Raw genomic sequence first — 57671 nt, 5'->3', positions numbered from 1 at the left:
GCGAAATAAGGATCGCGCAGTAATTGCCTTGCCATAATAACTACGTCAGCTTTGCCCGATGCTACAATGTCCTCAGCCTGCTCAGGCGTTGTTATAATCCCAACTGCGCCTGTTAGAATCCCCGTTTCTTTTTTAATAGCTTCAGCAAACTGTACCTGGTATCCTGGTCCGGCAGTAATTTTTGCATGAGGTATATTTCCGCCCGATGAGCAATCAATGAGGTCTACACCTTTCGTTTGTAAGATTTTCGTTAGCTCAACGGATTCTTCTATTGTCCATCCACCTTCAGTCCAATCGGAGGCAGATATTCTTACAAAAAGTGGAAGATGCTTTGGCCATACCTCATTAATTGCATCTACAATTTCAAGTAATATTCGAGTCCGGTTTTCCAAAGAGCCTCCGTACTCATCTGTTCGCTGGTTACTTAGAGGCGAGAAAAATTCGTGTAAAAGATAACCATGGGCGGCATGTATTTCTACAACTTTAAAGCCCGCCTCCAACGCCCTATTGGCAGCAGTTCTAAAGTCATCTACTACTTTTTCAATTCCGCCTTTATCTAATGCCGTAGGATTTCGTTCGGTATTTCTAAATGCAATTGCTGACGGCGCTACCGTTTCCCAACCACCTTCCTCAAATGGTAACATTCGGTCGCCCTTCCATGGACTGTTATGACTTGCCTTTCTACCGGCATGGGCTAATTGTATTCCTGCAAAGCTTCCATGTGCTTCTATGAAAGTTGTTATTCTTTTCAGCCCTTCAATATGTTCATCTTTCCATATGCCCAGGTCATCTGGTGTAATTCTTCCTTCGGGTGATACTGCAGTTGCCTCAGTTAACACCAGCCCTGCACCACCTACTGCCCTGCTTCCCAGATGTACCAAATGCCAGTCATTCGAAAACCCATCAACGCTTGAATACTCGCACATTGGGGATACCACTATCCGGTTCTTAAACTCCACACCTTTTATTCTTAACGGTTCAAATAGTTTGGCCATGCTTTATTGTTTTAAAGAATTAGTTCAAAGATGAAAGAAGGTTCATCAATATCTATACCTCAAAAGACGGTAATTTAAAAATTACAAAGAGCGCGACAACCGTTCTTGCATAAGCCACGTCAGCGCGCTGGGTGCCAGGCGAAAGCGCAGGCAAACAGGCGAAGCAGTTTAGTAAACAAGTCGGCGAAGTCGCATTGCAAGAACGTAGCACGGCGGCTTAAGTTTTTTGACATGAATTATTAGTTCTCAGAATAGATAGAAGCTTTTGACCAATAACTTGTTTCACGAAACTTTCGGTATACGAGCACGATTTTCTACAACCGCTCTGTATTGCACCATATCCACTGCCTTTTCACTTCGGGCAATTACTACGGTTGCTACCGTGTTTCCTATCATGTTGGTTAGGGCCCGCGCTTCACTCATAAACCTATCAACGCCTATCAATAAAGCAAGCCCTTCAACCGGGACCACTTTTAAGGCCGTTAATGTTGATGCCAGCACCAAAAACCCACTACCCGTAATGCCAGCGGCCCCTTTACTTGTAATGAGCAAAATGCCGATAATAGACAATTCCTGTGCAAGAGATAATGGTACATTATATACCTGGGCAAGAAATATTACGCTTAGGCTTAAATAAATACTGGTTCCATCAAGATTGAAGCTGTAGCCCGCTGGAACAATTAAGCCAACTACACTTCTTGCACATCCGGCTTTCTCTAATTTGGCAATAATGTTTGGCAACACAGACTCACTGCTGCTTGACCCTAACACAATAAGCAACTCTGCTTTAATATATCCTAAAAGCTTCCAAAGGCTAAAGCCGTAATAACGGGCTATTAAATTAAGAATAACAAAAATAAAAAGGAGACTGGTTATGTAAAATGTCAACATCAACTTGCCCAGCAAGGCCAGGCTTGTAAAACCAAATTTTCCTATCGTATATGCCATTCCCCCAAAGGCACCAAAAGGACTTACTTTCATCACTATCTTAAGTACATTAAACAATACTTTGTTTAGCTTTTCGAAAGTCGTTATAACACTTTCACCATAGCTACCTAAATGCTTTAGTCCAACACTAAATAAAATGCCGAAGAATAATATTTGAATGATATCACCTTTTGCAAATGCATCAACAATATTAGAAGGAACAATGTGTAATATAAACTCTGCCCAATCAAACCCTTTTGTGTCGCCTTTAAATGCAGGCGCTCCTGCAACTGCACTTTGGGCAACACCAACACCTGGTTTTATAACATTAGCAACCACAAGCCCGATAATGATTGCAAGTGTTGTAACAATTTCAAAATACAAAAGCCCCTTACCTCCTACCCTTCCTATTTTCTTTAAGTCGCCCGCTCCTGCAATACCAAGTACAATTGTAAAGAAAATAACAGGAGCTATTACCATCCTGATCATATTAATGAACATTTCACTAATTAGTTTTGCAACCGGCGCAAAAGCAGGAAACAACCAACCAACCAAAACACCGGCAACAATGCCTATAATAACCTGTACATAAAGAACCTTCAAATATTTCATCAAATAATTTTCGCTGTATTATTGTTAGTAATGATTAATTAACCAAATTTCAATGCTTTCAATTCAATAGCTTTCGATCGCAACCCCTGGTGCTATTCCAATTTTTATAACGATGTATTTTCATTTCATTCAATCTTAAAAGCGGTAACGAGCTTTTTATATTCATCTTAAAAAGCTTCTTTTCGATGTTGCTTATTTTATTTGTACTCATAGATTTTACTTCAGGTACTTGGCTTTTTAAATCCCTTAATCCTCTTACTGTTTCTGTTTTTACATCTTGTACCAAAGACGATATGGATTAATATGGTTCATTCTACGCGTTGCTATTTCTAGAACCAATTTTATAGATACAAGCACACTTAAGAAGTAAACAAAGCAAATGTCTTACTTTTAAAAAATGAAACCAATTTTCTTGATAACCTTAATCAGCTTCGCACTAACATCGTGTCTGAAAACTAGTAATAGAAACCTGGGAGTTTACAATACCGCCGATGGTTATATTAGCTATCAACTAAACAATTATCCATTTGAAATTAATGGTGGCTACAATTCTTTTTCAAATACCGGCATTGGGGTATATGGTAGAAAATTACCGAGATCTGCAACTATTGAAAGTAGCAGGTACACAATTGTAGGCCAACTGTCTGCAAGAAGATCAATTGCAATTGTCCTGGTTACCGATAGCTTAACCTCTGGCACTTATACTACAAGTCATTCTTCGAACCCGATTACGACTGCTAAATTTGACTCGGCTCAATATGCGGGTAACAGGCCTGCAGATATTTTAAGAGTTGAGGTCGTAAGAAATCCAAATGGCACGATTGACGGAACTTTCTCAGGACAACTTTCCGCTTCTGTAACCGCCAATGGAGCAACAACTTACACGGAAGGATTGATTACCAATGGAGTTTTTAAAAATGTGGTAATAAATTATTGATAGTTACAATGAAGTGTGCATGGAGGATAAATATTGACTTTACAGTACAAGTGTGCGACGCAACTAAACCAGCCTAAAGTTATAAAGCCTGGTACCCACACTTTCTTTAACGCACCTTATAAACCTAATTTCTCAATAGCTAGTTGTGCAGCTATCTGACTTGCATCTTTTTTATTATAGGCTTTACCAATTGCAAGTTGCTCGCCATCTAAAACTGCGGCTATCGTAAAAACGCGACGATTGTTTTCAAGCTTTTCGGCAACTGTTTCGAAACCCAGGATCTTGCCATTTTTACTTGCCCACCCGATCAACTTATTTTTAAGATTGATATCTATAAGCTCAAGATCGTCGACATATAGGTGGGGAATGATCATTTGTTTCGTAACCCACTTTTGAGTCTTCAAATAACCTTTATCAAGATAGAAAGCACCGATAAGTGCTTCAAGGGTGTTACCAAAGATCTGGCTTCCTTTCAGCGAGCCGTCAACCTTATTATACAACGCCAATTTTTTCAGACCGATCTTAATAGCGAGATCGTTCAATTGCTGCCGGTTAACCATCTTACTACGCATTTCAGTAAGAAACCCCTCGCCTTTATAAGGATATTTTTTAAAGAGATAATCAGCAACAATAGCGCTTAGGATAGCATCGCCCAGGTATTCGAGCCTTTCATTGTTTTCGTCTGCATTTTCTTTAACGGAGCGATGACTGAGGGCTGTTGTATAAAGAGAAATGTTGTTGCTTTTAATGCCCAGCACATTCAGCAACTGCTTTTGTAAAGTCTGAATATTTTTTTTGCGTCGTAAAAATCGCTCAATGAATTCCACAATGTTAAGCTACATATTTTTTAACTATCACCGCCGCATTATGGCCCCCAAATCCGAACGTGTTACTTAACGCTGCATTTACCGGACGCTTCTGCGCTTTATTAAAAGTAAAATTCAATTGGGGATCTAATTCGGGATCATCAGTGAAATGATTAATAGTAGGTGGGATGATTCCGTGTACAATGCTTTGAATGCATGCAATGGCTTCAATAACACCGGCAGCACCAAGGCAATGGCCTGTCATACTTTTGGTAGAACTAATATTAAGTTTATAGGCATGCTCTCCAAAAACGTGTGTAATTGCTTTTAACTCAGCGCCATCTCCAAGGGGGGTTGAAGTGCCGTGAGTATTAATGTAATCAATGTCTTCTGGTTTCATTCCTGCATCATCAAGCGCTGAGAGCATCACATTTTTGGCCCCTAAACCTTCAGGATGGGGGGCAGTAATATGGTGAGCGTCTGCAGTAGCACCGCCGCCTGCAATCTCACAATATATAGGAGCACCACGGGCAATTGCATGATCAAGGTCTTCAAGTATAAGTACACCTGCACCTTCGCCCATTACAAATCCGTCACGGTCTTTGTCGTACGGACGGCTTGCGGTTTCAAATCCATCATTTCTTTCGCTAAGTGCCTTCATTGCATTAAATCCACCAACGCCAGCCTGGCTAACTACAGCTTCACTTCCACCGGTTACTATTATATCTGCCTTCCCTATCCTGATATAATTAAAGGCATCAATAATCGCATTGGTAGAAGAAGCGCAGGCACTGACAACAGCGAAGTTTGGTCCACGAAAACCATGACGCATAGAAATTTGCCCTGCAGCTATATCCAATATCATTTTAGGGATGAAGTAGGGATTGAAACGAGGGGTACCGTCTCCTTTAGCAAAATCAATAACTTCGTTTTGAAAGGTGATTAATCCACCTATGCCGCTTCCAAAAATCACCCCAACACGATCAGGGTTAACGGCAGCTTTATCAATCTTTGCATCAAGTACAGCCTGGTCGCTGGCTATAATAGCGATTTGAGCAAAACGGTCAATCTTACGGGCTTCTTTTCGATCGAGATAATCTGTAGCCTCAAAGTTCTTAAGTTCGCAGGCAAAACGGGTTTTAAATTTCGATGCATCAAACAGTGTTATCATATTAGCACCAGACACCCCGTTAATTAAACCATTCCAGTAATCCTCAAGATTGTTTCCCAACGGTGTTAAAGCTCCGATACCAGTTACAACAACTCGTTTCAATTGCATATTTTGCCTGTAAATTGTTAAGTGAATAAATCCGCCTTACAAACGCTAAACGCACTTATAAGGCGGATTAAAAAGTTTAAGCTAATAAATGATGTTCAATTATTTAGCGTGCTCTTCCAGGTAGGCAACAGCCTGGCCAACTGTTGTAATGGTTTCAGCCTGCTCATCCGGAATAGAAATATTAAATTCCTTTTCAAATTCCATTATTAATTCCACGGTGTCCAAAGAGTCGGCACCCAGGTCATTGGTAAAAGACGCTTCAGTTGTTACCTCAGCTTCATCTACGCCAAGTTTGTCAACAATGATTTTTTTAACTCTTGTTGCGATGTCTGACATTGTAATTAAGTTTAGTTACGGTTGCAAAAATATAATTTTTGGTAAATAAGCAACGAAATACCTGACTTTTATTTATAAAGCGAAATTCCGCCCCAAAACAAAAGCTTTTTCATGCCTGCCACTTACTGTATGTCCACACGCTATATATACTAACACAGCGCTTACCTCACTCATTCCTAGCAAGTTACTGCAACAATGTTCATTCATATTTTAAATTGCATTTCTTTTTTAAAGGAATTAGAGAAATCATTTTCGGAGTAGAGACATTTCAAGGGTATAGTTGATTTTACTTCATTTTTATTGTAAAACGAATTTTTAGACAGAGCATCGGGTCTTTATTGTTACATCGTTGTGTCACTCACTTGAACCGAAAGTTTCAATTCAGCATGTTCCAATTAGATAGATTACTTTCCTTAAAAGCTTATTGTACATCTCTTTGAAGCCAAGGTCAATTTTCTATTTCATTCTAGGTTTTTCTTGTTGATAGTTTTTGTAAAATCGCTTCTAACTTCTTGGGGTTATTCATGTATGGTTGCAAATTGAATAACTCTACTTTTCTAAACTCGCACGGATGACTCTCGCTTTGGAGAGAAATAAATCCTTCCTTTATCAACTTACCACCTTCCAAACCAGCTTTCTTCACCCACTTATCATTGCCGTCATACTGAGGCTTACCGTACACCATTACTGTATCGGTATTGACTATTTGTTTTATAATCGAGTCGCCCAACACAAGCGCTTCAGCCCGCACCCACTGTTCACCATGATAAGTTTTAGAACTTGAGTTAACACAATGAGGTGTAAAAAGCTTGCCTTTTAAAACCACGTTAGTACCCGGTGTGCAAAGGTTACAGGTAGACCGGTTGTCTTTACCGTTGCCCCCTAACAACTGGTCTTCCATACTAATTGGGAAGTCCTGGTCAAGAAACATGCTTTCAGGCGACTGACAATGCAACATAGCTCCACTGTTTCTGGTTGCCCAGCCGGGTCCACCCTTCACCTGGTCTCCAACAAAACGATATTCAATCACCAACAAATAAGCGCTGAACTTCTTCTTGTAAAAGACATGGCCATACTGCTCTTTAAAATCATCGTACTGATCATAACGAACCTTCATCACACCATCCTCTACGCGAAAAGTATTTCCAAAATTTTCATTTAACGGGTGATCTTTTATTTTCACTTTCCAATCTTTGAGATCCTTTCCATTAAAAAGCTTTATCCACTTCTGCGATGATGACTTTTGAGTCACAGCAACAAACGAGATTAGCAATACGCAAGCCCTGAATATTTGTTTCATTTTTTATTAATTGTATAGTTCTCTCTGATGAATGGTTGAATGTACGCCGTTTTAGAATTTCTCTGTTATGACAAATCCTACCATCCTTCTTTAAAAATTATCCGTAATTCTCCTATCTATAAATCACTATCTTCATTCTTAAGGCAGAAAAGTAAAATGAAACAATACAACTTTTATTACCTTGTATTCAAAAGTTACAAATGAAAAAAGCTTTAGTGTCTTTATTGATAATGTTTGCAGTTGTATCAACTTTACATGCACAAAACACAAAAAAAATGACGGAACAATTATTAAGACATGTAGTGTTATTGAAATTTAAAGATGCAAGTTCAGCTGCAGATATAAAAAAAGTAGAAACTGCTTTCCGCGAACTGCCTTCAAAAATAAAAGCGGTAAAAGGCTTTGAGTGGGGCACAAACAATAGTCCTGAAAAGATCAACCAGGGTTTTACACATTGTTTCTTTGTGACCTTTAAAACCGAAAAAGACCGTGAAGAGTACTTGCCCCATCCTGCTCATAAAGCCTTTGTAGATGTACTAACTCCACACTTGGATAAAGTTTTAGTAATAGATTATTGGGCAGGAAAATAAAATATTTTGGGCTCTACAATAAGCTCATAAAAGAATTTTCTCTACTTATAAAACTTCTATCTGGTTGCGAAGAAGATCCTCGAACACATCGGGCTTCCTTATCAATTTAGGTTCGCCATCTTTAACCAGCACTTCAGCCGGCTTCAAACGCGAATTGAAGTTGCTTGACATTTCGTAACCATAAGCGCCGGCATTATAAAAAACAAGGAAATCGCCCTCGCGCACTTCGTTGAGTTTGCGATCCCAGGCAAAAGTATCTGTCTCGCAAATGTTGCCCACAACAGTATAAATGCGTTCGGCACCTTTTGTATTCGAGATATTGTCTATACGGTGAAATGCTTCATAAAACATCGGACGGATCAGGTGATTGAAACCGCTATTGACACCAGCAAAAACGGTTGCTGTAGTTTGCTTAACCACATTTGCTTTAACGACAAAATACCCGGCTTCGCTTACCAGGTATTTTCCAGGTTCGAACCAGATCTGCAATTTTCTTCCCGTCTCTTTTTCATATCCGGCAAACGCTTCCGCAACCTTTGCTCCCAATTGATTTACATCCGTTTCAGGATCATCATGCTGGTAAGGCACTTTGAAGCCGCTACCCAAATCGATAAACTCAAGATTCTGAAAATGCCTTGCAATTTCAAACATCACCTCAAGTCCTTCGATAAAAACATTCACGTCCTTAATTTCACTACCAGTATGCATATGCAAACCCGTAACATTTAAATTCGTTGTTTTTACAATTCGCTCAATATGTCGAAGCTGATGAATTGAAATACCAAATTTGCTATCAACATGCCCGGTTGAAATTTTATAATTCCCGCCAGCCATGATGTGTGGGTTCAACCTAATACAAACAGGATAAGAGTTGCCATACCGGTTTCCAAACTGTTCAAGAATTGAAATGTTGTCAATATTGAGGTTAACTCCTAAGCTTTTACCTGCCTCTATCTCTGCAAAATCAACGCAGTTTGGGGTAAACAAAATATCCTTGGGTTCAAAGCCTGCTCTTAACCCAAGCATCACTTCGTTGATGCTTACACAATCAAGTGAAGCGCCTATTTGCTTCATCCACTTCAATATATTAATGTTGGTAAGTGCTTTACATGCATAGAAAAACTTAGAATCAGAATTCTTAAAAGCTTCTTTCAGTTTTTTAAATTGTTCTTCTATTTTTTCTGCATGATAAACATACACCGGAGTACCAAACTCGTTGGCAATATTAATTAACTGTTTAGTGGATAATTTTAGCGACATAGTGGGCAAAAGTAATTTGAAAAAAAATGTAAAGGGGAGTGAAAGAATGTTAATCTTCCCGTTTTATATCCTCAGATGACTCACCTTGTTTATCATCTTCAGATTTATTTTCGGCAGGCTCTTCTTCCTTAGCAGAATTATCTTCTTCGGCTATATTATTTTCCGCAGAAAGTTCAGTTTCTTGTTGCAGCGGTTTTTCAATAAGCTCTCCGGTATCTGCTACAATTAGGGTTGTGTTAGTCGCCTCCTGTGGTTGCGTAAGTAGTTCTTCACCTGGCACTGATTCGATTTTCGGATCGCTTCCAGCATGAGCATTTACTGCATCACTTATAAGCGTTCCCTGTATAGATTGTTCAGCAAGAACCTCTCTTATTTTAGGAAGGTCATCAGTTGAATTTATTCCGAAATAGTCCATGAAAGACCTGGACGTAGAATAAACCAGCGGCTTACCGGGCAGCTCTTCGTTTCGCCCGGAGATAATGATCAATTCTTTCTCAAGAAGTTTTTGAACCGAATAATCACTGTTAACCCCGCGTATTGCCTCTACTTCACCTTTTGTAATAGGTTGTTTATAGGCAATAATGGCAAGTGTTTCCAAGGCAGCATTTGAAAGCCTTTTTAAAAATTTCTCTCCATTTAAAAGTGCAACGGTCTTATAAAAATCTTTCTTGGTCAAAAACTGAAATCCACCGCCGCTTTCCTTTACTTCAAATGGATAAAACTCTGCACTGTATTTTTCACGGACCCCTTCGATAGCAGCCTCTATTTGATCGAGTGAGATTCTTTCTTCCATAAAACCAAAAGCATTGTTGATCAACTCAACAATATCTAGTGCAGTCAGCGGTTTATCGCTGGCAAAGATTAAGGCTTCGATATGTGGAATAATTTGTGAAAGTTCCATACCCCAACCCCTAACGGGGCTACTCTAAATCGTAATGAGACTTAAAGTTCTATTTATAAAGTGTAAAATTTGTCAAGACCGGTTTTCAATTCCCCTAGGTTGCCGGTTTAGCCATTCAACGCGGCTGCACCACTAACAATCTCGGTAAGCTCCGTTGTGATGGCTGCCTGCCTTGCCCGGTTGTATGAAATCTTCAAGGTTTTCAACAATTCGTTTGCGTTTTCACTTGCCTTATCCATGGCAGTCATTCGTGCACCATGTTCACTAGCGTGAGCATCTAAAACAGCTTTAAATAATTGCGTGTTTAAAATTTTTGGCATCAGTTCCGCAACTAGTTGCTCCTTTGCAGGTTCAAAAATGAAATCGGCTTTTTTCTGTCCGCCTTTTCTTTCAACTTTAGGAATTGGCAAAAATCTCTCAACTACAAATCTTTGCGTCGCTGCATTTTTAAACTCGCTATATACCAATTCAACCACATCGAATTCTTTGTTCTCAAATGCTTTCACCGCTGCTTTTGAAGCTGCTTGAACGGTATCAAAATGCAGGTTTAAAAAGACATCTTTAAAATCGGCGTTTGTTTTATAGTTCTGTTTGCTTAAGCTTTCAAAACCTTTTTTACCAATGTTCCATATTGTAACATTGCCCTTTTTAAACTGGTCGCTATACCTGGTAGAAATAGTTTCTTTAGTGAGCTTTACAATGTTAGCATTGTAACCTCCGGCTAAACCGCGATCGCTGGTAATAACAATTAAAAGAATTTTTTCTTTACCTCTTTCTAGCGCAAGGGAACCGCTCACATCATCGTCTCCGCTACTTACGATATTGCTTAGCATTTCCTGCAACTTCTGAGCATAAGGACGCATTTGAGTAATAGCATCCTGGGCGCGACGCAATTTCGCAGCACTTACCATTTTCATCGCTTTGGTAATTTGCTGCGTGCTTTGTACACTCTTAATCCTATTCCTTACCTCTTTTAATTGACCACTCATTTTTTAGGGTTTTAAGTTTCAATTCAATGAAACCAAAAAATATTATTAAAATTCTTCGACCTTTTCCTTTTTTTATATCCTGAAATTAAAGTCCAGCTACCGCACTAATTCTTTTTAAACGTACCAGCTTTTAGTTCCTAAGCATCTTTGTTGCGTCGCAATCACTTCATCGTTCTATCAATTTGCAGCAATAGCCTTTTAAGCAAAGAGCAAAAAAAGATTTCAACGGACTTAAATATTAAGAACAAACAGCATTTATTAAATCGGCTGCAAAGGTAAGGGATGGAAGGCAAAAGGCAAAAGCAGCGCTTTTGCGATAGCGCATTTTTGCTGAAAAAAGTGTAATGATGGAGAAAAAGAGGAGAAAAATTAATACTAATCGTACGCCTATGTAGCAGATCGCCCTCTTGCTTAATTAACTTAATTCTTTAAAAATTTTGTTATGCAGGCGGAGATAAACCTGGAAAGGAAAGAAGTTATGCAGGAAGTAAAAGATGAACATTGTTTTGCAGATGAAGTGATTGCGACGCCACGATGATTCAAGAGGGAACAAACGCTGGTATCACAAAAATTATAACGCCGAATAATTATACCTAAGAATTGACAGTAAGTTCTGTGTTGTTGGCGACTCGTACTTTACCTTTTTCATCTCTGTTTATTACCGGTTTTAAGGTTAGCCCGGCAAGAAATCCGAGGCCATAAGCGAGGTGAAGGGTGACATAAACGGGTGGGATTAAAACGGCTTCTTTAAGAGCCTTTTTGCTAATACAAGCAAAAGTGATTGCCACAGCAATATAAGTAGCAAGAGGTATCAGGCTAAGTTTAAAAGCTGGCAATAATAGTACAGGCAAAATTGCCAGGTAGATTACAAATAAAGATGGAACCAGGTGACGAACATTGGTTGCTGTCTTTACCTTTTTAAGAACGAGCGGTTTGTAGAGGCCGTACTGGTAATATTGCTTGAACAATAATTTTAAATTCTTCCGCGGGTGATAATAGAGTTTTATATCACGGCTTTGATATACTTTAAATCCCATACTTTTTGCCCGGTAGTGAAACTCATCGTCCTGGTTGCGCTTGAAATTGGTGTCAAATAAACCGGTTTTATCAAAAATACTTTTCTTCCAGGCGCCGAGATAAACGCTGTCGGTATACCCTTCAAAATTTTCAAAATGGAAAGAACTATTACCCACCCCAAACTTTGTAGTAGTTGCATAACCAATTGCATTTTGAATACTATTGCCCGACGCAATTCTCATTGCTCCTCCCACAATGTCGGCATCAGTTTTTTGAAAGGTCTCAATTATTTTTTCAAAGTAATGCAGGCTATAGTCGGTGTGTGCATCTAACCTTACAATGATGTCTCCTTTCGCAGCATTGATCGCTTTGTTTAGCGCAAACGGAACATAGCGATCGGGATTGTGCAATAGATGTATATTATTGTGCAGCAACATATATTCTTCAATGATGTCGCATGTGGCATCTGAAGAACTTCCATCAACCAATATCAGCTCTTTGTCGACAGGCAAGGCTGTTACAAAAAAATCAAGCACAGAGTGGATGTAAGTTGCTTCATTATATACAGGACATACGACAGTTATCATTGGAGGTAAAGAAGGAAAAATTTACAGATATTATATAAAAAATGACCTGTGCAAGTTAATGTTAGTATAAGGCTCGAAATAGAGTTGGCAGCAATATTATAGAAAACTAGCTATTCCGGAATTGAATTAAAAAGCCTGTTCCATAACACTTTTATATTGGCCCAATCGAACTCTTCGGCCTTTGTTCGTGCTGCAATACTTAGCCTTTCGCACAGCGAACGGTTATTTAAAACCCGAAAAATGGCTTCAACAAAAGCAGCTTCGTTGGCTGCCGGAACAAGCAAGCCATTCTGGTTATTTTCAATCAGGTATGGCACCCCACCCACATTAGTGCTGATTGTTATAAGTCCCAAAGCCATTGCTTCTACTACGCTTACCGGAAGGTTATCGAAATTAGTCGTATTAATAAAAATATCGCATTTAGCAGCAAGGGCAACCCATTGCTCACGTGGCAGTAATCCTGTAAAACTCACCCGATGATCCACTTCCAGTTCCTTAGCCAAGGCCTTACATTGCTGTAGACTTCCATCTTTATCAGGACCAACCATAGTGAGCGTTGCACCAGGATATGTTTTTAGCAACGTATAAAGAATGCGAATGCCTAGTGTAGGATTATAAATTTGATGAAAAGATCTCACCCAAAGAATGGCAGGAGCACAATTTGTTCTTTGGCGAAAAGGGTAAGCACCAATGCTGATATTATTGGGAATAACCAGGGAGTTCCAGTTATGATCAATCATACTTTTGTGTAAATAACCAGATACCGAAACGTTTATATAACTATTGCCAAAAAGCTGCAATGCTTTTTTAGGAGATCCTTTTATTCTGTCAGGAAGATTACCACCATGCAAACACGGAATGTAGGGAATATAAAAAAGGCGGCAGCATAAACCGCACATCCATGCAAAATAAAAAGCTGAAGTACTGTAAGTGGCTATTACCACAACAGAATTTAGCCTGTTATGGCTTATCGTAAAAAGCATGTCAAAAAGCCGCAGGGCTTTATTCTGCTTTTTGCTTGTTTGAATAACCGTATAGCCTTCGTTTTTAAAAAGTTTAACTAAAGTAGTTCCGGTGGTAGGGGTTTGGCCATGCCCGGTAAGAAAATTATCGACGTAAATAATCTTCCTATTCATACTTGTCCGGAAGGTAAATTTCTGGTTACCATCTTTAGTTTTTCAATTATGCATTGTTGCGACGCTCCTTTTAAGGGCAGTCTCTTTTTTGATCTTTTTCTGCTTTGTATACAATTAACCTTCAAAAGCTTCCAGCGATTTTTTTAAGATATACTACTGTTTATCGCTTCCCTTTTTACTTTAGATATCACCGCCTGAAATTTCCCATTTCTGTTTAATGGGATTGAAGCAACTTCTTCAATCGTAATATTCATTTCTCCCAGCTGGCTCTGTACCCTTTGCAAGATCAAAGCTTTTTCCTCTATTGTAAGTGAATTTTCTGCTTCAATTTTTATGTGGATACTTGCCACCTCTTCCTGTAAAACCTGCGCTTTTCTTATCTTCTCCAGTCCATAAAAAACGCTGTGGAAGCGAACCATTTCACGACCATCTCTGCCAATTACCACATCTTCAATTCTTCCAACAATTTCTTTAATTACCGGCATGTTCCTTCCGCAGCTGCAAGGTTCGCTGCTTGCAATCATTCTGTCACCAATTTTGTACCTGATGAGTGGTTGGTCAAAGTTTAGCAGACCTGTACAGTACACCTCTCCTGCAATTTCATTAGGTACAGGTTTTAAATCGTCATCAAGAATTTCAATAATACCTGCATCAGGATTTACATGAAGACTTCCTTGTTCACATTCGCTGACCATTCCGCATGCTTCAACGCTTCCCCAGCTATCGAACGTTTTGCAGTTATATACTTCTCTAAACAGTTGCCTCATTTCGGGCGTAAGCTTTTCACTTGAAGGAAGTACTGCTTTAAGCTCAGGCGCGTTTAGATTATTCTCTTGTAAGAAACGAGCAAGAAAAAAGTTGCTGGCGGCGTAGCCTGTCATGTATTCAACCTTGTGTTTTCTAATTCCTTCGAGATAGTTGCAGGCGTTGGCGGAACTGATGTGATAAGCTGAAAAGTAGGCCTGTTTTTCGAAATAATTATAGCGATAAAAAGGAGGGGTGTTTGCGCTACTGGCTAAAATTCGTCGACCGCCTATCATGCCGCGGGGGACAAAACTGCTTACTCCTGCCCAGTTTCTTATTCTTGCTTCGAAAATGCCAAACCACTTTTGGTGCATAGAATGAGCATACAAAATTTTTACCGGGGTGCCTGTACTGCCACTGGATGAAAAGAAGGAACTCCTCTTTTCTTTGGTAGCGGACAAAAGGGTTGTAGTTCCAAACTTTCGCAGGTCATCTTTTGCTAGTATGGGTAAATCTGCAAGCCTCCCTAAATCTATACTCCGTAGTTGAGCAGCAGTTAATCCTTTCTTTTCGAAGGAATTTTTGAAAAAGGCCACGTTCGCATTGGCATGTAAAAGTAATTTTTGAAGTTCGGCCTGTTGGTACTTTGTCCATTGCTCGCAGGTATAGCTTTCCCTTTCTTTTGCTGCTTTATACGCTTCCGGAAATATGCCACCAAATCTTCTTTTCTTCCATTGGTATCCAAACGCTGAGATGAGCACATTTTGAAGTGCTACTGGACTGTTTTGATAAATTGTTTCTGTAAGAGGCAATAGGTTAGTATGTTTTTATGGATCTATCGGGTGGATTTTACTACTGATGTGAGTATTTGAATAACAACTCTTATTTTTAAATGGCTCGTATAAACTTTGCAGGATTACCGGCATAAATTCCCGGCTTACTTATATTTTTTGTTACCACTGAACCGGCGCCGATTACTACATTGTTACATACATTGACCGGTAGCAGTGTGGTGTTGCTGCCAATCGAAACGTTATTGCCAATCGTTGTAGGCTTCCATAATTCTTTTTTGCCTTCAGCTGGTGCGCCTGTTGAAAACAGGTCGTTAATAAACATAACACCGTGCCCAATAAAACAATCATCACCAATTGTAACCAACTCGCAAATAAAAGAGTGGCTTTGAATTTTACAACAAGCACCAATAGTTACATCTTTTTGTATTTCCACAAAAGGACCGATAAAAGAATTTGAACCAATATTGCAGCCATAGAGGTTAACAGGCTGTATCAATTTCACGTTTTCGCCGAACGTAACATTTACAATTCCAATACTTAGCATAGCGGGATTAGCCATCTCAATTATTTAATTGTTTTGATGACTGGTATATCTTTTCTATTATTTCAACTGTCTTCATTCCTTCAAAAGCGCTTGCTGAGATAGAACCGTTGTGCAATAAGACCTGTATCAAATTTTCATACACCTTGTCGTGATTTGACATGGAGCCAACATAACTTCCATAATTATTTGCTCTGTTACCTGCAGGAATATTTTTAAATTCAAAGCCTTCAATATTCTGGTATTCCAGTTCATTCAGGTACTCACCTCCTATCTTCACTGTTCCTTTTTCTGCAAAGATGGTAAGAGAACCTTCCATATTTTTATTGTAACTATTTACAGTGTAATTGATAGTACCAAGGGCTCCATTATCGAACTCAATAGCTACTACCCCTGTATCCTCAAACTCTATAATTTCCTGGTGGGTAAAGTTTGACGTAAGGCAATAGGCACGTTTTACATCTCCTATCATCCAATAAAGCAAATCAATGAAATGACTGAATTGCGTGAATAGAGTACCGCCATCTAAATCCTTTGTTCCTTTCCACGAGTTGTGATAATAATCAGCATTCCGGTTCCAGAAACAGCTTAATTGGACGCTATATATTCTTCCTAAAATTCCTTTATCAATAGCATCTTTAACTGCCACCACCGGGGGATTGAACCGATTTTGCTTTACTGCAAACAGAGTCCTTTTCACCTTTTTAGCTTCTGCAATCATTTCTATGCAATCTTCAACCTTTATGGCCATTGGCTTTTCGCATAATACATGAAAACCTGCCCTTAAAGCTTTTATTGAATGAGCAGCATGTAAGCCGTTTGGTGTGCAAATAACAACGACATCAATATTTTTTTCGCACTGTAAAAGTGTGTCTATTTCTGTATACACTTTTACGTCATATTTCCCGCCGAAGTTGTTTGCTTTCTCTTGCACTAAATCGCATACGGCCACCAATGTTCCATACGCTTTTATATGCTCAGCATGCCTCTCAGCTATTCTTCCACAACCTATTAAAGCAAACCGTATTTTCATTCGTAATCCTGTATTTTGGAAGCAGCTGAAGTACTCAATTACTGTACAAATGAGTGACACAACAATGGTGAAAAATGATGTAAAGCTGGCGCCATAAAAATTAAATAAACTTGTGCATCACAAAAGTTTTAGTATGTTCTTCCCTGGTAGTCCAGCCGAAATTTAAATATGCTTTAATAGCCCTTTGGTTGTTCTTTTTTACTGACAACACCATCTCGCTTTGATGAAACTGCTTTGTCTTGTTTTCAAACTCGGTCATTAATTGTTGCGCTAATCCCTGGCCACGAAAATCAGGATGCACACCTATTACCACAAGTCCTACGTGTTGATTGAAAGGTTTAGAATCAGAAACAGGCTTAAAAGGCTTTGCCTTACCGGTGATCTTTCGCTTGATATTCATCCAGAGGAAAGGATAGTTTTGAGTTACTTCGGGATGAAACAGCAAAACCGGTTTTTTTAAGATTCCCCTGATTGCCTGCTTAAAGGCGTACTGAAGCATTCCGCTGCTACTACCATCGCCTGGTTTTAAAGGCATAAATCCTCCACAATAGCCTACCACCCTTCCGTTGTTTGTGATGTGAAAAAGAAAGCGATTGGGATTTTCTAAAAACCATTCCAACGTTTTTTGCACGTAAGACCTACCTAACCTTGTAGCAAGAGAATCGGTAAAACAAGCCATATGACAGGTAGTAAGATCACGCAAATTCGTGATCTGAGAATTCTCTATTGTAAACATGTTGTTTGGGCTGATAAACCAAAGTAGGCGTTGCTACTACCAGCATTATAACTAAAGGCTGTATGGCTATTTTTAAACCGTTGTGAACAATGATTAAGCAAAACAGGGCGAAAAAATACATGGCATATTGCTTTTGCGGCTGCCTTCTTTTTAATAGTTCAAAAAGTAGAAAGACGTAAAAGCCCCAGTAGAAAAAGATTCCGATTACGCCGTGTTCTGCTGCTGCCCGCACATATTCGTTGTGTGCGCCCGACTCCTCGGGATACAATTTTTCCCTTACAATAGTGGTATTATAGTTTCCTGTTCCTACACCAAAAATCATATGGTCTGCAAAAATGGTAAACCCAATATTAATAAGTACGTCTCTATTACTGGTTCCTTCCTGCTCATATCTTGCTACAATTTTTCCCCCGGTCTGGTTTACCACATAGAAGTATATGAAAAGGGCAATGGGAACAAAAATGAGAATACGCGCATAACTGGCAAGCTTAGCACGATTATAAAAAAAGAACAAGCAAACAACTGCCCCTAAAAAGTAAAGACCTCCTCGCGAAAACGTTAGTACCATTACAGTTGCCACTATAGCCAATACCACTATATTAATGGTTCTGTTTTTTATATCCTGGGGGTTCATTATTGATAGGAAGAACAAAATACATCCGAAGCCGAGGTATCCGCTAAGTTGCACAGGTGCCAGCCCATTGCTTGAGTCTGAATTGGAATATAGTCCGTAATTTATCTTACCGGTAACATGGGCAACAAAAACAATTCCGGCCAATATTACACATGCTACTTTAGCGCTGTCTAACAGTTTATTTATAAGTGTTGGTTTTAACACATTGTACGATGCCCAAACAACAGCAGCTAATAAAGCAAAGGATTGGGTTAGTATTTGCCGCCCTATTGCAGCTTTATCAGGATAAATATTGTTGACAATTTCTAAAAAGCTAAATATCGCCAGGAAAATCCATGCATTAGAATGAGGTTTCTTTAACCGGGGTACTGTAAAAAATAATACTGCAAAGCAGAAAATATACAAGTATTGCATAGCCAGGTAAGGAAACCACCTGGCAAACCCTCGTACGTACACTTCGTTATAAACCGCATAGGGTAGCCATATAAAAAAGCCGGCAACGTTTCCCTTCAAGCACTGCAACACGCAGGCGGCAACTAAGATAACCTGCATGGCAACTACAACAGGAACCGGTAATAACCGAAAACCGATAACTACACCCAAAGCAAAAGCAACGATATACTTCGCTATTAAACCTTCGGTGCTGATTATATATTTAAGTTTCGCCAAAATAGTTTGTTACAGTTCGATAATATTCTTCTGCCCACTGTTCTAATGTTTGTGCTTTGGCAAATGCACGTCCTTTAATGATCATCCCTGGTAATTGCTCAATCTCAGTCTTAATGCTTACTAATGTGTCAGCAAGATTTTTTTCGTCAGATGCATCAAACAAAAACCCGCGCTCTTTATTTCCGGTCATAGCACTGGCCATACTTATGTTATTAATGACCGGAATTGCTCCATGAAAAAAACCTTCTACAGGCACTTTTCCAAATCCCTCTGAAAACGGGGCCTGCACTACAAAGTCGTGTTGCCTGTAAAGTTCTCTTAATTCTGAAGAATTTTTCTTACCCATCAATTTTATTTCTTCCTGAAGTCCCAATTCTATAATCAGGTTCTGCAGTTCAGTTCGCATTGGTCCGTCGCCAACAATTGCAAGTGAAAAGGGAAATTGTTGCTTTTTTAGCAAAGCGCAAGATCTTACAATTCCTGCCTGGTTTTTATAGCTGATGAGCTTTCCCACAGTTATTAGCCGAAAAACTTGTATTCCATCTTTTCTAATTCGTTCAATTCTTTTTTGAACCTGAACTGTTTCTTCATCCCATTCTGCTGCACTATACGATGGACTAGAGCCGGAAAAAATTCTTTTGTTGCTTTTCAATTCATTCGAATATACCCAGACCGGTCCTTTATAGTAGTGTTTGAGCAGCCAACGCTGAAAACGATAAGTTACCGGTTCGGATGGATAACCTTTCCAGGTACCTGTATAAGTCGCAAACACTTTTTTTCCTTTTGATGCGAAATAAAAAAAAGCAGGAATATTCAGGTTGTTTGGAAACCGCTGGTAAACAATATCACTAAATTGGTCTATTTTCTTATAAGCCTTCCACCATGCCCTAATGGCATTAATTAATCCCAGTTTTGCCTTAAGCGTATTACCGCCTACCGAAGGAACAGGGGTGAATTGAATGTTACTACCAGAATAAACAGAGATGACTTTCGAAGCGTTGTATGTTTCAAAGGGACAACAAATCAGTGTATCAGCATAAAAAGAAGAAAGGGCCTGTAGTTGCCTGAGCAAAATATGGTTCTCCGTTCCGATGCTTCCATCGGGAGTTTTATAATGAATACAATCCGAAATGATCCCTAGCTTCATTTACAATGTCGGGGCATTAAGTACCTCAACGTATTTCTTAACGATAATTTTCCAATCATGTTGCCTAGCCCATTCTTTTGCATTATTTGAAAAACAGGAATAATTGTTCAGGATTGTTTCTACTGCACCGGCTACTTCTTCCGGATTATGTTGGTTTACCAATACACCTGTTTCTCCGTGTTCAATTGCATCGGCAATTCCACTATCCCGGCTTCCGATTGCAGGTACACCAAAAGCATTCGCTTCGAGAACTGCTATACCGAAGCCTTCAAAATCGCCGGCGGCTGTATGATTGCTCAGCATTAGTTTAATTGAAGCCGCTTTTAGTTTTTGCAACAATTCATCACGGCTTACCGCCCCGTAAAACTGGATGGAGTTGCCAACTGCCAGCTCCTTAGCTTTTATTTCTATTCTTTCTTTACTTGTTGGCTTACCCACAATATGATAACGGGCCGCAGGATATCGCCCTAATATTTGAGGCAAGGCTGCGATTACATTTTCCTGCCCTTTTCTTTCGGTAACATTCCCAACTGTAATTAATGCCGGTACGCCAGGAAGCGCAGAAACTGCATCTATAATAAATTCAGATCCGTTTATCCCGTTAGGAATGACAAATTGTAAAATGCCCGAAGGCAACGATTTTGGCAGGAACTGTTGCGTATAATTCGAAACCGAGATAATCTTGTTGAATTTACGGAGTGAGTAAGAAGTGACGCTTTTCGCCGTTTTTAATTTCAAGTCTAGTTCCGTTCCGTGCACCACGGCAATTAGTTCTTTATTGGGATATCTCATTCTTAACAGTACCGCCATCCATAGCGAGAACTTACCCGAACAAATTACTTTCTCAAATTTCCCTGCAAGTGATACTGCTTTTAAAATCCTGGCTAAGTAAGTCTCTAATACAAACTCCCTTCTCCTGATCCAATGTATTTTAAAACCCTGTTTTGATGCAAAAGTTTCCAGCTCTTTATCGTCTACTTCAATTATATCGGCCACGACCTCTACCACGAAACCTTGCTCTGTTAACGCTTTTGCAAGATTATAAGCATGATTTCCAATTCCCCCCACATTAGGTGGAAACTCGGAACTAATGATTAGCAAGCCCACTACTGCCTTAAAGGGAGCTGTGAAAGAACTTTGACTTACCGTTGCCAAAGTGTGTGTTTAGCTGTTTCAGTCAAACCAGTAATTTGTGTTCCAGCTTCTACAATTCTATTTATCATCGTTGCGACGCTCCATTGGTCTGGTAATATTCTTATCTGGCTTTTTTATGTTTTGCTTAGCAGGTGAACATGCAAGCTGTGCACCCTTTTAAAGTGTGGCACAGCTGTTCATTTCGCTACTTCCTTTAGGGGCGCTACGGCTAAAAGTTGTATTCCATTATCTTTCCTCAGCATCTCATTTGCAATGCTTCGTGCCCATAAAAACCGGATGAGCAAAAGTGGAGATTTAATGACGGTTAGGGCAATGCTTAGCGCAAGCATTTTATTGCTGCCTTTATTTCTATATGAAACATTTGAGAGCATAATGCCTAAAAGAATGACGCTTTTATACAATTGCTTCGGATAATATTTTTTATACAAAAAAACAACACTAGGTATGGGTTTAGGTGTAAACCATTTCCGTGGTCTAAAACTATCCCAACTTCCCATTTCTCGCAACCCACCGTCAGAAACCTTTAAATGAACGCGGGCCGCATAGGGATTTGAGATAGAGCGGTAACCGTGCAAATAGGCTCGTGTACCAAACTCTCCATCTCCCATGCGCTGCTTGTTGTATTGTTCGTCGAACAGCCCTATTGTTGAAAACAGCGCTCTTTTTACCATTGCATTTCCACTATCGAATTGATCCGCCCACCGGAAGTAGCTATAATTAGCAGGAATTTTCATCCCCACTTTTGCTAAAGAAACCCCGGCAGAAATATCACAATTAAAATAATCAAGGCATCTCAAATGCTGGCTTATCCAATCTTTTTCAACACGAGAGTCATCGTCAAAAAATAATAGGTAATCGGCATTGGTAGCTTTTACGGCATTGTTTCGGGCTGTCCATAAAAGGCGCTCTTTTTGATGAATTACATTTAGCTTTAAATTAAAAGCTTCGTAGAACGCTTCGTTAAAAGGTGTTGACTGGTCTACAACAATTACTTCAAAATTTTCATATTCCTGTTTTTCAAGATCTTCAAGCACATCTTTCAAATACACATACCGGTTAAGTGTTGGAATAATTACGGCCACTAAAGGCGCTGATGTTACCAGGTTAGAATGGCAACTATGATAAGCGGACCGATCTATAGTATTTATGTGAGGGTTAATTCGTTTTTTGGATGATGCTTTTGAGTATGCAGAAAACTCGCTGAAAGGATTGTGTAGCGATACGACTCTGCTTAAGAGCGCATAAAGCGCCCAGGGCTTGCCCCAATATTTATTAATAAAAGTGTACTCATCCTTAAGAGAAGGAGCAGGCATCTTCTCAATCCGCAGCCGTGCTTCAGCATCGCACCAAGTTAGCAGCCCTTTGTTCCAGGCCCGATAGCCAATATCGGCATACTTTGCTGTAGCCGTTTCAAAAGAGGGATCTGTTTCAAGGTTAACTTCTTCGTGCAACGGCAGGTACTCAGGATGGTAATAGCAGGATGAAAAAGAAATATCTTTTGAAGGTTGAATGTTGAAGAGCCAACCCGGTTGTGTATATTTTATAAAAGAAAATTGCACTAATTAAATTTTAAAAAAGTCCGCGCTTTGTCTTTTAGTGTGGCAGAGTCAAAAGTGAACAAGTTGCAAATAACCGTAGCGTAATGATTGATAAGTACAAGAGTGCGACGCAAGGATGGTGAATAGAATTTCAGGTGTTGACCAAAAAAAGCTTTACAACTATTTATCAAAAAATGGCAAGACATTATAACCTTAAAAATTTCAGACATTCACACTTTCAATCCTATTTAGCTTGATAGCCCTTCTGCAACCCATTACAATTGGTAACGCATATGCAATACCTACCAATATCAATCCTTCTGTAGGTACACGATGTCTTGAACTGCCTACCTCTGCAACAATGGAAGCGAAATAGTTACTAAAAATAATGATTGATGCCAGCACGAACGGATACAGTCTATCCGGATTTAGCTTTCTAAAAAGCCATGCACAAGCAAGCACCCCTACGGTCAGTATTAAAAAAAGATACACATAGAAGAACTGGATGGCGGAGTAAAGCACTTTCTTGAATCCACCGCCTTTTTCTGAAATAGCATTTGGAAGGGTGTAGTCAACCAGACTTCTTCCGACAGCACTAATATATTCAAGCGGATGGGACTTAATGAGCGCCACGTTGTTGTTCATCATATATCGGGATGCATCAACATAACTAAGATGAAGGGTGTCTTGCAATAGTTGCGGCAACGACCAGACGAACATGCTGCCTGTATGGGACCTTTTGGTAACCAGGTTTTCATTTCTCTGGCGGATCATCAGTGGTCTCATTTTCGCATCGGGCCACTGATCTATAAACAGTGCTGTTTTTGTTGTCAGGTGCCATCCGGTTGCTGGTGTAATTCCAAAAAAGTTAAACCGGTCCCTATTGAAAAGAGAAAAAGCAAACAGCGGGATCGCAAATGAAGCAAAGAAAAGTGCTGATGATATTTTTCGTTTTTCAGACAACAGAAAAAAAATCGTTATAAGCAAGCCTGTTAATTGAAAGGAAGGTCGTGTAAGCGTAAGCAAGGCCGAAAGCAAGCCTAAGAGTAAAAACTTATACTTTCCTTTTATTAAAATATACAGCGAAAAAATGGTATTGGCGAGGGCAAACGAAAGTGCTTCCGTCATAGCCTGGTAAACCATTTGAACCAACAAAGGCGAAACAAGCAACAGCGTTATTAAAAAAAGGAGCGTTTTATTAACGCCCGATTTAAGCATGGCTGACACAAGCAAAAACACGCTTCCAAAATACAAGAGGTATTGAACAAAAAACAAAGAAGTGCTTAGGCTATTAACAGAACGCGTAATGATAAGAAGCAGTGGATATACCGGTACGCGAAAAGTAATTTGATGATACCCGTTCGAGATGATATTGGCCGCTTCAACATAATCATGGGTATCGCCGGCAGGCATAACATGTATACCGGAAAAAACAGGATACAATATGAAAGCAACGAGCATTACAAGGTAGCAATGAAGGGCGGTTAACCTGATGGGCACTGGTGTCTTACTATTTAATTAAGTTAGCATATTGCTCTTCGAAAACGTCTACCTGCCGGCTTATCGTAAATCTTTCGAGAATTGTTTTCCGGGCCTGTACGCCAAGCGCTGTTAACCTACCAGGATGTAGAACCAACCATTTTATATTTTCTGCTATTGAAGCAACGTCATAGGTTTCGCAAAGAAGTCCATTTTGTTGGTGAACAATCACTTCTTCCATACCGCCACTTTTTGTTGATACCACCGGCAACTCCATGCTCATTGCCTCCAGGCAAACGTTGGCAATTCCTTCATACACACTAGGCAATAAGAAAACGTCTGCCTGATGATACAGTTCAAGAATTTCGTCGCGATTTTTTTTACCTGTCAACTCAATGCAATCCTGTAACTGCAATGCGTGGATGTGATACAACATTTCTTCTTTTAGCGGCCCGTCGCCCACAATTTTCCAAGTGAACTTTACGCCTTCATTTTTAAGTTTACGCATCGCCATTAACCCGATCAGGTATCCTTTTTGAAACGTAAATCGTCCTATCGTAAATATCTGTAACCCTGATTCTGAGGGCCAATAAGGCTTTGCCCTCTTAAAAACTGTGGGATCGATAGAAGGCCGGTTAACAAAAATTTTTCCAGGCTTGGTACAATAGGGAGTAATGGTAGTAGCCATGTCTTGTGAGACGCAATGAATGGCATCGGCCGTTGTAAACAATTTTCTTAACTGCTCTTTTCTATTTGGCTCTGATATTGGCTTTACCTTTTCTGCTGTTCCCCTGCAACTAACCACCACCTTAGCGCCCACGTTTTCCAGTGCGCTTCCATAAGCAACTCCCAATCCCGAAAATTCTACATGAACAATATCAAAAGAATTTTTGCTCAACAACAATCTTTGCAACTGCTGCTTAAACTTTGCCTTAAACCCCGAGCCGGAAAGTGAAAATGATGTTAGCACCAGCGAAGGGTGCGATAAGAACGCTTTTGCTATTCCCTTTTTTGTTTGTAGTTGGTTATAAGTAAGCACTTTAATACCTGCTTCTTTAACTTGATTAACATGCGACTCATTTACAACGTTGGTATCCTGGTTACGAATAACAGTGATGTGATGGCCGCGTCGGCGAAGTTCGAGTGCTTTTGTCGTAATAAAGGTTTCTGTTAGTGCCGGAAACTCATTTGTTACAAGGCAAATTCTCATTGGTTTACATTGCATTTCTGTGTTGCTGGTGCCAGTTAACAAGTGAGTATAATGACCATATCAACCAACCCCAATCCTGCTTTGATTGGTTATGCTCGTGTAGTATTTTTTCAAGCTCTTTTCTTTTAAACATCCGAGAAAGTTCTCCCGGCATGTTCATAATCTTGTCCTCTACATCTTTCCTCAATTCTTTTCTAAGCCAGGTTCCTATCGGTATTACAAAGCCCTTTTTGGGTTGTAACACCAACTTTTCGTTCGACTTATTAATCAGTAACTGCTTAAGGTTATACTTCCCCTGTCCGTTTTTAATACAGCTTTCATAATCAAGTGTTGAGCTGTAGTCAATCATCTCATTGCTTAAAAGCGGAACTCTTACTTCAAGGCTATGATACATACTTGCACGGTCAACTTTTAGTAAAATTCGCTGCAGGTGAATGTCAAACTCCAACTTACGAAGCAAGTTCATAATATTTTGTTCGGTCACGTCGTGCGCTCCGTCTTCCTCGTATAATTTTTCTAAGAAAAAGGCTTCTTCTATTTTATCATCAAACCCGTCCGGAAGCCATTGCTCTGCTCCTGTAATAAATAAAGAACGGTAGTAATAAGCTGGAAAGTCTGCTACTTTTAAATGCCTTTTTCGTATAACTCTTTTTGCTCCCGTAACTTTTTCCCTTCCAAAACTTAAAACCCGTGTCAATCTGCTTTGCCTGAATGCCATGCCTTCGCGTAACATTCGCAGATTTCTTGGGTATCCCCAAAACAACTCATCTCCGCCATCTCCACTTAGTGCAACTGTAACTTTTTGTCTCGCAAACTTCGATAACACTAATGTGGGTATCGAAGAAAAATCAGCAAAAGGCTCAGAGAAGGCTTTGGTGTTATCTGCAATCGTTTGCAGTAAATCCTTTTCTGTTATGTGCCGGCAAAAATGTTGGGTATGAAAGATGTTTGCATATTGGGCCGCAGCCTTACTTTCATCTATTTTCTCATCATTTACACCAATGGTAAATGATTGAATATTTGTATGCTTGTTTGCAAAATAAGAAACCAGCGGGCTGTCAACTCCACCCGACAGGAAAGTGCCAACCGGAACGTCGCTTACTAATTGCGACTTTACGTTTTCCTCCAGTATCTGCTCAAGTGATTTAACTGCTTTGCCTTTTTGCCGAAGTGCATAATTAAAGAACCTATGCCTCGTTAACCCTGCATCGCCGACCCGCAGATAATATCCATGCGGCAACAAAAATGTAGAAGTAACCACACCAGAATTCTCAGGAACATACCCTAAAGACAGGTAGGCACCAACGGCACCACTATGCAAAGGGTTCGTTTTAATGTAAGCGTGATTTATGATATGATCGTATTGTGAACTATAAATAATTCCGCGCGAAGAATGGCCGATATATAAAGGCTTAATCCCGCTTCGGTCACGGGCAAGAATCAGGCTATTGGTAATGACGCTGTAAAACGCAAAAGCAAACAGGCCGTCAAAGTACTCTAGTACATATTCCTCGCCCCAATGTATAAGCGCATATAACAAAACCTCGGTATCTGTGGTCGAATGAAAAGTTACCCCTTCATTTTGCAAACGCTTTCTGTACTCACCCACATTATACATTTCACCGTTAAATGAGAGCGCATATTTGCCACAGGAAGAAATCATTGGCTGGTTGCCGTTTTCAGATAAATCCAAAATGGATAAACGAACGAACCCGGCTATATAATTTTCGTTGTTTGTCCAGGTACCGTTAGAATCAGGCCCACGATGATGCATGCTCTTAAGCGCCCATTCAATAAATGGTCGTTCGCCTTGTATACTATCGCGATAATTAAATATGCCTACAATTCCGCACATGCCCGATGATACTTTTTTTTTGTATTAAACGCCAAGTTCATAAAATACCTGCCTCTACGTAGCATTGCCTTAATCTAGCTGTAATAATATCCCACGTGTAATGTTCTTTTACTTTCACAAACCCCTTTTCGCCCATGCTTGTTCTTAATGCTTTATTGCCGATTAGCTCGTTCAACTTTGCAGCAAGGCTCATTTCACTTCCTATATCCATCAACAGGCCGTCAACTCCGTCCCTTATAACATCTCTTACAGCTCCGATAGATGTACCTATTACCGGTTTTCTACAGCTCCATGCCTCCAGAAATACAAGTCCAAATGATTCGTTATGACTGGGTAATACAAGTATGTCTAATGCATTAAAAACAAGGCCTTTTTCTTCAACAGGAAAATCTACCCCAAACTTTATTCTATCCGAAATTGCTGAAGCTATATCGCGGCAATAAGCTTGTAATTCCACTGCATAACCACTATTCGATCCGGCAATCAGCAGATAAGCATCAGGAAACTCAAGAGCAATTCTCCCGAATGCTTTAATGAGGGTAATTACATTTTTTGTAGGTTCAATCCTGCCAACATACGCTATCAATAAACCGTCTTCAGGAACTCCAAGTTTTAGTCTGTAAGCTTTTATATCTTTTTCCCTAACGGAAGTAAAGGGTTCCATATCTACACCTGTTCCTAAAACACAAATCCTTTCACCAGCTACCCCCAGTTTTTCAAGCTGCTTTTTCTCGTAGACTGTATTTGCCAGATACAGTTTCGAAGCATTCATAGAAGCTACCTGAGCCGGGTAAAGAAAAGTTTTACTTTCATCTTTTTCAAGGTGAATACTTCCGTAGTAAAAAAAATTGCACTTTCTCCATAAAGGAAGCTGCATGTAATAATAGGGACTGCTCGAGCCACAAAAAGCATCAGCATCCGTCTGCATCAGGTACTTCTTCATTTGAGGTGAATAAGGGCCGTTTGATTGTAACACCATCCATCCCGGCTTTCTTATACACAACTTTGCAAGTACTTTAGAAATAAATTTATAAAGCTTTATATGCGCCCTTCTGTATGGAAAACGAAGCACTTTAACTCCGTTAATAACTTCTTCTGCAGGCTCTATTTTCTTAAATATCTGCCGCTCTGGTCCGTAAAGAGAATTAGTGGTAACTACCGAAACATCGTCACCATAATCTTTCACCAATCTCTCAGAAATATTTTTAAAAAAAGTTTGTACACCACCCACTGAGGGATGATACAGGTGACTTATGTGTACAATTTTCATTCAGTCAATTAAAATAAAATTTATAGAAAATAAGTGAAAATATTGTTGCAGGCATTTGTTGTCGACCCGACATCGTTGTGTCACTCCCTTGTACCGTTATTTTTTATTCAGCCTTAGGCAACAACAAAAAAGGCATCGGTATATCAAACACATTAAACCAAACTCTTTTTAGTGTTGCTTTTAAAGTTTCTAATGCCAAGTTGATACGCGTACCGATATTTTTCAACCACTTTTTTCCAGGTGTAATTTTCAACTACTTTGTTATAACCGTTATTACCTAAAAAGTTTCTGGCATTTAAATCACCAACTAAAAGTTGTATAGCAGCTTTCAAACTTTCAGCGTTTCCAGGTTCAAATAAAAGGCTATCCATCTGCTCGCTTAACAAAGATTGTATAGCTCCCATCCTCGATCCTATTACTGGTTTTTTGCACGCCCAGGCTTCTAAAAAAACCACTCCAAAAGACTCACTTTGTGAAGCCAGAACAAAGATGTCAAGAGCATTAAAAAGAACGGGCTTTATCTTCTCATCAAAATTCTCTATTAATATAATTGGCAGCTTCTCTTCTTCTATCACCCTTTTTATTTCCGGTACATATTCTGTAGTTCCGCCAGCAAGCAACAGTTTTACCTTCTTGTTTTCCGCATGCAATTTTCTAAACGCATCAATTAATATCGCAACACCTTTGCCTTTTACCAACCGACCGATAAAGCCAACCAACACCTCGGTTTCGTGTATTCCATTTTTTTGCCGAAATAACTTTACTTCTTCAGTTGGCGTTGAAAAATCATCTAATTCGATACCTGTACCTATTGTAACAATTTTGTCTTCTTCTACCCCGTATCCAACTAATTCATCCTTTTCGAAATCAGTGTTTGCTATATAACAATCGCACGCTTTAGCTCTTTTTATCAGGGTAGAATTTTCAGCAAGGGCCTTGTGCAAATGAATAGCGCCGTATAGCACAAATGGTTTCGCGTTTCTGGTTTTCAGGCGCCACAAGGGATAATCCGAAAAACTATAAATAATGGTTGTAGCCATTATAACGTCGGCATTACTCTCGGCCATCATATCCTTTATTGCAGGGCTGTCGAGTTCCCACCGATGCTTTGTAATAGTTTGCGGTAAGGGGTTACCACTTGCTTTTCCATAAACTTTACCTAGCACTTCAATTAACGGATAATGCCACCGATTGAAGGGAAGCCTGTTTACTTGCACTTGCCCTATTGTTTCAACAGCAGGGACAATTTTTTTAAAAAGCTTTGCTTCAGGATTGTACAATGAATTAGTGGTGCACACCTGAACCTCGTCACCATAATAAGAAACCAGTTTCTCTGAAACGTGTTTTATAGTATACTGGGGACCGCCAACAGAGGGAAAATAGTTTTGACTTACATGAAGAATTCTCATGCAACAAAGAAATTTCTGATTGCAGATACAGCACGTGAAGTTGACTGGCCGTCGGAATAAGTAATGATTTCTTCTACACATCTTGCACAGTTGGCTGTGTATGCCGAAGGATTTTGGATGAGGCGATTAACCAGATCAATGAATTCAGCCTTTGTATAAGCAAGGTTTAAAACATCGCTTTTCATTATCGGTACATAATGTTCCTGGTAATACATTCGCCTGAATAAATCTTCCTTCGAAGGATTTACTTCATCATAGTAGGGTCCTATTTGAGGCTTTTTAAAAGCACTTCCATCAACACACATGGTAGAAATAGTGTTGATGTGAATTTCGGTATGCTTCAATGTGGACATGAGGTTCATAATATCATCTTTCAGCACATTTGCATGATCCAGCTTCTTAGCACCGTTTGGTGCACTATCGTAAAATATGAAAGGGCTCTCCCCTACATATTGTTTCCATCTTTCTACTTTATCTAACGGATGACAACGAAAAAGTATTACGTAATCCTTTGAGATCTCTCCATTTTCAAAAGCCTCTTTCAGTGCTTTCAAATACTGCGGTTCATCGGGCAACAGGGCCACAGGCCCTCCGCTGAATAAAATAATTTTCTTATCAGAAGGCAATCCCTTTCGCTCAAGCCATTCCTGGCGGCTCCATGAAAACGCTTCATTATAGTGAAAGTCAAATTGGGGTGCGCCTGCAATGGTGATTAACCCATCTTGTTGCAACGGCTTGTAAATGCGTTGCAACTCGGCCTTATTATATTTGTTCCAAACAATATAACGGTCGAAAACTACAGACTGCCAACCTCGTTTTGTAACGTTGTCAAAACTATGAATGGAGGCAATAACCGGAATTTTTTGTTGCTTCAAAAGCCGCGCTATTAAATCAACCTCGTGCAAAAAAGGAGTAACGGTAAACAAGCCATAGATATTCAGCAGCTTCAGCCAGCTTTTATATTCAAGCAACACTTGCTCCTTCTGCATTAAAATTTCTTCCTGCTGAAGCAACTCCCTAATGTATCCACCTTGCAACTTAAACCTTAGCTTATAGTAAGTTTCACTGAGCTTCTTTCTTAGCTTGATCGACTTCCTATTCTTGCCAAACTGCGCCAGGTAATTGCGTTGGATGTTTACACTTGGTGTTTTTAGTTTGTGCTGCAGGTACCACAGGTTTATTTTATACCGTAGAGAAGCATATTCAGGTGAAACCTTATAAGGAGGAAAAAAAGTAACCTCGTACCCCTTACGCTTCAATTCGTTTATCAAATCTTCTTCTTTCCAGATAAGAGCAACAACAGGTTTACAGAATTCGCTCATGCTATCGAGCATACCTGTACGAATGATATGCGTAATAGACCCCTGGCCTACTATAGGAACAAGTATTCTTTTCTTTAAATTTTCCATTTCGATGTGCGTCTATTGTGTGCCTTCATTACATTTCCTGTAGAGAAACCATCCTTTTAAATCTTTGCGATTCGGAAAGCATCTTATTAAAATCGCCATAATCCAACACTTTGCCTTTATCAAGCAAATAAATTATATCAGCATTTTTAATGGTCGAGAGCCGATGCGCTATTATTAGTATCGTGAACTTGCCATGCAGTTTATCCATATTATCCTGTATCACTCTTTCCGTTTCAGAATCCAATGCAGATGTAGCTTCATCGAGGATCAGAATTTGAGCATCCTTATATAGTTCGCGGGCGATAGATATTCTTTGCTTTTGCCCTCCTGACACAAGCATTCCATTATCGCCTAATGGAGTTAGTTCCTTTTCGGGCAACCCGGTTACAAACCCGGTAAGTGACGCCAATTCCACAGTGTCCCAAAACTTTTGAATGTTTTTTGCACTAGGTTCAGCCCAGAAAGTGATGTTATTAAAAATGTTGTCATTAAAAATTACCGGCTCCTGCGAAATATAGCCGATCTGATCTCTGTAACTATTAAGATTAATATTCTTTAAAGGAAGATTGTCTATTAATACCTCCCCTTCCCCTGGTTGAATAAGGCCGGATACGATATTGGCAAGCGTTGTTTTCCCAGAGCCGCTTTCTCCAACCAACGCTATCGTTTTATTCTTTGGTATTTCTACATCTATATTATGTAAAACCACTTGTGACCCATATGCAAAAACAACGTTTTTAATCCTGATGTGGTTTTTAAATGAGTGAAAACGAGTAGACGCTTTTACCTCTTTCATCGTTTCCATTTCATTTACAATAGAACTAACGGTTGTAATGCTTGCCGATACCTGGATGAATTGTTGCCATTCATTTTGCAAAACCATTAGAAAATTAAGAGAACGGTAAAACAATAAAAGACTTAATAGTATAGAAGTTAAGTTACCCGATGAGAAACGCAACTGGATGAGAATGACAACAGCAACCACTATAATAATTAAAGGTTCTTTTACGCTTGCTGTGATGGCGTTATAAACACCGATCTTTCTATTAAGATGCTCAGTGTCGTTTATGACGGTTTTTATCTTTTTAGAAAAAGTGCTTAAGTAATTAGTGCTTTTTAAATATTTGTAGTTATGGATAGCCTGTACTAAAAAACTATTGAAGCTATTTCCTTTAAGCGATAACTGGAACGCAATTTTTTTACACGCTTTATAAATTTTACGATAAACCAGGTTAGATAAGCCAGCACCTAGAGCAACCAATATTGCAAATTGAAAATTGGCAAGAAAAGCCAGCATGATATAGGTACTTAGCATTACTGTATTTTGAGCTGCGTTAAAGTAATAGTTCATGCTTTGAAACAATTTTGACACCTCGCCCGTCAAGGTGTTATGTATTCTTCCTGCATCCAGTTTAAGAAAGCCCTTATAGCTTAGATCTTCTAAACTATCGATCAATAAGTACCTGATTTTCTTCATAAATAAATGCCGTGTCTGAACCTGGAAGGTTAACTGCAGAAATTTGAAAGAACCTTTCAGCATAAAAAGAACAACCAGAATACTAAGAACGGTTGCAATATTTAGGGTGAGCCCAACACCTTCTAAAACGTCGGTGATATAATGAAGACTGCCTAAAGTTTCCTTGCTTTGAGCAGCTGAAGCACCGCTGGCAGATTGAAGTAAAGGCATAAACATGGCGAGGCTAATACCATCTAGTAAGCTAACGGTTATACTTAAAGCAACATTGGCTAACAGTCTTTTACCTGTCAACCTATAGTAGAACCAAAAATATCCTGTAAAACTGTTTTTAAACTTCATGCCTACATCCCGACTTTAATACAGCTCACACTTCAATAAACACTTATTGAATTTGAAAAAGTTTTCTGCTTGCAAGTATCCCAAAAACTATCCTGTAAAATTATTTTCTTAAATAGCTCATCACTATTCCCATCGCCAAACAGGCTGATAGGTTCTAACTGTAAACTCAACGCTTTCTTAATTCCTTGAAGAATTTCTTTTTTACCATAACCTGTATGGATAATATTCGCATTCCTGGTTCTTCCATTTTGTCTTGTACCAACGTTCACAGTAGGAACGCCATAAATAGGTGCTTCGCGAATACCTGCACTTGAATTTCCGGCAATAAACAATGCATTTTCCATCATTGAAAGAAAGGCTTCAAAACGAACAGAGGGAAATATTCGAAATCTGTCATTCCCTTCCAGTTTTCTTATTTGTGCTAAAATGAAATCTGAACCATAGTCATTATTAGGATAGATAACAATGAAGTTGCGCCCACACTCATCTAACGCCTGCACATATTCTTCGGCGTACTCACTCATATTATTAAACTCGGTAGTCACCGGATGAAACATAGAGATAGCATAATTATCAAATGGCACTTCGTAGTACGCTTTCACTTCTTTTATAGAAGGAAGTGTTTCTCTTTTCATTGCATCGATATCGGGAGAGCCTATTACAAAAACACTTTCACTTATTTCTCCCATTTGCATCAGCCTTGCTTTGGCGTCTTCATTTGCAACAAAATGGGTGTGACTAAGTTTGGAGACAGCATGTCGAATTAGCTCATCAACAGTTCCCGACAACTCGCCACCTTCTATATGTGCTACCAGTACATTGTTCAACGCTCCAACTGTTGCACCTGCTAAAGCTTCTATCCGATCACCATGAACAACAATAAGGTCTGGCTGAATAAGCCGAACGTAATTGGCAAATCCTTCAATGGTTCTTGATAAGGTAATATCCATTGCAGCACCAGAGTCGTGGTTGATAAACTTGTAAATATTTTGATAACCACACTTTTCAATCTCGCGAACGGTGTAGCCGAACTTGTTATCCATATGCATACCGGTGGCGAAGATGTGCATTTCAAAAATCTGCGTCGTTTGCACGATTTCGATAAGAGATTTCATTTTACCAAAATCAGCCCGGGTACCGGTCAGGAAAACGATCTTATTTTTCTTCATTCAGTAACCTTTTTATTCTCCCATAATTTACCGTGAGGGAAACAATTGCAATCATACCTTGGCAATGCCTGTGGCCTGTTTTTTAAATCCATTTCTGAAATATCTCTTTCTTCCACATTGAAAGAAAAAAGACATCCTGCATTTTTCAATATACTTTCCGTTTCATTCGTAAAAGAATGAAAGCCCCCATAAGGATAACAAAACGTTTTATAGGGCAACTTTATGCAAATGTTTTCCAGGTAGTCGAATGAGCTGTGTATTTCAGTTTGCTGTTCCTGGAACGAGAGTTTGCTTAATACCGGATGCGATTTAGTATGGCTTCCCATCACCATTCCGAGGTCGTGCATCTTCTTTATTTCTCCGATGCTTAGATAAAATGACTCAAAAATCTTTTTGTCTCCGCCGAAAAATTCATCCATCAACTCATCCAAAACCTGCTCTCTATATTGATAACTTATCAAATAGTTCATCATCCGCTTTACCTGGTTGGTATACTCATCATTGTTCTGAAGAGAGTAAGGTATAGTTTGAAACTCTTTTACATGGGAGTGAGAAAGCATTTCATTTTTAACCAGACCAAGCAATTTGTGGTAAATAAGCCCCGAAGGAAACTTGCCGAGCAGCAAATGAAGCCGGTGAACTCCGAGTATTCTATTGCTCTCATAAACGCCGGTAGAAATATAAAAAATAGCTGATAGTCCCCTGTTTAACAGTTCGGGCAAAACGAAGTCATAATGATCTTTGATACCATCGTCGAAAGTTAATATAACGCCGTCTGCAGGCTTGCCCGTAATAACACTTTCTTTTAAAACGTCGGGATGCAGAATGCCGAAGTTTTCTGCCAGGTAATCCAACTGCTTTTTAAAGGCATCTATATGTAAGAATTTAAATGAGGGGAATTCGTCATTTTCTTTTCTCACATAATGATACATGACCGCTTTCATCAATGGGCAATTGCTGGGTTGGTTACAATAGGAAACCGCGAATTCATTTCGTTCATCTTACTGAGATATTCTTCGACCATCCCTCCTTCAAAATTTAAATAAAGCTGCTCAACAGCTTCCTCTTTAAAATCCCTTTTTTTATACAATTTTTCGAACCCGGTATAACCAGGAACTGCCGGCTTAACTAACCTTTCATGTTTGACGATGATCTCCGAAAAAATTTCAGACATGTCTTTTATCAACCTGTTACCAATAGTTGAGGGAGTATCAAAAAAATTGTAAGAAGCTCTTACCTGGTGTATTATTTCGCCCGTGTCAACACCGGCATCAATATACATAAAAGTAGCACCGACACAGGCAGGATTACGATCAACCAGCGGCCAAAAATTAGTTGCCGCACCGCGGTAGTACGGAGACAAGCCAAGGTGTACATTCAATATTTTATTGGGAAATCGGGATAGTAAAGGATCTTTTAAAAGGGAAGCTCCGTAAACGATTATCAGGTCGGGCTCGAGAGATTTTATTTCTTCAAAACATACCACATTATTTATTTCACCCCTACTAATGACTACTGCATTTGACAGGTCTTCAGCGATATTTGTAAATACTTCAAAAAAATCTTTTTCACTTTGTTCTCTCGCTAATAAATGTTGTTGTCTTTTGGTTGCTGAAGCCTGTGCCGCACCTTTTTCAATTAAATCCTCTTCTGATTCGCAAAAAGATCTCAGGACTTGTATCCCGCTATTTAATGCAATTTTCTTTCTGAAATAGCGGTGCCTTAACTCGTTGCCGGTTAGAATGATTATCTTCTTCAAGCTACTATTTATCAGAAAGATTTTTCAACAGCTCAAAATTTTCCAAGACAAAGGATAGACATCCTTATAATTGTAGGGAGATTGATTATACCACTTTTGGGGAGCTATAACCGTTTTGTTGGGATTATTATTTAAGTAAGCAGCCCACCAGCTAAAAGTACTGTTAGCAATAATATTATGTTTACAAATAGTCATGAGATAAAAGTCTTCAAATGCTGTTTTGGTGACTTCATTACTAACAAAAGTGATTGGATATTTTGAATGCAAATTTTGTTTTACCCAGTCAATGTCATCGGAGAAAACATAGAATTGGGAAAAAGAGTTTTTACTTGTTATTTCCTTTATAGCTTCCTCATAAAAATGGATGGGTACCAGGCCATGTAGCGAAGCATTCTTGCTAGTCGTAAAGTCGCTTCTTCTTATATGAATGCTTACGCTATTTGTTTCTAAGATTTTTTCTTCAATGACTTTTAGGTGGCTTATAAGTTCGGGTCTTATTGTAAAATCCTGCCTTATCTCTTTGTCGAATTTTTCAAAATACCGCCAGCTCATCCAATAGCCAATTAAAAAAACATCATCCGGAGCTTTGAAAAAATTTGGGTTAAAATGATAGTAAGGTTCCAGGAAAGTTCGTTTGTTATATGACGGGGAAACAAGCTCGGCTAATTGAAGAACCGTTCGCTTTACTCCACTCATTTCATATGGCAAGTGATAAAAATAAAGCCTGTTATTGGGAAAGAATTTATTCCATACACTTTTAACCGGTTGAAATATTCTATACTTAGCTACTTCCTCTTTGGTAACCTTTTGGGATTGTATTGAAAACAAAGAGTCCAGTTCAAATTTACGCAGGCCATATCCCTCATAGCTGGAAACATCTAATTTAAAAGGAACTCTTTTATAGAGTGAAAGTGCTTTTCCGGCTGCATATTGGAACATCTGGTTACCTAAACCCATTGATATTTTTGAGATAACCATTCTAGTGCAGATGAAATTGATGGATGTCTTCGTAGTTCACCTGCATGTCTGGTGCAATATCTCTGGCGGCTGTTTTACCCAAAATGCTGTCATATTGTTCAGCAATAATGCCACCCTTACCCGGACGTTTTACCCAAATATTTTCCTTTGTAAATACTTCGCCTTTTGCGATCGGCTTAATAGTGCAAACGGTTGCAAATGCAAAGTCAATAGTAACCTGCTCTTCTTTGGCAGGCCCTTTATGACCGCCGCGTTGTTGTGCTATTATTTTAGAACCTTCTATTAATTCAGTGCACGCTTTCACGTTCATCGAGCAAATAATATCAGGGCCGGGACGATCCATTCTATCAGTAAAATGTCTCTCAAGAATAGAAGCTCCTAAAGCGACGGCACCAAAACAAGCATGGTTGGTAAGTGTATGATCACTTAAGCCAACAACTGCTTCAGGAAAAGCTGTTTGTATTTCAGCCATTGCCCCTAAACGTACAAGATGATTAGGGGTTGGGTAGAGATTGGTAGTATGCAACAATGCATAAGAAATATGAAGCTTTTTAAAAATTGCCACAGCTTTAGAAATACTTTCAATAGTATTCATTCCGGTGCTGAGAATAACAGGCTTACCAAACGAAGCAATATGTTGAAGCAAGGGATAATTACTACACTCGCCTGAACCAATTTTATAAGCCGGAACGTTCCACTTGTGTAGCCTGTCGGCAGCGGCACGGCTGAATGGTGTACTTATAAAAATCATCCCCTGGCTTTCTACGTAGTTTTTTAATTGCAACTCCTCTTCTTCATTTAAAGAACAACGACGCATGATCTCGTAAATGCTTACATCAGCGTTGCCGGGTATCGTATTTTTTGCAGCACTGCTCATTTCATCTTCTACAATATGGGTTTGATGCTTTATTACTTCTACCCCGGCAGCTTTGGCAGCATCGACCATTTCTTTGGCAACCGCAAGTGAACCTTCGTGATTTATTCCAATCTCTGCAATGACCAAAGGTGGAAAATCCAACCCAATTTTTCTTCCGGCTATTTCAATGTAGTTATTCATTCTATTAGTGCTGCTTTGCCTATTTGTAGTTTTAATTACATCTTATAAAATATTCCGTCCGCCTCATACAACTTCCCGGTCTCTTCGTTATGAAAACCGTTTTTTAAAGCACATAAATGAAAGTTTTTTTCTTTAAGATAACTTATCACCTCATTGAATAAAAACTCGCCTTTGTACAGCTCCTCAAAAGCCATTTCGAACTGGACACCGGTTACAGATTGTAAAGATTCTTGTGCACCATCCAATACTTTTTTTTCAAATCCCTGTACGTCTAATTTCAAGTAAACGTTACTGTAGCCTTTTGTTATTTCAGCAAATAAACTGTCAAGTGTTTTGACTGTTACCTTTTGTTGGCTGATATAACTCATCCCGGTTTTTTTACCATATTCAAAAGACTTCAATTGGAGCAGTGAGCTGCTTTGTGAGTTTTCTGATACATTGATAACTGTTGTTTCTTCTTTATCGCCTAATGCCATTTGGTAACAACTCCATTGTGCGTCTTTTGCAGCTTTTAATTGTAGTTTTTCAAACACCCCATCTAACGGTTCAAAGGAAATAATAGCACCTTTATAGCCAATGGTTCGAAGGTATAAAGCGTATTGCCCTTCGTTTGCACCAACATCAAGAACCAGGTCGATCTTTTTTAGTTTAAGTAGCTCTATGATTTTTTTATGTTCTCCCGTGGGATAATCAATAATTCTTTTACCCTGTTTTTTAAGTATGTTTTTAGCTGTCTGTGAAAAAAGAATTCTTTGAAGAATTGGCTCAAGGAAAGGAAGGTTCATAAGAAGTTTAAACGGATAGGGATATAGGTTTGCAGTTTGGCTGTCTTAGCAAGTTTGCTCTACTTTATTGCTGAATAGAAATAAAAAAGGTACAAGTGAGTGACACAACAATGCTTAATTGAAAAAACTAAAGCTGGTAACCTAAAAAATTTGAGAAAACAATTTCGACGAGGTAGTGTATGAATTATTACTGATGCTGAGTAAGAATATCAGGCAAAAGTGTAATAGATATATTTGAAAGCCTTACTAAAGCTATAGCGCATCCTTCCTTTCATTACCAGGCAGTCCACCCGCCATCTATAATTAAATTGTGGCCAATTACGTGGCTACTTGCGTCGCTGGCAAGAAAGACGATGCCCCCTCGCAATTCTGTTTTGTCGCTCATTCGGCCTATCGGGTTTAGTTGCTTAAACCGTTGAAGAAACAAGCCCTCATGACCATTAAAAATGCCGCCGGGAGTTAATGCATTTACCCTGACCCCTTTTTCTGCCCACAACGTAGCAAGGTATTTTGTGAGTGCAACAACTCCGTGTTTGCTGACGCTATATGCAACCGGCTGTGAAATGCCGGTACCCGGATAAATTTTATGATTAGGGCTTACAACTCCATATAAGGAAGCAATGTTTATAATAGAGCCTTTGCCGTTCTGGAGCATGTGTTTGCCAACTACCTGGCAGCCTAAGAATGCGCCGGTGAGGTTTACATTCATTATTGCATTCCAATCTTCCAAAGGAAAGTTCTCGAATGAGGCATCGAAGTTTGCAGACTTACTTTGATTAGTAAATCCGGCGTTATTAATTAAAATGTCAACTTTACCAAATTCATTTACGACTTGTTTTAGAAGCGTTTCCCAGCTTTCTTTTTTGGTGACGTCACAAAACTTAGCGCTTACGTTTACGCCTTCTTTTACAAGTGCATCAGCTGCCTGTGTACATTTTTCGCCGTTAAAGTCGGCAAGCACTATTTGTGCGCCATGTGCATGTAAGGCAATAGCATGCTCAGAAGCGAGAAGTCCGGCGCCTCCGGTTACTATTGCGATTTTGCCTGATAGATCAAATAGGTTCAGCTCGCTCATTGGTAATGATCCATTAAAAATTCAACTATTTTAAAATCAATTTCTGTATCTATATCTACTGCTCTTTCACGAGGGATGGGAAAAATTTTACATTTAGCTTTACTCCAGTGCTCGTACTGATACAAGGCACTCTTCTTAACAACGTAAGCGGCTGGAGTTAAGCTATACACCAGGGGAGCATCTTGTCTTCTTACAATTGGCCGTTCACCTTTTTTTACGATTTCTGCATATCCTTCGTTATTCACTTCCATCATGTTGAAGTACGGATTGCGTTCAGGTTCATAAGCTGTTATAACAACGTCTGCTGTTGGATCGGTTAAGGCAAGCTCAATGGCTCCGTCTATATCTTGTGCTTTCTTTAAAGGCACCGTTACATCAAGGTCTACCAGGTAATCCACTGTTTCGCCCGAAAGCTTTTCATATGTTTCTACAGCATGAATAAATACCGGCCACTTAGAAGCGGTATCAGTTGCCAGATCAGCAGGACGCATAAATGGAACAGATGCGCCAAATTGTTTTGCGATGGAAGCAATGCTTGCATCGTCGGTGGAGATAATTAGATTGTTTATATGGAGGCTGTCTTTGGCTGCTTCAATTGTATAAGCTATGAGTGGTTTGCCTTTTAATAGTCTTATATTTTTGCCAGGTACACCCTTTGATCCTCCACGACAACAAATGGTAGCCAATATCATCAGCTGGAAAGGGAAGGTTTAAATGTATCCATGTTTACAAACACCAAATTCTCTGAAGAATGTTTTGCAGCAAGAACAACTTTCAAACTTTCAACTCCTTGTTCAAGACGAGTTAATCTTGTGTCGTTTTTATTTTCCAGAAAAGCCTTCATAATTTCTACAAACCGGTCATTCCTTTCAAAACCCTTGTAATCAAATGCCTCTTCCTCGTTATTTTTTTTTATCCAGTTTACTTTGCAGGCCGCTAAGTTCCAGGTTATGGTGCCGTTGAAGCCGGTGATAGTACACGTTCGTATCAGCTTTTTTTGAAGATAGTCGAGATGAAGTGTACCTGTTGCACCATTGTTAAACCTGAGTAGCACATCACATACATCTTCGGTTTCAATTTGCAACGCTCCCGTATTTGTGTACTGGCAAGCGACTGCTTTTACTGGTCCACACAACCATATTAAATAATCAAATTCGTGCACCAGGTCAAGCATTACACCACCACCGGTTTCTTTCTTGGCGCTCATTCCTTTTATATAATCTTCGTGGGGGCGCCAGTCGGGCAAAAATTGGCCAACTTGTGCATTGATCGAAACTACTTTGCCCACAGTATCTTCTAAAAGCAATTGCCTGACCTTTTGCATTCCGGGGTCGAAGTGGAGATCGTAACCGACGGCAATATTGTTTTGGTAAGAAGCGGCTAAAACAAGTAAATCCTCTATTCCATTATAAGAATGGCTTACAGGTTTTTCAATATAAATGTTAGGAATTTTAGCCTTTAATAAAAGACCAACTGAGGCCAGGTGGAGAGCAGTAGGAGTGCAAATGATGGCAGTATCGAAAACTGAAGAGGATAAAGCATCTTGTAGAGAGCAATATACCTTAAGAAAATCAAATTCGGAAGGCAGTGTATCAGAACGGCTGACAATAGATATTTTGTTGTATCCCAGCGTCAGAAGATTGCGTAGATGTCTACGACCGATGGAACCAGGGCCGATGAGAAGGATTTTCAAGGAGATGGATTAATGCAGAAATTAGAAAAGCGGCGACAGGTATTCAATTGGAAACTCCACTATCATCACCTGGTCAAGACTTTCAAGCTTTACAAATACTTTTTTCTTCCCGCCTTTCAAAACAGTACCGGTAGTGTCCATAAACACACCGTGATTAACTTTAATCCTTGTATTCTCGTCTAGAGAATTGAGGGATTGAACAGAAACAGAGGCATCTTTCTCAGAAAGATATTTTTTAATTATATCAATTTCCTCGTCTCTTATAACTGCCGGCTTACCCACATAATAAACAAAGTTCAAAATCCCGTCAGTCATTAACACCGGAGTTTTCTCCTTTTCGTTAATGTTCACGAAAACATAAGAGGTAAACAGTGGCTCTTCTATTACCTTCTTTCTGTCACTCCACTGTTTTTCAACTTTTCGAAGGGGACACCAGCACTCAATCCCTTTTTGCTCTAAAACCCGTCCAACCTTTTTTTCCCATCTTGGTTTGGTGTAAACAGCAAACCACTTCTTATCGTTTTCCATATTTAACTTTCATTCTTTCAAAGCTTCGCTACCTCACTCCCATCTTCTTTACAAGCGGTAGTAACTTAAGTAACAAAAATATGTTCACAAAACGAATTTCTAAGCATCCTTTTTACTAAACCCACCTAGCAGATTTTCAAGAAAACCTTTCTTCTTATCCTGCACGTAATAACCGTAACCATACCCGTAACCGTAGCCATAACCATATCCGTAACCGTAGCCACCATAACCGTAACCAAACGAAGTATCATTTTTAATTCCATTTACCACAAGGGCCAGCGACTTAATCTTTTTTTCCCTGTTCAGTTTTTCTACGAACGGAATAACAGCTTTTGAAGAGTATTTGTGGCGTACAATGAACATGGTGAGGTCGGCATATTTTTCAAGCAATAGTGCATCAGTCACTAATCCTACGGGAGCTGTATCGATTATGATTACATCAAAGTTCTCGCGCAGGTATTTCATCAGGTATTCCGTTTTAGGACTAAGCAGTAATTCAGCAGGGTTTGGTGGAATTGGTCCGGAACTAATTACGTGAATGTGTTCGTTGCCAGGCACCTTCTTAATAATGTCTTCTATCGGAATATCTTTGATGATGTAGTTAGATATACCATATTCTCCTGAGATGTTTAAATACTTACTTAGTTTCGGTTTACGAAGGTCAAATTCTAGTATAACGGTTTTTGCGCCAGTAATACCCATGCTGCTTGCAAGGTTCAGGGATACAAAACTTTTTCCTTCGCCACTCATAAAAGAAGACAACAAAATTGTTTTAACCGGCTTTTCGGCTCCCATGTATTGAATATTGGTACGGATAAGCCGGAACTGTTCAGAAATTGGAGTACGGCTTTTATTATCAATAACAATGTTTTTCTTATTTTTTTCGTAAGACAACTCACCCAAAATAGGAACCGTTGTACCCTCTTCTATTTCTTTTCTATCGCTTATCTTATTATTGAAAAAATCGCGCAATACTAATATCAAAGTAGGAATTGCCAAACCTATCAGCAATGCAAACAACTGTATTTGAGAGGCCACTGGTCTTATTACTCCGGTATTAAAAGCACTGTCTACTAAACGCGTGTTATTTATATTGGAAGCCAAAGAAAGCTGCGACTCCTCTCTTTTCTGAAGTAAGTATAAATACAGCGACTCCTTGAGATTGACCTGGCGGGAAAGATTTACCAATTGTTTTTCCTTTGTTGGCAAACTCGAAATCTTGTTCTCGATGTTACCATAAGTACTTTGTACCTGGTTTAAATTACTATTGTATCCGCCTTTAAGTGCCTTTATATTACTAACAATGTTCTCCCTAATGTCCCGAATTTGCGAATTGAGGTTAGCCACAAGAGGATCGGATTCAGTACTTTTTAAAGCCATTCTTTGCCTTTCCTGTGTAAGCGTATTATGTGTAGTAATTAATGAAATTAATGTGGGTTCACCTATGCCCAGGCTCGATGGGATGGCATCGCTGCCTGCTCTTGACGCAGTTATGTAATTTTCCAAAGACTCTAAAACCCTTATTTGAGCCATTTGGTCTGCTTTCTTATTGTCAATACTTACTGCTTGCCCCAAATATGAAGTAGCTTCTGCAGATATAGAATTGATTTTATTTGAAGATTTAAAGCGGGCGCTGCTAAGCTCAACTGAGTTTAACTCTCGTGCAACCGTATCTATTCTTTCATTTAAAAATCTGATGGTTCTGATACTTGCCACGTTTTTATCATCTAAACCGGCGTTATTGTATACTTCTATCAATTTATTAACGATCATGATGGCCCGTTCAGGGATTTCATCTGCCATGGATATTTCTATGATACCCCCCAGGTCGTGAGTCAATCTTACATCTATGGCGTTTTTATACTTTTTAGTCTCACCTTCTTTATCAGTAAAAAATACCCTGAAACCATTAGGATCAAGTTTTAAATTAGGATTGCGGTCTATACTTATTTTACCGAAGTCGGTTTCGAAAACCTGCCCATAACTATATTTTTTTTCTGATCCCTGGTCACCTATTAAAAAGTCATTTTCTCTTAAAGCTATTTTAAATCCGCCCGGTTTTGCATTAGGTTGTGGTTCCACTACTTTAACTGAAAAAGGAGACTTTTCGCCGAAAATAGGAGACGCCGTAACTCGTCCTTCTTTATAAATATTCACGTTAAGGTGCAATGAGTCAACTACTTTTCTCATTAAAGCATAAGAACGGATAATGTCCATTTCATTCTGAACGTCGTTGTTCTGCGTTACCAGTCCCATTTCTTTTAAAGTCTTGTAATCAGAATTCCCGCCGTCTTCCTGGCTTTTAATTAATAAGAAGGCAGAAATTTTACTTACAGGCATAGTGTACCGTAAATAAATTTTAGAAGCAATAATGCAAAGCACTATACTTACAATAAACCAGGGCAATACACCAATAATTTTATAAATAAACTTTTTAACATCAAACTGACTACCTGCCGGAATGGCAAATTCGTTTTCTGCTGGATTTATAGGGTAACTCATTATTTCTAAATTAAAACCGGTTAAAACTTACCTACAAATTTACTATCTCAAAACTGTTATTGTAAGGGCAATGATACTTGCGAAAGTTGCTACAATTGAGGACACGCGCGAAAAATCCTCAAATTGACTCTTGGTCTTTTCTGCTTCAACATACACAATGTCGTTTCTTTGCAGGTAATAGTACTTCGAAGTGAAAATAGCCTTATCCGTAAAATCGAGCTGTCCAACTTCACGGTTTCCACTGCTGTCCCGTATAATTCTCACATTTGTTCGCCGGCTATAGGCAGTCATATCTCCTGACAGGCCTAAGGCCTCCAGGATAGTTACCCGTTCTTGTGGCACCAAAAAGCTGCCGGGGGTTTTTACCTCGCCCAAAACTGAAAACCTGAAGTTTGTAAATTTTACTGAAATCAAAGGATCTTTCAAATATTTAGAAACCCGCTCTTTTAACCTGTCTCTGAACTCTTCTCGTGATAAACCTGCCGCACGTATCTTTCCCATTATCGGAAACTCAACATCACCTTTATTATCTACAAGGTAACCAGTATTTGCATTGGCAGGAGAGGTTGCACTAGTCGTACTCGAGTACGTATTTAGTAAGGCGGCGGTAGCTTCATTGGCACCTGAAATTCTAATATCTAGTATATCCTCTGGCATAATTCGGGCCTGCGGTTTCTCTAACCTGGGAAGACGTACTATTTGAGAGTCACTTAAATTACTAAAGTATTTAAGACTTTTTGAAGGAATGCACGAAGTTCCGTAAAGACAAATAAAAAGCAACATACCAGTAATACACGAAAGCCTACCTGTGAGGTTCGTTGCAGCAACAAACTGCACTCCTCCTGGAATTTTGATCATAAAATACTGTATAATATTATTTGTTTATTCGTTTCAAACGTTTTTACCTATTAAACATTGTGAATAACGGTAAATAGGATGAAACAAACTCGAAAACCGTTTTTGGGTATAGATAAGCAAAGGACAACAAAAAAGTAGCGATTATTCCAGTCGTCTCAACTTTACGTTTGTTACCGGGGCTACAATCAGTGGGAATTTTTCGACATTTACATTACTTGTGTCGAGACCAAAACCTCGTTCTTCTGACAGGCTAACTTCTTTCAGCCAGAAGTAAAACCGCATAATCAATTTCTCTGCAAAAGGAAGTTCGTTATCCTGGCTTAGGTACTTTTCCATTTTAATGAATTGAAAATCGCCAATCACATTATTGCGTTCCAGGCTTTCATAACGACTGGTTACGTTTACCTCTTTATTTGCTACCAGGTCCTCCACTACTTTTCTAAATAGAAGATTTATTCGCGGTTGCACTCTAAATCCCAGCCGAAACTCTACCCTAATAATATCATTAGGTATTATATGGTCTACCTTATATTCCATTGTGTATGGATCATCCAGGGTATCAACATGAATAAACCAATAAATATCGGCTCGCTTGGGTTTACGGTTTAAGATTGAATAAATGATCTTATGTTCTATTTCATTTGGATTATCGGCACTGGTCAGGTACACAAGATGGGTGGCATATTTGGGAATCGTCTTATCGTTACTTAACTCCTGCAGGTTAGAAATGTAATGTTCTACGCGCACAAACTCAACATACCTGTTTTTAATCTTTCTTGCACGGTACCACACGTACATAATTAAAAAAAGAGCACCACCAACAATCAGCGTTACAAAACCTCCATGCGGAAATTTCTCAAGATTAGCTGCTAAAAAAGAAACTTCAATAGATAGGTAGACCACTAAAAAAAGGTAAATCCATACTCTAAAAGTTCTGTGAAGAACTAAATAGTTAGCAAAAAGAATGGTGGTGGCAATCATACACATGGTAATGGCCAGGCCATACGCTGCCTCCATATTGGTCGCCTTTCTAAAGTAAAGCACAATGCCACAACAACCCACAAAAAGTACTGCATTGATTCCAGGAACAAAGAGCTGGCCCTTCGCCTCCGAGGGATATTTTATCTTCATCTTTGGCCAAAGGTTTAACCTTATTGCTTCACTGATCAAAGTAAACGAACCGCTGATAAGGGCCTGGCTGGCAATAATGGCCGCAGTAGTTGCTATAACTATTCCAATGATTACAAACCAGTCAGGCATAACGCCATAAAAAGGATTGAAACCTTTTGTAATCATATTTTCCGAAATTACCATGCCTTTATAACCGGCCAACAGCCACGCTCCCTGCCCTAAATAATTAATAATTAAACAGCTTTTTACAAACACCCACGAGGCCCTGATGTTGCCTTTACCACAATGCCCAAGGTCAGAGTACAAAGCTTCGGCACCGGTAGTGCAAAGAAAAACCGCACCTAATAACCAAAACCCTTCGGGGTATTGGGTAAGTAACCTAACAGCATATAATGGATTAAATGACTTGAATACCGGCAGGTAGTCTGCAATGTGAGATACTCCTAAAATCCCCAGCATCAGAAACCACAAAGTCATCACCGGCCCAAATAATTTTCCGATTGAAGCTGTACCGAACTGCTGTGCAAAAAATAGGGCAGCTATAATAGCCAGTACAATTCCAACAATTGTATTGTCGGTAATAGCAGCGAAAGCGGGAATGTTCTTTAATCCTTCTATGGCAGATGATACAGAAATCGGAGGTGTTATCATGCCATCGGCCAGCAACGCTGCACCGCCTATCATTGCCGCAAATACCAGCCACTTACGCCTTCTTCTAACAAGGGCAAAGAGTGAAAAAATACCTCCCTCGCCCCTGTTGTCGGCCCTTAAAGTTAGTATCACATATTTTATGGTAGTCTGCAGCGTAAGCGTCCAAATAATACACGACAAGGATCCTAAAATCAGCAACTCTGTTACAGCCCTGTTCTTTAAAATTGCGTTTAAGACATAAAGAGGAGAAGTACCGATGTCACCATATATTATTCCAAGGGCTATTAAAATACCGGCAGCAGAGATCTTATTATTCGAATGAGAACCCATGTTAGATTAAATTTTCCCTTTAAACAGGGAAAGTAAAACAAATGTATAACCATTCACTCTTCCTGTAACATAATATTTGAAAACACAAATACTCCCATTTATTCTGGTTTCGCTCCTTTTCTAAAGTTGCTTTTTAGTCACCAGAAAAACCTTATTCAACATCGTTGTGTCACTCACTGGTACTTTTTATTTTTTATTCAGCTTTCTCTGAGCTCTTTATGCGCTTAAAATCTCATTTTCGGGCAAGAAAAACAATTGGTTTTAAAGTATAAAGCCACTCTAATTAATAAAGTGGCTTTATACAATTGCAACTGAAGCTACATAGAATAGTTGCCGCCGAACGTAATGCGACGCAACAATGATGAAACAGGGTTATTGGTTTGTGACCTAAAAAAGGCCCTATTTTATTTCCCCTACCATATTGGCCGGAACAACCCACTGATCAAATTCTTCAGGAGTGACGTAGCCTAATTTTACAGCCATTTCTTTTAGAGTAGTTCCTTCTTTGTGTGCCTTTTGTGCAATTTCGGCTGCCTTATAATAACCAATCTTTGTGTTTAGAGACGTTACCAACATGAGGCTGTTGTCGACATGTTTTTTAATATTTGCTTCGATTGCCTGTATGCCGACGGCACATCTATCATTGAAGCTTACACAGCCGTCGCCGATCAGCCTTGCACTGTGAAGAAAATTGTAGATCATTAAAGGTTTGAAAACATTTAACTCGAAATGCCCCATAGCACCACCTACGTTTACCGATACATCGTTACCCATAACCTGTGCAGCAATCATGGTCAGTGCTTCACTTTGAGTAGGATTTACCTTACCAGGCATGATAGATGAACCAGGTTCATTATCCGGAATAAAAATTTCGCCAATACCACTACGGGGGCCGGAAGACAACATGCGAATGTCGTTCGCAATTTTCATGAGGCTTACAGCAACTGTCTTAAGTGCCCCGTGCGCTTCCACTATTGCGTCGTGGGCGGCAAGCGCCTCAAATTTATTTTCAGCAGTTACAAAAGGAAGGCCGGTGAGATTGGCAATATGTTTTGCTACATTTTCAGAATACCCTTGCGGAGTATTGATACCTGTACCAACTGCGGTGCCGCCTAAAGCAAGCTCTGTTAGGTGGGCCAGGGTGTTGTTAATTGCTCTTAACCCATGATCTAACTGGCTAACATAGCCGCTGATTTCCTGCCCAAGTGTTAGAGGGGTGGCATCCATAAAATGGGTGCGGCCTATTTTAACCACCTGCATAAATTCTTTGCTTTTTGCTGCCAACGTATCTCTTAGCTTCTTAATACCGGGGATAGTAACTTCAGAAAGAATCTTATATGCCGCAATGTGCATTGCAGTAGGAAACGTATCGTTTGAAGACTGGGATTTATTTACATCATCATTGGGATGAAGAAATTTTTCCTTATCGGTTAACTGTCCGCCCTTTATTACATGTCCCCTGTAGGCGATCACCTCGTTTGCATTCATATTGCTTTGGGTTCCGCTACCTGTTTGCCAAACTACCAACGGAAACTGGTCATCGAGTTTACCCTCAAGAATCTCATCGCACACCAGCCCTATCAAATCGGCTTTTTCTTTTGCAAGCACGCCTGCATCAGAGTTAGTTAGTGCTGCGGCTTTTTTAAGGTAAGCAAAAGCCTTAATTATTTCCTTAGGCATCTTGTTGATGTCTTGTGCTATTTGAAAATTTTCAATGCTTCGTTGTGTTTGAGCTCCCCAGTAAACGTGTGATGGCACTTTTACTTCGCCCATTGTGTCTTTTTCTATCCGGTAGTCCATGTTGTGTTGTATTAGTGTATGATGTTGAAGCGGCAAGCTTTACGCTGCAAGCTTTTCGTGTACAAATTTGAGGCTTTATTAAAATTTATCTTTCATGATTCTCCTGCTATTTTCCCTTAAACACCGCTTTTCTCTTTTCCAGAAATGCGGCTGTACCTTCCTTCATATCTTCTGTTGCAAAACATTCACCGAAGCCTGTCATTTCTACCTGGTACCCGTTCTTTGTTTCATTAAAAACGGCATTGGCTGCTTCTATGCATTTCGAAATCGCCAACGGAGCTTTACTGTTTGCGATTGCTAATATTGATTTTGCTCGGTTCAGCAATTCGTTCTGGGGAACAACATAATTTACCAGATTTAATTGTAAAGCGGTATTTGCATCAATCATGTTTCCTGTTATCATCATTTCAATAGCACAGCCTTTACCAATCAGCTGAACCAGCCTTTGTGTACCACCATAGCCCGGTATGAGACCAAGGTTTACTTCGGGTTGGCCAAACTTTGCGTTTTCACTTGCTATTCTAAAATGACAAGCCATCGCCAGCTCATGACCGCCGCCTAATGCAAAGCCGTTAACTGCCGCCACAACCGGCTTTGGACAATCTTCTATTTTTTGAAATACATCCTGTCCTTTTTGAGCAAGTTTTTTGCCTTCTTCAATAGTCAATCCCTCAAACTCACTGATGTCGGCGCCCGCTACAAAGGCTTTTGGCCCCGCACCGGTTATGATGGCAGATCTTATCTCCGCATTATGATACACCTCATCAATTACTGCAGATAATTCTGACATAACCATATTGTTAATGGCATTTAGCTTGTCAGGACGATTGATGGTGATAATAAAGATTTGCTCTTCTAAAGAAGTAAGAAGGGTTTGATACATACATTGTTTTTGAAATAGAAAAGTGTCTGTTAATTTATTGTCTTCAATTAATCTCAGGCCTCCTAGAAACTGCGGTTTTCTTTCACCCACTCTCTAATATATTGTGCAATTTCAGATGTAAGTGTTCCGGGAGGAAAAAGTTTTCCAACGCCCATTTCATTTAGCGTTTGCATATCATCATCCGGAATAATTCCGCCGCCGGTTAACAATACATCATCCATTTGTTTTGCTTTCATCAGCTGGACGACTTTAGGAAAGACAGTCATGTGAGCTCCGCTCAAAATACTTATCCCAATGGCATCTACATCTTCCTGTAGTGCCGCATTTACCACCATGTCAGGTGTTTGACGGAGACCCGTATAAATGACTTCCATACCTGCATCGCGAAGGGCTGTGGCAATCACTTTTGCGCCACGGTCGTGCCCATCCAGACCTACTTTTGCAATCAGTACTCTAAGCGGCCTTTTCTTTTCGAACATCATCTAAAGGAATAGTTATGGGTGCAAAAATACGATGAACACTTATCGCCTGTATTCATCTTTCTTTTCTTTAATTCCAGCCCCGATCATGGCGTTTACTTTGTCATTCCCGTTTTCATACAAAATAATCTTTACGCCGCGCTCTCTCGCCATCGGCGTAGTAATGCTATCAATAACCGTATATTTTTCAAATTGCTGAAATACCAGGTCATCTTTGCCAGGTATTCTTCTTCCAACAAAAAGCAGGTTTTTTATATTATAGGTGTCCGGCATCCAAAATAAAAAGCTTGCATTGTCACTTGTTACCTGGCCCAACCCCTTACCATAATAAGTAGTAGCACCTGCCAGCGCATAATTACGACAAAAAATAAGGGTTTTTGATTTAGTCGTATCAGGCAGCGAAGCATATACTGCCGAGACTTTCTCCCCCATTTGGCTCCAACTTATCATGTCGGCAAAGTCCTGTGGTAAAGGGTGATCCTGTAAATCTTCCCATCTACAGACACCCGCTTTATCAAAACCTGTTTTTTTATAGTAAGCCGCCAATGTTGCAGGCTTCCAAACCGGTAATAAAACAGGAATAAGCGGAACAAATAAAATGAGGATAATGACTACCGACACAAAGCGAAGCGAATATCTTTTTACTGCAGTAACCTGCTCTATCCACACACCTCCCGCAGCAAACAACATGGGGTATGCTCCTAAAGAATAATAATTCTTTCCGTTGCTGGCAATGAGTAGAACAATCACTGTTACATACATCCATGCAATTATTTGATATGGTCTTCCGGATTTAAAAACCAGCAACCATACTAATCCACCTACCCACACAAAAAAACAAGGCAAATGCATAAGTACCTGGTCTTTTAAAAAATCAAACGGATTGAGGTATTGAAGTTGCGTTTCCCGTAATTCTTTCATGTGATGCACCACAGGCCATTTGTGATTATACTGCCACAACACGTTGGGAAGTATAATTACAAATGCAAGTAAGCCTGCCAGGTAAAGATGTTTGGACGAAAAAATTTTGCGGTTTTTAGTAAGCAGCAGGCCAACCACAATGCCTGCACCAAAAAAGGTTACAGAATATTTACTTAGCCAACCCAAAGCAAGGGCAACAGCTAAAAAATAAATGTATTTTGTTTGGTTTGTATTTATATACCTGATGATGAAATATGCACTTAGCGTCCAGAAGAATATTTCTAAAAAGTTGGGTTGAAACAGAAAATGCACTCTCAGGTAAACCCCTGCAATCAACGATAACCCTGCAATTAGTTGGGCAAATAATTTTCCGCCCATCTCTGCTGCCATTTTGCAAACAAGAACCACATTGATCGCTCCAAAAAGCGAGGGCCAGAATTTTATCCAAAAGAAACTATTTCCCAACAGGATAGTTAGCCTGGAGAACACCGAGAGCAGTGGAGGCACTTCCATAAATCCCCATCCCATGTGGTTGCCCTGAGGAATGTATAACATCTCATCGCGGTGCAATTCGTATAACGGATCCTGTAATAAATAAGGTAATAGAAATTTTATGAAGGCCAGGATGAGGGCAACACGATACCGAAATATAACAGCCATGCAAGAGGTTTGCAGAAAGATAATAATAAGCAGTTATTAAACGAAACAGTTGAACCGTTAGCAGGTAAGATAAATTATTGATTTATAATTTAATACTCCGCTAAAAATGATAATAGAAATAAAATTTTTAAATAAAACGCTACTTAACTCAACAGACTTAACCCCTTCCGAATTCTTTCTATCGTTTCCTTTTTACCTATTAGCTCCGCAATATCAAAAACAGTTGGTCCAAACTTTCCACCCACTAACATTATTCTAAAAGGTAATTGCAGCTCTCCCATTTTTATACCTTTCTCAGCAGCAGTTTCTTTAAAAAGAGTTTCAATATCGGCAACATTCCATTCCTCTAACAAAACCAATTTCTCTGAAAGAATATCGAAAAACATCGCTTTATCCTCGTTCCATTTTGGTTTTACCGAAGCAACATCTATTGTTTCTGGCGCCATAAAAAAGAAGGAAGCCTGCTGCCAGAAATCCGTCAAAAGAGTACAACGATCCTTCACCAATTCAATCACTACATCCAGCTTTTCATCATCGTACGCCTCCAGGCCATTTGCGGCAAACACTTCTTTCACCTTTTGCCTCAAGCCTTCTACCTTATACTTTTTTATCCATTCATGGTTAAACCACTTCGCTTTTTCATAGTTGAACTTTGCGCCCCCTTTATGTACATGTGTCAACGAAAATTTTTCAACCAGTTCTTCAATTGTAAACAGTTCCTGTTCTGTTCCATCATTCCACCCCAGTACTGCAAGCAGGTTTATAAAAGCTTCCGGCAAAAATCCCAGTTCACGAAAACCAGTCGTTACCTCTTCATTCTTTGCATCTTTCCAATTCATTGCAAAAACCGGAAACCCTAACCGATCACCATCGCGTTTGCTTAACTTTCCATGTCCATCTGGTTTTAAAATCAGTGGTAAATGTGCCCATTCCGGCATCTCTTCCATCCAACCTAAATATTTCCAAAGCAATACATGAACAGGGGCGCTAGGCAACCATTCTTCCCCGCGAAAAGCATGGGTAATCTTCATTGAGTAATCGTCAACGACCACGGCAAGGTGATAGGTAGGCATCCCGTCGGCTTTCAACAATACCTTATCATCGGTAAGCGACGAATTAAACGAAACCTCACCACGTATCATGTCAGTAAAAGTAATGGTTTCGTCTTCCGGCATTTTTATTCTGATAACATGCTGGGCTCCTCCGCTTAACAAATGGCTTACTTCATCTGCAGGTAACGTTAATGAATTACGCATTTTTTCCCTGATGCCATGGCCATATTGAGGTGAAGGATTTTCTTCTGACTTAAACTTTTCGCGCATCGCCTCCAATTCTTGTGGAGTATCAAAAGCATAATAGGCATTGCCTTGTGTAACCAGTTGCTCTGCATATTGCCTGTACATTTCTTTTCTTTCGCTCTGCCGGTAGGGGGCATATGGCCCGCCACTAAGCGGACTTTCATCTGGTTCAAGGCCACACCATTTCAAACATTCCTGTATATATTCTTCCGCTCCCTCTACAAATCTCGTTTGGTCGGTATCTTCAATGCGCAGAACAAACGTTCCATTGTGTTGCTTTGCAAATAAATAGTTATATAAAACCGTTCTAACACCACCAAGGTGTAATCCGCCCGTGGGAGATGGAGCAAAACGAACCCTTACTTTCTTTTCCATAATAGGGCAAAGATAAACCTTGAAAACGCTTGAGTGAAAAGCATTTTAAATTTAAAAGGTATGTATGGATAGTGTTTTTAGATTGATTTTAGACTGCATGTTTATTGCACTGCGCAATGCAACAGATGTAAAATTTACTAAAGTCAGGTTAATAAGTACAGGTATTGTGCTTTTCATTTTTCTTAGTAAAGCTCATGCTCAACTAACATATAAAGAGTTGAAAGTGCAATACGATTCTCTGTGGATATTTAAAAACCTGCAGATAATACCTGTGAGATTTAAAGGAGGAGAAGGTGGCCCCCTGCCAGGTCATGCAATTAGTTCTAAACCCCTTTTGTTAGAGGAAGCGCTGAAAAAGAATAAAATAAAGTTGCAGGAAATGCAGTATGAAAAAGGGGCGGATGTAAACTGGCTGCAGGTTACAAATCATTCGAAACAAGATGTAGTTATACAAAGCGGTGAAATATTAGATGGTGGTAAGCAAGACAGGATGGTGGCGGAAACACAAATCATTACTCCGGGTTCAACAGATTATGTGCATGTTTATTGCGTAGAAAAACGGCGTTGGGAAGACAAACCTAAGGGATTCAAAACGGCAGGGGTAGCTAATAGTGAACTGCAAAAAACGATGAATGTGAAAGGCCGGCAGGCTGAAGTATGGAAGGAAATTGACAGGCAATTTGCAGTGAACAATAAAAAAAGTGAAACGTATTCTTATCTTGAATTATACAATAATAACACGAAGGATGACAGTGACTATATCAGGTATTTTATGAAAAAATATAGCGAGACCGATAGTATTTTTGCAGGCTTTATTTTTCTTACGGCCAATAAAATAATCAACACAGAACTGTTTTCAACTGCTGAATTAACCAACATCTCTTTTAAGAACATGCTGACCAGTCATGTGCAAACGGTCAGGAAAAATGGTGCTCCTCCAAAAGTTCCGCTTGCAAGGGTAACAACTTTTATGGATAAAGTCTTAATAGATGAACCCGGGCAAAAAATATATGTAACCACTCATGGGAAGTTGCAGGTAAGTGATGGGAGGGTGATACATCTTATTGCATATGATGATGAGTAACCACCCCTGATTTATAATGCTATGCATTAAAATCTGCCCCTTCTTGAAAAGCAGGGGAAAACGCAGAATGTTAAGCCGCAGTAATTAAAAAATAGACGTGACAATTTCCCCTGATTTTTCAGGGAGGGGATAGAATATTTTTTAAAAAAATATTGAGGGGTGGTTAGTACTGCAGATAAAAAGTACACTGCAGCATCTAAGGTAAATTTTTACTACGAGGAACAGTAAACATTAACCAAAGAAATTTGAGGTCGAATATTCACTTTTTTGTTTTTTTGCACCATGTATTTAGTTAAAACTCCCTGGTGGCTCAGAAAATTATACTCCCCTAATGTTACCTGGGAAATACCAACCGAAAAAAAGGAAATTTTTCTAACATTCGACGATGGTCCTCACCCAACCATAACGCCTTTTGTACTTGAGTGTTTAAGACAGTATAATGCCAAAGCAACTTTTTTTTGTATTGGAAAAAATATAAAGCAATTTCCAGAGGTGTACCAACAAATACTGGATGAAGGTCACCAGGTAGGCAACCACACGTACAACCATCTCAACGGATGGAAGACAGGCGATATTATCTACCTCAAAAATGTCATTCTTGCCCAACGTGTCATAAATAGTACACTCTTTCGTCCGCCGTATGGAAGAATAACAAAGTCTCAAGTCAAAGAATTGTCGCCGGTTTTTAACATCGTTATGTGGAATGTTTTAAGCGGAGACTTTGATGTATCCTTATCCCCGAAAAAGTGTTTTGACAATGTTGTTTCCAACGCAGCTTCCGGCTCTATCATCGTTTTTCATGACAGTGAAAAAGCTTTTTCAAGACTGGAATATGCCCTGCCAAAAGCACTGCAATTTTTTTCTGAAAAAGGATATGAGATGAAAGCAATTGCAAGAAGTTGACAATTGCGGTTACCTGTTACAGGTTTACCGGGCTTGAAGCTTGAAGCTAATAGCTTGTAGCTTTTTTTGTTTCCGGCATTTGTTTTTCATGGAATCTTCGTTGCGACGCATTCCGTTCATCGGCAAACCTTTGTGCTGCTTTTCTTAACTTTTATCAAAGGTAGTACTGACTTTATCTGTCAACTATCATCAGTCACTGTCATCTTTATGCGGCAAAAAAAATGGGGCCTGAGGTAGAAACCCCGGCCCGTTTTTAATCCGTACCCTATGAAAACTTAGTTTTGGTTGTTTATTCAAACCTTTAATAAACTTTTTGATAAAGCGTATGTTATCATCGGTTTGTCAAAATGCAATTGTCAGAAGTATAAACGCACAACATGCAAATTTTATTTTCGCAACAGAGGGAAAAATATATTTAAAGATCAATTTCTGCCACGGGTACACTGTAAACGGATAGAAACGCTGTTTAAATAATTATCAAAAAAGGAGAACTTTGCGCAATGAGACTTATTGATAGTCACACCCATTTATATTCAAAAGATTTTGAAAAAGATTTTGACCTGGTGTTACAAAGAGCACGAGATGCAGGTGTATCTAAATTTTATCTTCCGGCGATTGATAGCGAAGTAATTGAAGATATGCTAAGGCTGGAAGAGCTGTATCCAGGCGAATTCTTCGCGATGATGGGACTACATCCTTGTTCTGTAAAAGAAAATTACCTGGAAGAACTGCAAATAATTGAAAAGCATTTTTCACAAAGAAAGTTCGTAGCTGTAGGTGAAATTGGACTTGATTTTTATTGGGATACTATTTTTAAACAACAGCAGTTTGAAGCTTTTGACAGACAAATGGAGCTGGCATTGCAATATAATTCCCCTATTGTAATTCATACCCGAAACGCGATGCAGGAAACGATAGAAGCAGTAAAGCCGTTTGCAGCAAGGGGTCTTAAAGGAATCTTTCATTGTTTTGGCGACACCAATGAAACAGCGAAAAAAATTATCGAACTTGGCTTTTACCTTGGAATTGGCGGAGTACTTACATACAAAAACGCAAACCTTGGAGAAGCGCTTAACGATATTCCCCTTGACCATCTGGTTTTAGAAACAGATGCCCCCTACCTGTCCCCCGTTCCTTTTCGAGGCAAAAGAAATGAAAGCAGTTATTTAACTTTTATTGCGGCGAAACTAGCAGCAATAAAAAACGTGAGTATAGAGGTGGTAGCAGAAATAACTTCATCCAATACTGAAAAAATATTCGGACAGTAAATTTCAATACCTATTTTTGCCTAAACAGTATTAGGAGACGTGTCCGAGTGGTTGAAGGAGCACGCCTGGAAAGTGTGTATACGGGAAACTGTATCGCGAGTTCGAATCTCGCCGTCTCCGCTAATGACATAAGAAAACTTTATCTACATCCTTCAGAGCATGAAGGATTTTTTCTTTTTATATAGGTCAGAGTTTCGTCTCACGGAACACGAAGAACCACAAAGAACACAACGAAATTCTCTAATATTTGCTTATTAAATAAATTGTAGACAGCTTTTTAGATGTCATTTGGCTTCTGGTGCGTCTTTAAATTTATGGTGCTTGCCTAGCAACTTTCCAAAGAATATCTTCATCTGAAAGATTACCTTTTTTA

General features: G+C 39.4%; 49 protein-coding genes and 1 tRNA gene (1 of these 50 running past the window's edge). 6 read left to right on the top strand and 44 right to left on the bottom strand.

Annotated elements, in window-relative coordinates:
* Together namA and dctA are read right to left on the bottom strand one after the other, a co-directional pair.
* On the bottom strand, positions 1 to 995 hold the 5' portion of the coding sequence (gene namA / locus JWR87_RS01675; protein ID WP_297814820.1) for an NADPH dehydrogenase NamA. 70 nt of this gene lie to the left of the window's left edge; the window shows 995 of its 1065 coding nt (coding positions 1-995); it begins with the start codon at positions 993 to 995; the stop codon falls past the left edge of the window.
* Positions 996 to 1277: 282 nt separating this feature from the next.
* Positions 1278 to 2534, bottom strand: coding sequence for a C4-dicarboxylate transporter DctA (dctA, locus tag JWR87_RS01670; protein WP_297814819.1), 1257 nt, complete (start codon positions 2532 to 2534; stop codon positions 1278 to 1280).
* 397 nt (positions 2535 to 2931) lie between these two features.
* On the opposite strand from dctA, the gene JWR87_RS01665 reads away from it, so the two are divergent.
* Positions 2932 to 3471, top strand: a complete 540-nt coding sequence (locus tag JWR87_RS01665; protein ID WP_297814818.1) for a hypothetical protein — start codon at positions 2932 to 2934, stop codon at positions 3469 to 3471.
* Between the two features lie 116 nt (positions 3472 to 3587).
* Here the strand turns inward: JWR87_RS01665 and rnc are convergent, their stop codons facing one another.
* The 4 genes from rnc to JWR87_RS01645 all read right to left on the bottom strand — a co-directional run bounded on the left by rnc (position 3588) and on the right by JWR87_RS01645 (position 7192).
* Positions 3588 to 4298 carry a ribonuclease III gene (gene rnc / locus JWR87_RS01660; protein ID WP_297814817.1) on the bottom strand — a complete coding sequence of 237 codons (711 nt, stop codon included), beginning with the start codon at positions 4296 to 4298 and terminating at the stop codon, positions 3588 to 3590.
* Positions 4299 to 4302: 4 nt separating this feature from the next.
* Positions 4303 to 5556 (bottom strand): beta-ketoacyl-ACP synthase II, encoded by a 1254-nt coding sequence (gene fabF / locus JWR87_RS01655; RefSeq protein WP_297814816.1) that lies wholly within the window; start codon positions 5554 to 5556, stop codon positions 4303 to 4305.
* 99 nt (positions 5557 to 5655) lie between these two features.
* A complete protein-coding gene (locus JWR87_RS01650; RefSeq protein WP_018617185.1) occupies positions 5656 to 5892 on the bottom strand; it encodes an acyl carrier protein in 237 nt (78 codons plus the stop codon).
* A 466-nt stretch (positions 5893 to 6358) separates the two neighbouring features.
* Positions 6359 to 7192: a DUF1080 domain-containing protein gene (locus JWR87_RS01645; RefSeq protein WP_297814815.1), complete on the bottom strand. Its 834-nt coding sequence runs from the start codon at positions 7190 to 7192 to the stop codon at positions 6359 to 6361.
* Positions 7193 to 7392: 200 nt separating this feature from the next.
* Between JWR87_RS01645 and JWR87_RS01640 the strand changes: the two genes are divergently transcribed.
* The gene (locus JWR87_RS01640) at positions 7393 to 7782 is read left to right on the top strand and encodes a Dabb family protein (RefSeq protein WP_297814814.1); all 390 of its coding nucleotides are present in this window, start codon (positions 7393 to 7395) and stop codon (positions 7780 to 7782) included.
* Positions 7783 to 7827: 45 nt separating this feature from the next.
* Here JWR87_RS01640 and lysA read toward each other — a convergent pair whose 3' ends face one another.
* From lysA to gltX, 38 genes are all read right to left on the bottom strand, one after another.
* Positions 7828 to 9042, bottom strand: coding sequence for a diaminopimelate decarboxylase (gene lysA / locus JWR87_RS01635; RefSeq protein WP_297814813.1), 1215 nt, complete (start codon positions 9040 to 9042; stop codon positions 7828 to 7830).
* Positions 9043 to 9091: 49 nt separating this feature from the next.
* Positions 9092 to 9943 carry an SMC-Scp complex subunit ScpB gene (gene scpB / locus JWR87_RS01630; protein WP_297814812.1) on the bottom strand — a complete coding sequence of 284 codons (852 nt, stop codon included), beginning with the start codon at positions 9941 to 9943 and terminating at the stop codon, positions 9092 to 9094.
* 107 nt (positions 9944 to 10050) lie between these two features.
* Positions 10051 to 10932 carry an ATP synthase F1 subunit gamma gene (gene atpG, locus JWR87_RS01625; protein ID WP_297814811.1) on the bottom strand — a complete coding sequence of 294 codons (882 nt, stop codon included), beginning with the start codon at positions 10930 to 10932 and terminating at the stop codon, positions 10051 to 10053.
* Positions 10933 to 11525: 593 nt separating this feature from the next.
* A complete protein-coding gene (locus JWR87_RS01620; RefSeq protein ID WP_297814810.1) occupies positions 11526 to 12536 on the bottom strand; it encodes a glycosyltransferase family 2 protein in 1011 nt (336 codons plus the stop codon).
* A gap of 110 nt (positions 12537 to 12646) precedes the next feature.
* Complete coding sequence (locus JWR87_RS01615; protein WP_297814809.1) at positions 12647 to 13672, bottom strand: glycosyltransferase family 4 protein; 1026 nt, start codon at positions 13670 to 13672, stop codon at positions 12647 to 12649.
* A 143-nt stretch (positions 13673 to 13815) separates the two neighbouring features.
* A complete protein-coding gene (locus JWR87_RS01610; RefSeq protein WP_297814808.1) occupies positions 13816 to 15228 on the bottom strand; it encodes a hypothetical protein in 1413 nt (470 codons plus the stop codon).
* Positions 15229 to 15304: 76 nt separating this feature from the next.
* Positions 15305 to 15769, bottom strand: coding sequence for an acyltransferase (locus JWR87_RS01605; protein ID WP_297814807.1), 465 nt, complete (start codon positions 15767 to 15769; stop codon positions 15305 to 15307).
* 1 nt (position 15770) lies between these two features.
* Entirely contained in the window at positions 15771 to 16784 is a 1014-nt protein-coding gene (locus tag JWR87_RS01600) for a Gfo/Idh/MocA family oxidoreductase (protein ID WP_297814806.1), read from the bottom strand.
* A gap of 100 nt (positions 16785 to 16884) precedes the next feature.
* The gene (locus JWR87_RS01595) at positions 16885 to 17463 is read right to left on the bottom strand and encodes a GNAT family N-acetyltransferase (RefSeq protein WP_297814805.1); all 579 of its coding nucleotides are present in this window, start codon (positions 17461 to 17463) and stop codon (positions 16885 to 16887) included.
* A 16-nt stretch (positions 17464 to 17479) separates the two neighbouring features.
* Positions 17480 to 18823, bottom strand: a complete 1344-nt coding sequence (locus JWR87_RS01590) for an O-antigen ligase family protein (RefSeq protein WP_297814804.1) — start codon at positions 18821 to 18823, stop codon at positions 17480 to 17482.
* Entirely contained in the window at positions 18810 to 19970 is a 1161-nt protein-coding gene (locus JWR87_RS01585) for a glycosyltransferase (protein WP_297814803.1), read from the bottom strand. The genes JWR87_RS01590 and JWR87_RS01585 overlap by 14 nt, the downstream gene beginning before the upstream one ends.
* Positions 19971 to 21125, bottom strand: a complete 1155-nt coding sequence (locus JWR87_RS01580; protein ID WP_297814802.1) for a glycosyltransferase family 4 protein — start codon at positions 21123 to 21125, stop codon at positions 19971 to 19973.
* A gap of 176 nt (positions 21126 to 21301) precedes the next feature.
* Entirely contained in the window at positions 21302 to 22684 is a 1383-nt protein-coding gene (locus tag JWR87_RS01575) for a glycosyltransferase family A protein (RefSeq protein ID WP_297814801.1), read from the bottom strand.
* A 201-nt stretch (positions 22685 to 22885) separates the two neighbouring features.
* Positions 22886 to 24163, bottom strand: a complete 1278-nt coding sequence (locus tag JWR87_RS01570) for a hypothetical protein (protein ID WP_297814800.1) — start codon at positions 24161 to 24163, stop codon at positions 22886 to 22888.
* A gap of 10 nt (positions 24164 to 24173) precedes the next feature.
* Positions 24174 to 25352 carry a glycosyltransferase family 4 protein gene (locus JWR87_RS01565; protein ID WP_297814799.1) on the bottom strand — a complete coding sequence of 393 codons (1179 nt, stop codon included), beginning with the start codon at positions 25350 to 25352 and terminating at the stop codon, positions 24174 to 24176.
* A gap of 4 nt (positions 25353 to 25356) precedes the next feature.
* Complete coding sequence (gene asnB, locus JWR87_RS01560; RefSeq protein ID WP_297814798.1) at positions 25357 to 27207, bottom strand: asparagine synthase (glutamine-hydrolyzing); 1851 nt, start codon at positions 27205 to 27207, stop codon at positions 25357 to 25359.
* A gap of 37 nt (positions 27208 to 27244) precedes the next feature.
* Complete coding sequence (locus JWR87_RS01555) at positions 27245 to 28477, bottom strand: glycosyltransferase family 4 protein (protein ID WP_297814797.1); 1233 nt, start codon at positions 28475 to 28477, stop codon at positions 27245 to 27247.
* 152 nt (positions 28478 to 28629) lie between these two features.
* On the bottom strand, positions 28630 to 29886 hold the full coding sequence (locus tag JWR87_RS01550; protein WP_297814796.1) for a glycosyltransferase family 4 protein: 1257 nt from the start codon (positions 29884 to 29886) through the stop codon (positions 28630 to 28632).
* Positions 29883 to 31295 carry a CDP-glycerol glycerophosphotransferase family protein gene (locus JWR87_RS01545; RefSeq protein ID WP_297814795.1) on the bottom strand — a complete coding sequence of 471 codons (1413 nt, stop codon included), beginning with the start codon at positions 31293 to 31295 and terminating at the stop codon, positions 29883 to 29885. Before JWR87_RS01545 ends, JWR87_RS01550 begins: the two co-directional genes overlap by 4 nt.
* 28 nt (positions 31296 to 31323) lie before the next feature.
* Entirely contained in the window at positions 31324 to 33111 is a 1788-nt protein-coding gene (locus JWR87_RS01540; protein WP_297814794.1) for an ABC transporter ATP-binding protein, read from the bottom strand.
* A gap of 32 nt (positions 33112 to 33143) precedes the next feature.
* A complete protein-coding gene (neuC, locus tag JWR87_RS01535) occupies positions 33144 to 34280 on the bottom strand; it encodes a UDP-N-acetylglucosamine 2-epimerase (RefSeq protein WP_297814793.1) in 1137 nt (378 codons plus the stop codon).
* Positions 34277 to 35224 carry a polysaccharide deacetylase family protein gene (locus JWR87_RS01530; RefSeq protein ID WP_297814792.1) on the bottom strand — a complete coding sequence of 316 codons (948 nt, stop codon included), beginning with the start codon at positions 35222 to 35224 and terminating at the stop codon, positions 34277 to 34279. The genes neuC and JWR87_RS01530 overlap by 4 nt, the downstream gene beginning before the upstream one ends.
* Complete coding sequence (locus JWR87_RS01525) at positions 35224 to 36039, bottom strand: formyltransferase family protein (protein ID WP_297814791.1); 816 nt, start codon at positions 36037 to 36039, stop codon at positions 35224 to 35226. Before JWR87_RS01525 ends, JWR87_RS01530 begins: the two co-directional genes overlap by 1 nt.
* A gap of 24 nt (positions 36040 to 36063) precedes the next feature.
* Positions 36064 to 37017 carry an alpha-1,2-fucosyltransferase gene (locus JWR87_RS01520; protein ID WP_297814790.1) on the bottom strand — a complete coding sequence of 318 codons (954 nt, stop codon included), beginning with the start codon at positions 37015 to 37017 and terminating at the stop codon, positions 36064 to 36066.
* A 1-nt stretch (position 37018) separates the two neighbouring features.
* Positions 37019 to 38074 (bottom strand): N-acetylneuraminate synthase family protein, encoded by a 1056-nt coding sequence (locus JWR87_RS01515; RefSeq protein WP_297814789.1) that lies wholly within the window; start codon positions 38072 to 38074, stop codon positions 37019 to 37021.
* A 35-nt stretch (positions 38075 to 38109) separates the two neighbouring features.
* Positions 38110 to 38859 (bottom strand): FkbM family methyltransferase, encoded by a 750-nt coding sequence (locus tag JWR87_RS01510; RefSeq protein ID WP_297814788.1) that lies wholly within the window; start codon positions 38857 to 38859, stop codon positions 38110 to 38112.
* Between the two features lie 274 nt (positions 38860 to 39133).
* Positions 39134 to 39934 carry an SDR family oxidoreductase gene (locus JWR87_RS01505; protein WP_297814787.1) on the bottom strand — a complete coding sequence of 267 codons (801 nt, stop codon included), beginning with the start codon at positions 39932 to 39934 and terminating at the stop codon, positions 39134 to 39136.
* Positions 39931 to 40626, bottom strand: coding sequence for an acylneuraminate cytidylyltransferase family protein (locus JWR87_RS01500; RefSeq protein WP_297814786.1), 696 nt, complete (start codon positions 40624 to 40626; stop codon positions 39931 to 39933). The genes JWR87_RS01505 and JWR87_RS01500 overlap by 4 nt, the downstream gene beginning before the upstream one ends.
* Entirely contained in the window at positions 40626 to 41627 is a 1002-nt protein-coding gene (locus JWR87_RS01495; RefSeq protein ID WP_297814785.1) for a Gfo/Idh/MocA family oxidoreductase, read from the bottom strand. Before JWR87_RS01495 ends, JWR87_RS01500 begins: the two co-directional genes overlap by 1 nt.
* Positions 41628 to 41648: 21 nt before the next feature.
* On the bottom strand, positions 41649 to 42155 hold the full coding sequence (locus JWR87_RS01490; RefSeq protein WP_297814784.1) for a UpxY family transcription antiterminator: 507 nt from the start codon (positions 42153 to 42155) through the stop codon (positions 41649 to 41651).
* Positions 42156 to 42254: 99 nt separating this feature from the next.
* The gene (locus tag JWR87_RS01485) at positions 42255 to 44657 is read right to left on the bottom strand and encodes a tyrosine-protein kinase family protein (protein WP_297814783.1); all 2403 of its coding nucleotides are present in this window, start codon (positions 44655 to 44657) and stop codon (positions 42255 to 42257) included.
* Positions 44658 to 44699: 42 nt separating this feature from the next.
* The gene (locus JWR87_RS01480; protein ID WP_297814782.1) at positions 44700 to 45515 is read right to left on the bottom strand and encodes a polysaccharide biosynthesis/export family protein; all 816 of its coding nucleotides are present in this window, start codon (positions 45513 to 45515) and stop codon (positions 44700 to 44702) included.
* Between the two features lie 141 nt (positions 45516 to 45656).
* On the bottom strand, positions 45657 to 47627 hold the full coding sequence (locus tag JWR87_RS01475; protein ID WP_297814781.1) for a KUP/HAK/KT family potassium transporter: 1971 nt from the start codon (positions 47625 to 47627) through the stop codon (positions 45657 to 45659).
* Between the two features lie 399 nt (positions 47628 to 48026).
* Positions 48027 to 49427 (bottom strand): class II fumarate hydratase, encoded by a 1401-nt coding sequence (gene fumC, locus JWR87_RS01470; RefSeq protein ID WP_297814780.1) that lies wholly within the window; start codon positions 49425 to 49427, stop codon positions 48027 to 48029.
* Positions 49428 to 49533: 106 nt separating this feature from the next.
* A complete protein-coding gene (locus JWR87_RS01465; protein WP_297814779.1) occupies positions 49534 to 50310 on the bottom strand; it encodes an enoyl-CoA hydratase-related protein in 777 nt (258 codons plus the stop codon).
* Positions 50311 to 50372: 62 nt separating this feature from the next.
* A complete protein-coding gene (locus JWR87_RS01460; RefSeq protein ID WP_297814778.1) occupies positions 50373 to 50792 on the bottom strand; it encodes a cobalamin B12-binding domain-containing protein in 420 nt (139 codons plus the stop codon).
* A gap of 39 nt (positions 50793 to 50831) precedes the next feature.
* The gene (locus JWR87_RS01455) at positions 50832 to 52370 is read right to left on the bottom strand and encodes a glycosyltransferase family 39 protein (RefSeq protein WP_297814777.1); all 1539 of its coding nucleotides are present in this window, start codon (positions 52368 to 52370) and stop codon (positions 50832 to 50834) included.
* Between the two features lie 143 nt (positions 52371 to 52513).
* Entirely contained in the window at positions 52514 to 54043 is a 1530-nt protein-coding gene (gltX, locus tag JWR87_RS01450; RefSeq protein WP_297814776.1) for a glutamate--tRNA ligase, read from the bottom strand.
* A gap of 64 nt (positions 54044 to 54107) precedes the next feature.
* Between gltX and JWR87_RS01445 the strand changes: the two genes are divergently transcribed.
* The 4 genes from JWR87_RS01445 to JWR87_RS01430 all read left to right on the top strand — a co-directional run bounded on the left by JWR87_RS01445 (position 54108) and on the right by JWR87_RS01430 (position 57418).
* On the top strand, positions 54108 to 55127 hold the full coding sequence (locus JWR87_RS01445) for a DUF6569 family protein (protein ID WP_297814775.1): 1020 nt from the start codon (positions 54108 to 54110) through the stop codon (positions 55125 to 55127).
* 282 nt (positions 55128 to 55409) lie between these two features.
* Positions 55410 to 56030 carry a polysaccharide deacetylase family protein gene (locus tag JWR87_RS01440; protein WP_297814774.1) on the top strand — a complete coding sequence of 207 codons (621 nt, stop codon included), beginning with the start codon at positions 55410 to 55412 and terminating at the stop codon, positions 56028 to 56030.
* Between the two features lie 500 nt (positions 56031 to 56530).
* A complete protein-coding gene (locus JWR87_RS01435) occupies positions 56531 to 57298 on the top strand; it encodes a TatD family hydrolase (RefSeq protein WP_297814773.1) in 768 nt (255 codons plus the stop codon).
* Between the two features lie 33 nt (positions 57299 to 57331).
* Positions 57332 to 57418 (top strand) — tRNA-Ser (locus JWR87_RS01430).
* The last annotated feature ends 253 nt before the right edge of the window (positions 57419 to 57671 follow it).

Source organism: Segetibacter sp., assembly GCF_025963695.1.
Taxonomy (GTDB): Bacteria; Bacteroidota; Bacteroidia; order Chitinophagales; family Chitinophagaceae; genus Segetibacter.
Note: the sequence above shows the minus strand (reverse complement) of the source record. Positions and strands in the feature narration are given on the sequence as shown.

Bases quoted from the DNA above. Each gene is read 5' to 3' on its own strand.
- JWR87_RS01440 (WP_297814774.1), top strand. From the start codon at position 55,410: ATGTATTTAGTTAAAACTCCCTGGTGGCTCAGAAAATTATACTCCCCT.
- JWR87_RS01545 (WP_297814795.1), bottom strand. From the start codon at position 31,295: ATGGAAAATTTAAAGAAAAGAATACTTGTTCCTATAGTAGGCCAGGGG.
- JWR87_RS01550 (WP_297814796.1), bottom strand. From the start codon at position 29,886: ATGAGAATTCTTCATGTAAGTCAAAACTATTTTCCCTCTGTTGGCGGT.
- JWR87_RS01645 (WP_297814815.1), bottom strand. From the start codon at position 7,192: ATGAAACAAATATTCAGGGCTTGCGTATTGCTAATCTCGTTTGTTGCT.
- JWR87_RS01460 (WP_297814778.1), bottom strand. From the start codon at position 50,792: ATGATGTTCGAAAAGAAAAGGCCGCTTAGAGTACTGATTGCAAAAGTA.
- lysA (WP_297814813.1), bottom strand. From the start codon at position 9,042: ATGTCGCTAAAATTATCCACTAAACAGTTAATTAATATTGCCAACGAG.
- JWR87_RS01435 (WP_297814773.1), top strand. From the start codon at position 56,531: ATGAGACTTATTGATAGTCACACCCATTTATATTCAAAAGATTTTGAA.
- JWR87_RS01600 (WP_297814806.1), bottom strand. From the start codon at position 16,784: ATGAAAATACGGTTTGCTTTAATAGGTTGTGGAAGAATAGCTGAGAGG.
- JWR87_RS01480 (WP_297814782.1), bottom strand. From the start codon at position 45,515: ATGATCAAAATTCCAGGAGGAGTGCAGTTTGTTGCTGCAACGAACCTC.
- JWR87_RS01615 (WP_297814809.1), bottom strand. From the start codon at position 13,672: ATGAATAGGAAGATTATTTACGTCGATAATTTTCTTACCGGGCATGGC.
- JWR87_RS01540 (WP_297814794.1), bottom strand. From the start codon at position 33,111: ATGAAGTTTAAAAACAGTTTTACAGGATATTTTTGGTTCTACTATAGG.
- atpG (WP_297814811.1), bottom strand. From the start codon at position 10,932: ATGAGTGGTCAATTAAAAGAGGTAAGGAATAGGATTAAGAGTGTACAA.
- JWR87_RS01595 (WP_297814805.1), bottom strand. From the start codon at position 17,463: ATGGCTTGTTTTACCGATTCTCTTGCTACAAGGTTAGGTAGGTCTTAC.
- JWR87_RS01515 (WP_297814789.1), bottom strand. From the start codon at position 38,074: ATGAATAACTACATTGAAATAGCCGGAAGAAAAATTGGGTTGGATTTT.
- scpB (WP_297814812.1), bottom strand. From the start codon at position 9,943: ATGGAACTTTCACAAATTATTCCACATATCGAAGCCTTAATCTTTGCC.
- gltX (WP_297814776.1), bottom strand. From the start codon at position 54,043: ATGGAAAAGAAAGTAAGGGTTCGTTTTGCTCCATCTCCCACGGGCGGA.
- JWR87_RS01640 (WP_297814814.1), top strand. From the start codon at position 7,393: ATGAAAAAAGCTTTAGTGTCTTTATTGATAATGTTTGCAGTTGTATCA.
- JWR87_RS01650 (WP_018617185.1), bottom strand. From the start codon at position 5,892: ATGTCAGACATCGCAACAAGAGTTAAAAAAATCATTGTTGACAAACTT.
- JWR87_RS01510 (WP_297814788.1), bottom strand. From the start codon at position 38,859: ATGAACCTTCCTTTCCTTGAGCCAATTCTTCAAAGAATTCTTTTTTCA.
- JWR87_RS01605 (WP_297814807.1), bottom strand. From the start codon at position 15,769: ATGGCTAATCCCGCTATGCTAAGTATTGGAATTGTAAATGTTACGTTC.
- fabF (WP_297814816.1), bottom strand. From the start codon at position 5,556: ATGCAATTGAAACGAGTTGTTGTAACTGGTATCGGAGCTTTAACACCG.
- JWR87_RS01445 (WP_297814775.1), top strand. From the start codon at position 54,108: ATGGATAGTGTTTTTAGATTGATTTTAGACTGCATGTTTATTGCACTG.
- fumC (WP_297814780.1), bottom strand. From the start codon at position 49,427: ATGGACTACCGGATAGAAAAAGACACAATGGGCGAAGTAAAAGTGCCA.
- JWR87_RS01555 (WP_297814797.1), bottom strand. From the start codon at position 28,477: ATGAAAATTGTACACATAAGTCACCTGTATCATCCCTCAGTGGGTGGT.
- dctA (WP_297814819.1), bottom strand. From the start codon at position 2,534: ATGAAATATTTGAAGGTTCTTTATGTACAGGTTATTATAGGCATTGTT.
- JWR87_RS01585 (WP_297814803.1), bottom strand. From the start codon at position 19,970: ATGAAGCTAGGGATCATTTCGGATTGTATTCATTATAAAACTCCCGAT.
- JWR87_RS01520 (WP_297814790.1), bottom strand. From the start codon at position 37,017: ATGGTTATCTCAAAAATATCAATGGGTTTAGGTAACCAGATGTTCCAA.
- JWR87_RS01620 (WP_297814810.1), bottom strand. From the start codon at position 12,536: ATGATAACTGTCGTATGTCCTGTATATAATGAAGCAACTTACATCCAC.
- neuC (WP_297814793.1), bottom strand. From the start codon at position 34,280: ATGAAGAAAAATAAGATCGTTTTCCTGACCGGTACCCGGGCTGATTTT.
- JWR87_RS01505 (WP_297814787.1), bottom strand. From the start codon at position 39,934: ATGAGCGAGCTGAACCTATTTGATCTATCAGGCAAAATCGCAATAGTA.
- JWR87_RS01665 (WP_297814818.1), top strand. From the start codon at position 2,932: ATGAAACCAATTTTCTTGATAACCTTAATCAGCTTCGCACTAACATCG.
- JWR87_RS01455 (WP_297814777.1), bottom strand. From the start codon at position 52,370: ATGGCTGTTATATTTCGGTATCGTGTTGCCCTCATCCTGGCCTTCATA.
- asnB (WP_297814798.1), bottom strand. From the start codon at position 27,207: ATGTGCGGAATTGTAGGCATATTTAATTATCGCGATAGTATACAAGGC.
- JWR87_RS01500 (WP_297814786.1), bottom strand. From the start codon at position 40,626: ATGATATTGGCTACCATTTGTTGTCGTGGAGGATCAAAGGGTGTACCT.
- JWR87_RS01485 (WP_297814783.1), bottom strand. From the start codon at position 44,657: ATGAGTTACCCTATAAATCCAGCAGAAAACGAATTTGCCATTCCGGCA.
- JWR87_RS01465 (WP_297814779.1), bottom strand. From the start codon at position 50,310: ATGTATCAAACCCTTCTTACTTCTTTAGAAGAGCAAATCTTTATTATC.
- JWR87_RS01530 (WP_297814792.1), bottom strand. From the start codon at position 35,224: ATGAAAGCGGTCATGTATCATTATGTGAGAAAAGAAAATGACGAATTC.
- JWR87_RS01565 (WP_297814799.1), bottom strand. From the start codon at position 25,352: ATGAGAATTTGCCTTGTAACAAATGAGTTTCCGGCACTAACAGAAACC.
- JWR87_RS01475 (WP_297814781.1), bottom strand. From the start codon at position 47,627: ATGGGTTCTCATTCGAATAATAAGATCTCTGCTGCCGGTATTTTAATA.
- JWR87_RS01490 (WP_297814784.1), bottom strand. From the start codon at position 42,155: ATGGAAAACGATAAGAAGTGGTTTGCTGTTTACACCAAACCAAGATGG.